Here is a 41353-nt window from a genome sequence, read left to right on the forward strand (position 1 = left end):
CGGCGCAACCTGCGCTACGGCATCGTCACCATGTGCGTGGGCGGCGGCATGGGCGCCACCGGCCTGTTCGAAGCGGTACGCTGAGCACGGCGGGCGAGGGCGCCCGCCCTTGCCCGAAAGGCGCCGACCGCTCCACGCAAGCGGTGCGGTGCCTTGCAAAGCCCCTGGCGGAAACGCCGGGGGCTTTTTCATTTGCGCTTGCCTGTGGAGCGAAGCTGGCAAAACAAAACCCCGGCACCAGGCCGGGGTTCTGCGTTCTTTGCGTCAGTTCGGAGTCAACGCGCAACCCGCGCCATCAGCCCCGCTGCCTGCCGCATGCGGGTGATGTACTGCGCCACTTCGCGCTCGGCGTCGAAGCGGGTGAAGTAGGGGCCTTCGAGCGTGCCCTCGCGGGTGGAGAAGAAGTACTGACCATTGACCGAACTGATCCGATCACTGCGGTAATGGGTGGCCGCCTGACCGTCGTCGACTCGTTGCCCCAACATACGCTGACCTCCCGTACAAAAGGATTAATTGATTCGAGTGTATGACGCAAAGCCCCGCCGCGCCTGGGTTACGGGCGGATGGCGACGAACGGTGGGCTTTCGTCTCAGCGCTGAAACACATGCCCAGCCGAGCTTCACCGGCCTTTGACTATGCTCAGTGTCCGGCGCCTTGGGCGGCGGAGCAGGGTCGGCAGAAGTTTTGATATTTTGGTTATAAGAAAATCAAAATATATTCTTTTTAATGCGTAAAGACCTTGTGCATAGTGGCTACCAACACGAACAAGGAGAGACCCATGAGCTTGCGACTTGGCGACATCGCCCCCGACTTCGAACAGGAATCCAGCGAAGGCCGCATCCGTTTCCATGAGTGGCTCGGCAACAGCTGGGGCATTCTGTTCTCCCACCCGGCCGACTTCACCCCGGTGTGCACCACCGAGCTGGGCCTGACCGCCAAGCTCAAGGATCAGTTCGCCGCCAAGGGCGTCAAGGTGATCGCGCTGTCCGTCGACCCGGTGGACTCCCACGTGAAGTGGATCGACGACATCAACGAGACCCAGAACACCGTGGTCAACTTCCCGATCATCGCCGATGCCGACCGCAAGGTTTCCGAGCTGTACGACCTGATCCACCCGAACGCCAATGACACCCTCACCGTGCGTTCGCTGTTCGTCATCGACCCGAACAAGAAGGTGCGCCTGACCATCACCTACCCGGCGAGCACCGGGCGCAACTTCAACGAAATCCTGCGTGTCATCGACTCGCTGCAGCTCACCGACAACCACAAGGTCGCCACGCCCGGCAACTGGCAGGACGGCGATGACGTGGTGATCGTGCCCTCGCTCAAGGACGAGGAAGAGATCAAGCAGCGTTTCCCCAAGGGCTACCGCGCGATCAAACCCTACCTGCGCCTGACGCCGCAACCGAACAAGTGATTCGAAGCGGCTGTGCGTCGGCCAGCCTGCGTTGCCAGCGGCAGCGAGATGCTCATGTGCTGTAGCACACTCCGCTCTCACTGCCGCTGGCGCCTTGCCTGGCTCTAGCTCGCGCGCTTCGGAGGCAGAAGTTTCAACCTCGAGCGGGAAATCGGGCCGGTTCGCCGGCCCATTTTTTATCTTTCACGCGCGGACCACGCCGCGCTTTTTTATTCGCTTCAGTCCCCGTCCTGACTTGCCCGCCAAACGGGAAGAAGACACCAGCCCACGCCAAGGAGAACGACCATGGGTCATTCCACCTGGCGCCGCAGCCTGGCCGTCGCTCTTCTCGCGAGCCTGCCGATCGGCGCCTACAACAGCCCCATCCAAGCCGCCGACGCACCCAGGGAGGTGCGCCTGGACTACGCCTACTACGCGCCCACCAGCCTGGTGCTCAAGCACTTCGGCTGGCTGGAGAAATCCCTCAAGCCGCAGGGCACCGAAGTGCGCTGGGTATTCAGCCAGGGCAGCAACCGTTCGCTGGAATACCTCAACGCCGGCAGTACCGACTTCGCTTCCACCGCAGGCCTGGCCGCCGTGCTCAGCCGCGCCAATGGTGCGCCGCTGAAGACCGTCTACATCGCCAGCCGCCCGGAGTGGACCGCGCTGGTGGTGCCCAAGGATTCGCCGCTCAAGTCCGTGGCTGACCTCAAGGGCAAGAAGATCGCCGCCACCAAGGGCACCGATCCCTACCTGTTCCTCCTGCGCAGCCTGCAGCAGGCCGGGCTGGACAAGAACGACGTGGAGATCGTCCACCTGCAGCACCCGGACGGCCGTGCCGCGCTGGAGCAGGGCAGGGTGGATGCCTGGGCGGGGCTGGACCCGCACATGGCCGCCAGCGAACTGCAGGCCGGTTCGCGCCTGCTGTACCGCAACGTCGACTTCAACAGCTACGGCGTGCTCAGCGTCACTGAGAAATTCGAGCAGGAGCAGCCGGCGCTGATCAAGCAGGTCATCGCCGCCTACGAAGAGGCGCGCCAGTGGGCCATCGCCCACCCGAAGGAGACCGCGAAGCTGCTCGCCGAGGAAGCCAAGCTGCCGCTTGAAGTGGCGAAGCTGCAACTCTCGCGCACCGACTTCAGCAAACCGCTGCCGGGGGCCGAGCAGGTTGCCGCGCTGAAAGCTGCCGCACCGATTCTGGTCGATGAGCAACTGGTTCGCCCGGGTACCGACGTCACTGCCGTGGTGGATCAGCTGATCGCTCCGCAACTGGCTGGCGAGGTCATCGGCAAGGCTGGCGCCGTCGCCAAGGCGGAGCAGTAAGCCATGCCACCCCAGAGCCTGCCGACCCAGAGCCTGCGCCTCGCCCGCCAGCACCGCCAGCCAACGCTGCGCTGGCCGCGGCTGAGCTGGCGCGCCTGGCTGCTGCCGCTGCTGCTGTGCGCAGTGCTGGAACTGGTGGTACGCGTCGGCTGGTTGCCCGAGCACCAGATGCCGGCACCCAGCAGCGTCGCGCTGACGCTCTGGCAACTGGCCCAGGGCGAGCTGTGGAAACACGTGGCGGCCAGCCTTGCGCGGGTGGCTGCCGGCTTCTCCATCGGCGCGGCGTTGGCCATCCTGATCGGCACCTGGGTCGGCCTCAGCCAGCGTGCCGAGGCTTATCTCGAACCGACTTTCCAGGCATTGCGGGCCATCCCCAGCCTCGCCTGGGTGCCGCTCCTGCTGCTCTGGCTGGGCATCGACGAAACCCCGAAGATCGTCCTGATCGCCCTCGGCGCCTTCTTCCCCGTGTATCTCTCGCTGGTAGCCGGCGTGCGTAACGTCGACCGCAAGTGGGTCGAGCTGGGCCGGCTGTATCACCTGTCGCCGTTCGCCCTGGTGCGGCGGATTCTGCTGCCGGCGGCGTTGCCGAGCCTGTTCACCGGCTTGCGCGGCGCGCTGAGCCTGAGCTGGATGTTCCTCGTCGCCGCCGAGCTGATCGCCGCCACCCGTGGCCTGGGCTACCTGCTCAGCGATGGCCGGGAAACCTCGCGGCCGGACATCGTCATCGCCGCGATCCTGGTGCTGGCGGTGCTCGGCAAGCTCAGCGACAGCCTGCTCAAGGCGCTGGAGCAGCGTGCGCTGGCCTGGCGCGATACCTTCCTCGGCAATGGAGAGAGCTGATGAGCGCCTTGCTGGAACTGCGTGATATCCGCAAGAGCTTCTCCGGCGTACGCGTGCTCGACGACGTCAGCCTGAGTCTGGCGCCCGGCGAAGTGGTCAGTCTGCTCGGCCCCAGCGGCTGTGGAAAAAGTACCCTGCTGCGCATCGCCGCCGGGCTGGATGACGAATTCGCCGGCTCGCTGGAGCGCAACCCGCTGCTGGGCTTCGGCCCGGACAGCGATACCGGCCGTGGCGGCGGTGGCGTCGGCGTGGTGTTCCAGGAGCCGCGCCTGCTGCCCTGGCTCACCGTGGCGCAGAACATCGGCTTCGCCGATGGCTGGCTGGCCGACGATACCCGCATCGAGCACCTGCTGCGCGACGTGGGCCTGGAAGGCAAGGGCGAGTTGCTGCCCAAGCAGCTCTCCGGCGGCATGGCCCAGCGTGCGGCCATCGCCCGTGGCCTCTATGGCCGGCCGCAGGTGTTGCTGCTGGACGAGCCCTTCAGCGCGGTGGACGCCTTTACCCGCATCCGCCTGCAGGACCTGATCCAGCAACTGGCGCTGGAGTACGACATCAGCATCCTGCTGGTCACCCACGACCTCGACGAAGCCTTCTACCTCAGCGACCGCGTGCTGCTTTTGGGTGGCACGCCCAGCCGCCTGCGCCGCGAATTCCCCGTGCCGCTGCCGCGCCCGCGCGACCGTCGCGCGGTGGAACTGGCCTTCCTGCGCGGCGAAGCGCTGACCGAACTGCACCAGTCGCACGTCATCTGACGTTCCGCCCCTACGGAATGCCGCTGTGCTCGGATCGGCCCTCACCCTAGCCCTCTCCCAGAGGGAGAGGGGACCATTCGGTGCAGGATGAAACCACAGCATCAGCCGGCACGGCCTGCCCCCTCTCCCTAAGGGAGAGGGTTGGGGTGAGGGGAAAATGCAAGCGCAGAATTATCCCGGAGAAGACAGTTGTTCATGCTTTTAAAACAAAATCGCATAATTAAATGAAAAAATAACATTTATTGGAATATGAGGTTGCCTGTTAAGGTCTATGCACATTGGTTAGCAGGACGGCATTTGTATCGTCCTGATCGTTATAAGGAAGCGTGCAGATGTATGTAGTCACCCTTGCCGGCAGCCCCAGCCAGCGTTCCCGTTCCGGTGTCCTCCTGGATGTCGCACGGAACTGGCTGCACGCCCACGGCGCCGAGGTGCGCTCCTACTCCGTGCGCGACTTTCCCGCTGAAGACCTGCTGCATGCGCGCTTCGACAGCCCGCGGGTGGTGGAGCTGATCGAGCAGGTCCTGCGCGCCGACGGCCTGGTGATCTCCACGCCGGTGTACAAGGCGTCCATTGCCGGGGCGCTGAAAGTGATTCTCGACCTGCTGCCGGAGCGGGCATTGGCGCACAAGGTGGTGCTGCCCCTGGCCACCGGCGGCAGCAACGCCCACATGCTGGCGGTGGACTACGCGCTCAAGCCGGTCCTCGCTGCGCTGAAGGCCCAGGAAACCCTGCACGGCGTGTTCGCCGAAGAGAGCCAGGTGCAATACCCCGAGGGCAATTCCCCGGCGCGCCTGGAGTCGACCCTCGAACACCGGCTGCTGGAATCCCTGGAACACTTCCACGGCGCCCTCGCGCGCCGGCCGAAACCCATCGACCCGAACCTGCTCAACGAACGGCTGATCAACGCCCGCTGGAGCATCTGACAGGCAACTCCACGCAGGAACACGCCAAGCCCCGAACCGGCAGGCGGCAACTGCGTCACCAACAAGAAAAGGCCCTCACCGTCCCGTCAACGGGACCGCAGGTCCGGCAATCACACTCGATGAAGGATCACTCCCATGCGGACCCTTACTTTGCGTAGTGGACTGGCGGCCCTGCTGATCGCGGCCCTGTCCTACAACGTCCAGGCGGACGAACAACCCGGCACCCTGCGTATCGGTTATCAGAAATACGGCACCCTGGTGCTGCTCAAGGCCCGTGGCACGCTGGAGAAGCGCCTGGCCGAGCAGGGCGTCAAGGTGCAATGGACCGAATTCCCCGGCGGCCCGCAGCTGCTCGAAGGCCTGAACGTCGGTAGCATCGACTTCGGCGTCACCGGCGAGACCCCGCCGGTGTTCGCCCAGGCTGCTGGCGCCGATCTGGTCTACGTGGCCCACGAGCCGCCGGCGCCGACCAGCGAAGCGATCCTGTTGCCCAAGGACTCGCCGATCAAATCCGTCGCCGAGCTGAAGGGCAAGAAAGTCGCCCTGAACAAAGGCTCCAACGTGCACTACCTGCTGGTGCGTGCCCTGGAGAAAGCCGGCCTGAAATACACCGATATCCAGCCCGTCTACCTGCCGCCGGCCGACGCCCGCGCCGCCTTCGAGCGTGGCAGCGTCGACGCCTGGGTAATCTGGGACCCGTACCAGGCTGCCGCCGAGAAACAGCTCGCCGCCCGCACCCTGGTGGATGGCAGCGGTCTTGTGGATAACCACCAGTTCTACCTGGCGACCCGCCCCTACGCGAACAACCACCCGCAGGTGATCACCACCCTGATCGACGAAGTGCGTTCGGTGGGCGAGTGGTCCCAGCAGAACCCGCAGCAGGTGACCGACCAGGTTGCGCCGCTGCTCGGCCTGCCGGCGGACATCACCTTCACCGCGGTGAAACGCCAGGGCTACGGCGCCCAGCCGATCACCCCGGAAGTCACCGCCGCGCAGCAGAAGATCGCCGACACCTTCACCGACCTGAAGCTGATCCCGAAGAAGCTGAGCATCAAGGACGTGGTGTGGACGGCGCCGGCCAAGGTAGCCGCCAGCAACTAACCCGCTTTGTGTAGGAGCGAGCTTGCTCGCGAACCCGTCCAGCTTCAGCGCTGCCGGGAGTCTGTTCGCGAGCAAGCTCGCTCCTACGAAGAACAGCAGCAACACGTACACCCACCCCTTCATCGCGCGGCTACGCCACGCCGGCGCGCTTATCTGGAGTTACTGCGATGAGTCTCAACATCTTCTGGTTCCTGCCGACCCACGGCGACGGCCACTACCTGGGCACCGCCGAAGGTGCCCGCGCCGTGGACCACGGTTATCTGCAACAGGTCGCCCAGGCCGCCGACCGCCTCGGTTTCGGTGGTGTGCTGATCCCCACCGGCCGCTCCTGCGAGGATTCCTGGCTGGTCGCCGCCTCGCTGATCCCGGTGACCCAGCGCCTGAAGTTCCTGGTCGCCCTGCGCCCGGGCATCATTTCCCCGACCGTGGCCGCCCGCCAGGCCGCAACCCTCGACCGGCTCTCCGGTGGGCGCGCGCTGTTCAACCTGGTGACCGGTGGCGACCCGGACGAGCTGGCCGGTGACGGCCTGCACCTGAGCCACGCCGAGCGCTACGAAGCCTCGGTCGAGTTCACCCGCATCTGGCGCCGCGTACTGGAAGGCGAGACCGTCGACTACGACGGCAAGCACCTGCAAGTGAAGGGCGCCAAGCTGCTCTATCCGCCGATCCAGCAACCGCGTCCGCCGCTGTACTTCGGTGGTTCCTCCGACGCCGCGCAGGACCTCGCCGCCGAGCAGGTCGAGCTGTACCTGACCTGGGGCGAGCCGCCGGCCGCCGTCGCCGAGAAAATCGCCCAGGTCCGCGAAAAGGCTGCCAGGCAAGGCCGCAGCGTGCGCTTCGGCATCCGCCTGCACGTGATCGTCCGCGAGACCAACGAGGAAGCCTGGCAGGCTGCCGACCGCCTGATCTCGCACCTGGACCAGGACACCATCGACCGCGCCCAGGCGTCCCTGGCGCGCTTCGATTCCGTCGGCCAGCAACGCATGGCCGCCCTGCACGGCGGCAGCAAGGACAAGCTGGAAGTCAGCCCCAATCTCTGGGCCGGCGTCGGCCTGGTTCGCGGCGGTGCCGGTACCGCGCTGGTCGGCGACGGCCCCACGGTGGCGGCACGCGTGAAGGAATACGCCGACCTGGGGATCGACACCTTCATCTTCTCCGGCTACCCGCACCTGGAAGAGTCCTACCGGGTCGCCGAACTGCTCTTCCCGCACCTGGACCTGGCCCAGCCCCAGCAGCCGCAGGCGCGCGGCTACGTCAGCCCGTTCGGCGAGATGGTCGCTAATGATTCTCTGCCTCCTAAAAAGCTGCCCAAGGCGGCATCGGCGAGCTGACAAGACCGTAGGGCGAATAACGCAAAGCGTTATCCGCCACCGACGCGAGACGGCGGATGAAGCGTTCCGCTTCATGCGCCCTACGACGAATCCGGAGAGAAGAGATGAGCGTTTCCAACAACCTTGCCCAGCGCCTCGCGCCCTGGGCCCTGCCGGTGGGCCTGGTGGTGATCTGGCAACTGGCGGTGGAATTCGGCTGGCTGTCCAGCCGCATCCTCCCCGCGCCCAGCGCCGTGGCAGAGGCCGGCTACCACCTGGTGGTCAGCGGCGAGCTCTGGCAGCACCTGGCGATCAGCACCTGGCGCGCTGCGGTCGGCTTCGTCATCGGCGGCAGCATCGGCCTGCTGCTGGGGTTGATCACCGGCCTGTCGAAATGGGGCGAGCGCTTCCTCGACAGCTCGGTGCAGATGATCCGCAACGTGCCGCACCTGGCGCTGATCCCGCTGGTGATCCTGTGGTTCGGCATCGACGAGTCGGCGAAGATATTCCTGGTCGCCCTCGGTACGCTGTTCCCGATCTACCTCAACACCTACCACGGCATCCGCAACATCGATCCGGGCCTGCTGGAAATGTCGCGCAGCTACGGGCTGTCCGGCTTTGCGCTGTTCCGCCAGGTGATCCTGCCCGGCGCGCTGCCCTCGATCCTGGTGGGCGTGCGCTTCGCCCTGGGCTTCATGTGGCTGACCCTGATCGTCGCCGAGACCATTTCCGCCAACTCCGGCATCGGCTACCTGGCGATGAACGCCCGGGAGTTCCTGCAGACCGACGTGGTGGTGCTGGCCATCCTGCTCTACGCCGTGCTCGGCAAGCTGGCTGACCTCGCTGCCCGCGGCCTGGAACGCGTGTGGCTGCGCTGGCACCCGGCGTATCAGGTGAAGGGAGGTGCGGCATGAACGCCGTCAACAACTTGCCGCAACAACTGAAGAAAGGCATCCCGCTGGCCCTGGAAAACGTGCGCAAGCGCTTCGGCGAGCGTGAAGTGCTCAAGGGTATCGACCTGCGCATTCCTGCCGGCCAGTTCGTCGCCATCGTCGGTCGCAGCGGTTGCGGCAAGAGCACCCTGCTGCGTCTGCTGGCCGGCCTCGATGCCGCCAGCGACGGCCAGTTGCTGGCGGGCTCCGCGCCGCTGGAAAGCGCTCGCGAAGAGACCCGCCTGATGTTCCAGGACTCGCGCCTGCTGCCGTGGAAACGGGTGATCGACAACGTCGGCCTCGGCCTCAAGGGCGACTGGCGCGGCAAGGCGCTGGAGGCGCTGGAAGCCGTGGGCCTGTCCGACCGCGCCAACGAGTGGCCGGCGGGCTTGTCCGGCGGCCAGAAGCAGCGTGTGGCCCTGGCCCGTGCGCTGATCCACCAGCCACGCCTGCTGCTGCTCGACGAGCCGCTGGGTGCCCTGGACGCGTTGACCCGTATCGAGATGCAGCAACTGATCGAAGGCCTCTGGCAGCAGCATGGCTTCACCGTGCTGCTGGTCACCCACGATGTCAGCGAGGCCGTGGCCATCGCCGACCGGGTGATCCTCATCGAAGACGGCGAGATCGGCCTGGACCTGAATGTCGAGCTGCACCGGCCGCGCGCCCGTGGTTCGGCACGCCTGGCCGCGCTCGAAGCCGAAGTGCTCGAACGCGTGCTGTCGCTGCCGGCGCAGCCGCCCGAGCCGGAACCCGTATCGCCACTGCCCACGCAACTGCGCTGGGCACTCTGATCCAACGTTCACACGTGTAACGCCATTCCCCAAGGAGAAACGCCATGACCATCAAAGCCATCAACGTCCGCAACCAGTTCAAAGGCACCATCAAGGAAATCGTCGAAGGCGATGTGCTGTCGGAAATCGACGTGCAGACCGCCGCCGGCATCGTCACCTCGGTGATCACCACCCGTTCCGTGAAAGAGCTGGAACTGGCCATCGGCAGCGAAGTGATCGCCTTCGTGAAATCCACCGAGGTGTCCATCGCCAAGCTCTGAATGCGCCGCTGGAACACAACGGGCAGTCCGGAAACGGGCTGCCCGTTTTCTTTTGCGCGTCGGCTTCCGGGACGCGCCGGGCGATTTTGTAGGATGGGTGGAGCGCAGCGATACCCATGCTGTCGGCGTGCGGCTGTCCGTTTTCTTTCGGGCCGCTTGTGGTGTTTCCAATGGGCGTAGGAGCGGACTTCGTCCGCGATGTGCCACCGGCCCGCTCGGAGCGGCCGGGAATCGATCGCGGACGGAGTCCGCTCCTACCCCCAAGCCCACCTTTGTGCGGGCTAGAGCAATTGCTCTACTTCCCCTAGACTCCGCTCAAACCAACAAGAGAAAGGAGTCCCGCATGTCCCTGAGTCCCTCTGCCTTCGCGTTGCTCGGCCTGGTTGCCTGGACCGTGCTGCTGGTCCTGCTGCTGGTCAACCAGCGCGGCCTGCTGGTGATGTCTGGCCGCATGAAGGTCAACGTCTTCGCCGCCGACGGCAGCAACACCCCCGGTACTTTCGGCCAGCGCCTGGTGCGTGCCCACGCCAACTGCGTGGAGAACGTGCCGCTGTTCTGCGCGGTGCTGCTCTATGCCATGGTCACCGACCAGGTGCTGATCACCGATCCGCTGGCGCCGACCCTGCTGGTGGCGCGTATCGTCCAGTCCGTCGTGCACCTGCTCAGCACCTCGGCGCTGGCGGTGTGGGTACGTTTCGCCGCGTTCTTCGTCCAGCTGATCATCCTGATCTGGTGGTTGCTGCGCCTTTCCACCCTGATCTGAGCGGCGACCGGAACAGTTGCACAGCGCAACTGTTCCTATGGGGCGTTACCGCCATGACATAGCATGGCGGACCGCACACGCGTCGAGGCTCTCATGCACGTTTCATCCGGCCGCTGGCAATTCGGCCTGTTCCTGGCCCTGGTCACCGCCGTTCTCTGGGGCATTCTGCCGATCAAGCTCAAGGAAGTCCTGAAGGTGATGGACCCGATCACCGTCACCTGGTTTCGCCTGGTGGTGTCCGGTGGTCTGCTGCTCATCTACCTGGCCCTCACCCGCCAGCTACCGCGCTTCTCGCCACTTGGCGCGCGCGGCAAGGGATTGGTGCTGCTGGCCATTCTCGGCCTGACCGGCAACTACGTGTGCTACCTGATCGGCCTGCGCATGCTCACGCCGGGCACCACGCAACTGGTGATCCAGATCGCGCCAATCCTGCTGTTGCTGGGCAGCCTGTTCGTCTTCAAGGAGAGCTTCAGCATTGGCCAGGCACTGGGCCTCGCCGTGCTGATCTTCGGTTTCGGGCTGTTCTTCAATCAGCGCCTGGCGGAACTGTTCAGCTCGCTGGGCGAGTACACCACCGGCGTGCTGATCGTGGTGTTCGCCGCCTTCATCTGGACCTTCTACGGCCTGGCGCAGAAGCAACTGCTGACCCAGTGGACCTCGGTGCAGGTGATGATGGTCATCTACCTGGGCTGCGGCGCGTTGCTCACGCCCTGGGCGCATCCGCTGGAGGCGCTGGAGCTCTCGCCGCTGCAAGGCTGGCTGCTGCTGGCCTGCTGCCTGAACACCCTGGTGGCCTACGGCGCCTTCGCCGAGGCGCTGGCGCACTGGGAAGCTTCGCGGGTCAGCGCGACCCTGGCGATCACCCCGTTGGTCACCTTCGCCTCGGTGGCGCTGGCCGCCTCGCTGTGGCCCGAGTTCGTCCTGCCCGAAGACCTCAATGGCCTAGCCTATCTCGGCGCGCTGCTGGTGGTCAGCGGCTCGGCGCTCACCGCACTGGCACCCTCGTTGTTGCGCAGTTACCGGGCGCGAAGGGCGCGCATCGCCAACCTCTGAATGCCCCGAAGGCCGCCGCGAGACGGCCTTCTGCTATCCAGCGCTCGCGTTCGGCTTCATTTTCGCAAATGATATGTATTATCATTTGTGCAATTCGATGGTTGTCGAGGCCCAGTGCCTCGGTTCGGGGGCGACGTGGTAGCGGGCAACAGCGGGGCAGGGCGGCGACGCCGGGAGGCGTGGGTCGATGGATGAGCGTTTCTCCCGTTCGGTGTCCCACGCCTATCGCTCCTTCCACGGTGAGCTCCTGCGCTTCCTGCGCAAGCAGCTGGGCAGCTCGGCGGATGCCGCCGACCTCGCCCAGGACGCCTTCGCCCAGTGGCTCAAGTCGTCTTCGCGGCATGAAGTGGAGCAGCCGCGCGCATTCCTCTTCCAGGTCGCCCGCAACCTGCTGCGCGACCACTGGCAGCGCTCCCGGCGCTTTTCCAGCGAACCGGAAGAGGCCGTCGACAGTGACCAGCAACCGGCCGCCGAAGGGGGCGAACCCGTGGTGCAGTTCGAGCGACAACGTTACCTTCGGCAGCTTTCCCAGGCGCTGGACAGCCTGCCGCCACGGCGCCGCGAGGCTTTCATCCTGCACAAGTTCGACGGCCTGTCGCAGCCCGAGGTAGCGCGGCGCATGGGAATTTCACTGAGCATGGTGGAAAAGCACGTCGCCTGTGCGCTGTTGCACTGCAAGCGGCAGGTTCAGGGAGAGGGCGAAGCATGACGCCGCAAGAGGAACGCCAGCAGGTGATTGATGAACTCGCCGCCAAGTGGTTCAGCCGCCAGCGCGCGGGCGCCTGGGATGCCCGCGAGCGCCAGGCCTTCGACGACTGGCTGGCGGAAGACCCTGCGCATGAGTCCGCCTACCGTGAGATCGAGCAGTTGTGGAGCGATCTCGACCACATCCGCCGACCCGCCATCGTGCCTGGCCGTCGCCCGGCATTGCCCTGGCGCGGGCTCGCGGCTGCCAGTGTGTTCTGCGCGGCGTTGCTGTTGGCCAACGACTTCAGCGGCGGCCGCCTGGCCGATCCGCAACAGGTGCAGACCACCGCCGCGGGCGAGCAGCGCGAGGTGACACTGACTGATGGTTCGCGAGTGTTCCTGGCCGGTGATTCAGCGGTGCGCATCGAGTTTTCGGATGCGTTCCGCGATGTGCAATTGCTGCGCGGCGAGGCCTATTTCGAGGTTACCCATAACGCCGCCCGGCCCTTCCGCGTGACCCTCGGCGATAGCCGGGTACGGGTGCTCGGCACGGGGTTCGACGTGCACCGTGAGCGCGATGGGCTGACCGTGGCTGTCCGCCACGGCAAGGTGGCCTTGCAGGCGAAACTCGATGCGCGGGGCGAGCAGACCCTGACCGCGGGTGATCGCGCCCAGCTTGCCGCCGGTGCAGGGGAGGCGCAGATCGACCGCGTGCCTGTCGCCTCCATCGCCGCCTGGCGCGACGGCATGCTCGCCTTCCGCAATCAGCCGCTGGGTGCGCTGGTGGACGAGCTGTCGCAATACCGCGCCGCGCCTATCCGCCTGGGCGACGAGCGCCTGGCGCAGAAGCCCATCTCCGGCAACGTACGCCTGGCCCGCCCCGACGACTTCCTCGCGGCCCTGCCGGTGCTGCTCGATGTGCGCGTGCAGCGCAAGGCCGATGGCAGCGCGGTCATCCTGCCGCGCTGATCCCAACCTGCCGGTATTCCTCCGAGCTGGCCCATTTCGTAGGAGCGGACTTTGTCCGCGATCGATTACCGGCGGCTCTGAGCTGGCCGGTTGCACATCGCGGACGAAGTCCGCTCCTACCCAACCGGATCACACGTGCCGCAAATCTTTCTTGAGAAATATTTTTATTTGCAGGTGTGGGTTTTTCTCGAATGAGGGTCTTCCCCGTCATTCGCTGCGAAACGCGCAGCGCTTTTCGACCCTGGGGAGGGCCTTGCATGCAGTCTCGTTTCAACATTCCCTTCGCACGCCCGCTGGGCTGCGCCGTGCTGCTCGGCAGCCTGATGATGGCCGAGTACAGCCGTGCCGCCGATTGGCAGGTCAACCTGCCGGCGCAGGCGCTGAGCGACTCCATCGGCAGCCTGTCGCAACAGGCCGGCGTGCAGGTGCTCTACGATGCTGCCCAGCTGGACGGCCTCAAGGCGCCAGCGGTGAGCGGCCGCTACAGCGTGCGTGAAGCGCTGGAGCACCTGCTCAAGGGCTCGTCGCTGGAACTGGTGGAGGCGGGCGACGGCTTCGTCGTGCGGCGTTCGGGCAAGGTCGACAAGTTCAGCGACAACGCCATCGAGTTGGACTCGCAAACCATCGTCGGCAGCGGCCTGTCGGTGGACTCCAGCAACGTTGGCCGTTCGACCCTGACCCGCAAGGACATCGAACGCATCCAGGCCGACAACATTCCCACCCTGTTGCAGACCCTGCCCGGCGTGACCATGGGCGGCTCGCCCAAGCCGGGTGGGCAGACCGTCAACATCTGGGGCCTGGGCGATGCCGAGGACGTGCCTTTCACCCTCGACGGCGCGCCCAAGAGCGGCTTCGAGCGCTACCAGCAGGGCACCGTGTTCATCGAGCCGGAGCTGATCAAGCGCATCGAAGTGGAGAAGGGCCCGCACTCGGTCTACAACGGCAACGGCGGCTTCGGCGGCACCGTGCACATGGAAACCAAGGACGCGCCGGACCTGCTGCGCGACGATCAGAACGTCGGCGCCATGCTCAAGTACGGCTATCACTCCAACGACCAGCAGAAGATCTACAGCGGCGCCGTCTATGGCCGCACCGAGGACCGCAAGGTCGACGCGCTGGCCTATCTGACCGCCCGCGACGGTCGGGATATCAAGCTCGCCGGGCACATTCCCGATCCGAACAACAACTACCCGATCAACCCCAGCCGCCTGCCCAATAGCGCCCAGGACCTGGACGCCGGGCTGTTCAAGCTGAACCTGCACCCCAACCTCGACAACGACATCAGCCTGGCCTACAGCCGCTCCCACAGCACCCGCTGGACGCCGTTCTCCTCGGCCTCCTACCCGACGCCGCCGACCCAGTCGAGCATCGACCGCTACGGCTACGAGGCGGCACTCAAGCGCCTGCTGGCGCACCGCGACACCACGGACACCACCTGGTCGGGCAAGTACGAATACCACCCTGTGGATAACCCGCTGATCGACCTGCTGGTGCAGTACTCCGAGTCGCACATCGACCAGACCGACGAGCGCAATCCGGACGCCTTCTTCCAGGTCTCCACCGGTGGCCGCAAGATGGATACCGACTACAAGGACAAGGTGCTGGAGCTGCGCAACACCAGCCTGTTCGCCACCGGCCCGGTGCAACATGCGTTCACCGTGGGTACCGAGTTCCACCGCCACACCCGCACCACCGACATGTACATCCCCGGCTCCACCTACAACACCGCGCGCTACAACTACGGGCACTTCCAGCCGACCTTCATGCCCAGCGGCAAGCAGAACACCAACAGCGCCTACATCCAGGACGCGCTGACCCTGGGCAGCGTGACCATCACCCCGTCGCTGCGCTTCGACCATGTGCGCAACCAGGGCAAGGACAACGACGCGCCGATCTACAACAACGCCGCGCAAGGCCACGACTACAGCTCGCAGACCTACAGCGGCTGGTCGCCGCGCCTCTCGCTGTTCTGGACGGCCACCGAGCGCCTGGGCTTCTTCGCCGACTACAGCCGCACCTGGCGCGCGCCGGTGATCGACGAGATGTACGAGGTGCAGAACAGCAGCACGGTCAGCGCCACCAGCCGCGACCTCGACCCCGAGCGCATCCACGCACTGCGCTTCGGCTCGCTGGTCAACCTGCCGGACCTGTTCATCAACGGCGACAACCTGCAGGTGCGCACCACGCTGTTCCAGAACAAGATCAAGGACGAGATCTTCCGCACCCGCAGCGTCGGCTGCGAGCAGCAGGCGATCGACAACGGCACTATCTCCGGCAGCTGCGGCGACTACCTGCCGCTGTCCAACTACCGCAACCTGCCGGGCGTGACCTACAAGGGCTTCGAGATCGAGAGCTTCTACGACAGCCCCTGGCTGTTCGGCGGGCTGTCCTATTCGTGGGTGACCGGCAAGCACGACGGCGCCTACAGCAACCCCTGGGGCCCGAACGTATGGGCGCGCGACGTGCCGCCGGCCAAGTGGGTCGCCACCCTGGGCACCAAGATTCCGGCGTGGGACGCGCAGATCGGCTGGCAGGGCGAGTTCGTCCGCAAGACCGACCGCTTGCCCAGCGACAAGTATTCCGGCGGCATGGGCACCAGCGTTGGCGATATCTTCTGGGACCAGACGGTCAACGACAGCTACGACACCCAGCGCGTCTTCGCCAGCTGGAAGCCGCGTCGCCTGGGCTTCGAAAACACCGAGCTGAACTTCACCGTGGACAACCTGTTCAACCGCGACTACCACCCGGCGCTGGCCGGCGACAGCGTCTACAGCCAGGGCCGCAACGCCAAGTTCAGTCTTACCCAGTACTTCTGAGAGACTCCCTGTCGATTGTAGGAGCGAGCTCGCTCGCGAACGAATTTCCCCGCAGCAGCGAGGCAGGCCGGGTTCGCGAGCAAGCTCGCTCCAACGATCCGGCGTGCCCGTAGGGCGCATAAAGCGGAACGCTTTATCCGCCGATGGTGCTCACGGCGGATAACGCCGTTGGCGTTATGCGCCCTAGCAGAAGGCCTGCGCCCAGTGCCAACGAAAACGGGCGCCCGAAGGCGCCCGTTTGCTATCGCGGCTATCAGCCTCAGGCGGCCGGACGCACCACGCGGTACGCCAGCGCACCGATCACGCCACCCACCAGCGGGCCGACCCAGAACAGCCACAGCTGCTTCATGAACAGCGGGTCGGCGAAGATCGCCACGCCCAGGCTGCGCGCCGGGTTCACCGAGGTGTTGTCGATCGGGATGCTGATCAGGTGGATCAGCGTCAGCGTCAGGCCGATGGCGATCGGCGCGAAGCCGGCCGGGGCCAGCTTGCTGTCGGTGGCGCCCATGATCACGAAGAGGAAGAACGCGGTCAGCAGCACTTCGGTCAGCAGCGCGGAAATCATGCTGTAGCCGGTCGGCGAGCCTTCGCCGAAGCCGTTGGCGGCAAAGCCCGCCAGCGCGTCGAAGCCCGGCTTGCCGGATGCGATGTAGAACAGCACAGCACCGGCAAGCACGCCGCCGATGACCTGGGCGATGATGTAGGGGACCAGTTCAGCGGTACGGAAGCGGCCACCGGCCCACAGGCCGAGGCTGACGGCGGGGTTGAGGTGGCAACCGGAGATCGGGCCGATGGCGTAGGCCATGGTCACGACCGTCAGGCCGAAAGCCAGTGCTACACCCAGTACACCAATGGCGTGGGCCGCGAAGATGGCGCTGCCGCAACCACCGAACACCAGCCAGAACGTGCCGATCATTTCGGCGGAGAGTTTGCGAAGCATGCTGCCTCCAGAGGCAAAGAAGGAGCCCGGAATTCGGGCTTGCGCATGCTAGGGAAGTCAGAGGCTGGGGCGGTGTAGGGGAATTCCCAAGGTGTGGGGAATGCCTTCTGAAGGCGGATGTCGAAGGCGCAACGGATAGCGCGCGAGGCGCTATCCGCCCTCCGTTCAGACCTGCGTGCCCAGCTGTTCCGCCCGGCGCAGCCAGCCCTGCCGCTGTTCCTCGCCGGAGCCGCGCAGCGGGCTGAATTCTTCCAGGTGCTGCAGGGCGATGCCGCAGGGCGCGAGGATGCAGCGGGTCATCTGCCGATGGGCCGGAGCGCCCTGGCGCAGGCGGTAGTGCCAGTGCGTCTGGTCGTGGCTGACCAGCAGGTCGGCGCTGCGCCCGCCCAGCAGCGGTTCGAACTCGCGGGACTCCAGCGAGCGGTAGCGGAAGGCGAAGCCAGGCTGCAGCACGCGGTCGAAGAAGCCCTGCAGCAGGGCCGGCAGGCCGCCCCACCAGATCGGGTAGACGAAGGCGATGTGCTGCGCCCAGTGGATCTGCCGCTGGGCTTCGAGCACGTCCGGCTCGAGGTTCGGGCTTTGCTCGTAACCGCCGCGCAGCACCGGGTCGAAGTTCATCTCGCCGAGCTTCAGCACGTGCACCACATGGCCCTTGGCGCGGGCGCCGTGGGCGTAGGCCTCGGCGACCGCGTGGCAGAAGCCGCCGGGCTTAGGCGAGCCGAGCACCAGCAGTACGCGCTTGCCGTCGCCCTCGATCGGGGTGGCGCCGGAGCGGGTTGGCTCAACCATTCTGCCCGGCCTCCAGCATGGTTTCCGGGCGCACCCACTGGTCGAACTCGGCGTCGCTCAGGTAGCCCAGTTCCAGCGCGGCTTCGCGCAGGGTCTTGCCTTCGCCGTAGGCTTTCTTGGCGATCTCGGCGGCCTTGTCGTAGCCGATGTGCGGGTTCAGCGCGGTCACCAGCATCAGGCCGCGGTCGAGGTGCTCGCGCATCTTCGCGGCGTCGGGCTCCATGCCGGCGATGCAATGGGTATTGAAGTTGCGGCAGCCGTCGGCCAGCAGGCGCGCGGATTCCAGCAGATTGTGGATGATCACCGGCTTGTAGACGTTGAGTTGCAAGTGGCCCTGGCTGGCGGCGAAGGTGATCGCGGCGTCGTTGCCGAAGACCTGACAGGCGAGCATCGACAGCGCCTCGCACTGGGTCGGGTTGACCTTGCCGGGCATGATCGAGGAGCCGGGTTCGTTGGCCGGCAGCTTCACTTCGGCGAAACCCGCACGGGGGCCGGAGCCGAGCAGGCGCAGGTCGTTGGCGATCTTCATCAGGGCCACGGCGAGCGTCTTCATGGCGCCGGCCAGGGTCACCAGCGGCTCATGGCCGGCGAGGGCGGCAAACTTGTTCGGCGCGGAAACGAAGGGCAGGCCGGAGAGGTCGGCCAGTTCGGCGGCAATGGCCTCGGCGAACTCCTTCGGCGCATTCAGCCCGGTGCCGACCGCAGTGCCGCCCTGGGCCAGCTCGTAGACCGCCGGCAGCGCTGCGCGGATAGCGCGCTCGGCATAGTCCAGCTGGGCGACGAAGGCCGACAACTCCTGGCCGAAAGTGACCGGCGTGGCATCCATCAGGTGGGTGCGCCCGGTCTTCACCAGGTGGGCGTGGCGCGCGGCCTGCTGGGCGAGGCCGCCGCTGAGTTCGGCGATGGCCGGCAGGAGGTCGTTCTGCATCGCCTGGGCGGCGGCGATGTGCATGGCGGTGGGGAAGCTGTCGTTGGAGCTCTGCGCGCGGTTCACGTGGTCGTTGGGGTGCACCGGTTTCTTGCCGCCGCGGCCGTTGCCGGCGATCTCGTTGGCGCGCCCGGCAATGACCTCGTTGACGTTCATGTTGCTCTGGGTGCCGCTGCCGGTCTGCCAGACGACGAGAGGGAACTGCTCGTCGTGCTCGCCGGCGAGTACTTCGTCGGCGGCTTCCTCGATCAGGCTGGTGATGTTTTCCGGCAGCTCGCCCAGTTGTGCATTCACGCGAGCGGCGGCCTTCTTGATCAGCGCCAGGGCATGCACCACGGCCAGCGGCATGCGCTGCCCGCCGATGGCGAAGTTCTCCAGCGAGCGCTGGGTCTGCGCGCCCCAGTAGGCGTCGTCGGGGACTTCGATGGGGCCGAGGCTGTCGGTTTCGGTGCGGCTCATGGTGCTTCTCCGGAATAGGGTCTCGGCCAGTTTAGGCCGCCACGGGGCTTCCGGGTTCCACTCTGGCTCAATGGCCGTGATAGAGCGGTTTCAATGGCAGGACATGGCGCCGCCGGGCAGGCGGCGGCTGGCTGTTACCAGCGCGCCTGGGTCGAGCCGACCCAGCCGAGCGCGCCGCTGACCGGCACCAGCTCGCCGCCCGCCTCGCGCAGCGAGCCGTCGAAGCGCCCGAACCACTGGCAGGTCTCGGCGAACAGCGGCCCCAGGCGTGGGCAGGCGCGGTGCAGCTTGCGCGGAGTAAAGGTGAGGTCGACGCGCTCGTCGCCGCCGAGCAGTTGCCAGGGCGACAGCGGGTCATGCGGCACCTGGCGGATATCCACAGGGCCGCCCAGCGGCTGCAACTCGCCGCCGAACCACAAGGCGTTCTCGCTCAGGTGGCTGTTTTCCGTCCAGCCGGCGCCGAAATTGCCGGCGATGCCGCCGGGTGCGGCGAAGGCGGCGCGGGTCCATTGGGTATTGAATGGCCAGACGCCCCGGCCGAAATCCAGCGCGGCAAAGCTCCGGCCCTCGGTGCAGCGGTAGGTCCTGTGGCCAAGCGTCAGGCTGCCGCTGATCGGCAGGCCCATCTGCCGGCTGCAGGCGTGGAAGCATTTGCCGGTCATGGGCACCACCAGGTTGACCGACTCAAGGTGTGCCGGGCGCTGCACCTCTAGGGAGAGGTTCAGTGGCTGGCCGCCCAGGTTGGGCGCGCAGGCAGTGATGCGCAACTGGCCGGGCTGCTCGTCGAAGCCCAGGCACAGCTGGCCGTGCTCGAAGCGATGGCTCTGGTTCGGCATGTCCGGCAGGTGGCAACCCCGGCCGAAGGGGCTGAACTGGGTGCGGTGTACCGACTGTCCGGTTTCCAGGTCGAGGAAGTAGACGGCGCCGTAGCCCAGGTAGTCGAGGTCGGCAATGGTGATCGACAGCATCCAGCCCGGTGCGTTGATGCACCAGTGGTTCCAGCGCTTGCGCCGGCCGGTGTTGCCGGAGAGCTGGCAGAGCGTCTGCGGCCGCGATGACCAGCCCACGGCCGCGCTGTTCAGGCGACCGCGTGCATCGCACAGGGGCGGCGCGGCGACAGGCGTCGGTGGGTGGAAGAGGGTGTTCATCGGTCACATCCATGTGGCAACGCGCCGCAGCATGCCGTTTCATGAACTGTCCTACAAGAGAAGTCGGTCACTTCCCGGTCAATTGGCACTCACTTGAGCGCATTCCGAACTTAGGCGCAGAATGGCGGGTCCCACACGGACACCCTTCAGACTCACAGGACTGCCCCATGACCGTTCTTCGTTCCCTCTGCACCGCAGCACTTCTGGTTGGCTTCAGTTCCGTGGCACTGGCTGACGCCAACGCCGAGGCGGAGAAATTCCTCAAGCAGGTTCACGCCGACAAGCTGACCGTGCCGGTCTACGCGCAAGTCCAGCAGATGCTTGCCCAGCGTTTCGCCCAGGCCAAGGCGCCGGACAGCAAGAAGGCCGTGCTCGATCGCTACCAGGCCAAGGCCAATGCCGAGCTGGATCGTGCCGTGGGTTGGGACAAGCTCAAGCCCGAACTGGTCAAGCTCTACACCAGCAACTTCAGTGAGTCCGAGCTCAAGCAACTGAACGACTTCTATGCATCGCCCCTGGGCCGCAAGGTTCTGGAGAAGATGCCGCGCCTGACCGCCGAATCCGCCCAGCTGACCCAGGCCAAGCTGCAGACCGCCGTGGAGCCGGTGAACAAGCTGATGGCCGACATGGACAAGGAACTGGGCGTGAAAGCCCCGGCCGCCCCGGCCAAGAAGCCCTGATCGTCCTGACTTCCGCCAGCCTGAACCGTTCTGACTGCCAGCGAGACCCGACATGAGCATGCGTGACCGAATCCAATCCGCCCTGGGCGCCCTCGAACCGCAACACCTCGAGGTGCTCGACGAGAGCCATATGCACAGCCGCGGACAGGAAACGCACTACAAGGCCGTGATCGTCAGCCCGGTGTTCGCCGGGCTGAATGCGGTGAAGCGGCACCAGAAGGTCTACGCCACGCTCGGCGAGCTGATGAGCCAGTTCCACGCCCTTGCCATGCACACCTACACCCCCGAGGAGTGGGCACAGCAGGGGCAGGCGCCGGACTCGCCGACCTGCCGTGGCGGCAGCAAGCATGACCTGCACTGAATGCCTGCTGCACTGATCGGTTGACGGATGCGGGGTTCGCCCCGCTCCGTGTAGAATGCGACACCCAGCGCCGGCTTCTGCCGGCGCTGTCATTTTCAGCTTCTGATGCAGCTGTCGTTTCAGGCTGTCGATCCAAAGAACCCGGTCCGCCCTTTACGCGGGTGACCACTGGAGTGATGCATGAGCACCGAAAGAATCGTCGTCGCGGCGTTGTACAAGTTCGTCTCCCTGCCCGACTACGTCGCCCTGCGCGAACCCCTGCTGCAGGCCCTGCTGGACAACGGCGTGAAGGGCACCCTGCTGCTCGCCGAGGAAGGCATCAACGGCACCGTCTCCGGCACCCGCGCCGGTATCGACGGCCTGCTCGCCTGGCTGCGCAACGACCCGCGTCTGGCCGATGTCGACCACAAGGAGTCGTACTGCGACGAGCAGCCCTTCTACCGCACCAAGGTCAAGCTGAAGAAGGAAATCGTCACCCTCGGCGTACCGGGCGTGGACCCGAACGCCAAGGTCGGCACCTACGTCGAGCCCAGGGACTGGAACGCGCTGATTTCCGATCCGGAAGTGCTGCTGATCGACACCCGCAACGACTACGAAGTGGCCATCGGCACTTTCGAGGGCGCCATCGATCCCAAGACCAAGTCGTTCCGTGAATTCCCCGAGTACATCCGCGAGCATTACGACCCGGCGAAACACAAGAAGGTCGCCATGTTCTGCACCGGCGGCATCCGTTGCGAGAAGGCCTCGAGCTACATGCTCAGCGAAGGCTTCGAGGAGGTCTTCCACCTCAAGGGCGGCATCCTCAAGTACCTGGAGGAAGTGCCCGAGGCCGAGACCCTGTGGCGCGGTGACTGCTTCGTGTTCGACAACCGCGTGACCGTGCGCCATGACCTGTCCGAAGGCGACTACGATCAGTGCCATGCCTGCCGCAACCCGATCTCGGTCGAGGATCGCGCCTCCGAGCATTACGCCCCCGGCATCAGTTGCCCGCACTGCTGGGACAGCCTGTCGGAGAAAACCCGCGCCAGTGCCCGTGAGCGGCAGAAGCAGATCGAGCTGGCGCGCCAGCGCAATCAGCCGCACCCCATTGGCCGTGACCCCCGCGCGGAGAACTGATCCATGACCAGCCGCCTGCTCTACGTGATGGACCCGATGTGCTCCTGGTGCTGGGGGTTTGCCCCGGTGGCCAGGCAACTGGTGGAGCAGGCGCGCACCGCCGGCGTGCCGCTGGCGCTGGTGATGGGCGGGTTGCGCACGGGGCAGGGGGCGGCGCTGGAGCCGACCACCAAGCGCTACATTCTCGAACACTGGCACGCGGTGCATGACGCCACCGGCCAGCCGTTCCGCTTCGAGGACGCCTTGCCCGAAGGTTTCGTCTACGACACCGAGCCGGCCTGCCGTGCCGTGGTTACAGCGCGGCGCCTGGACGAGGACTGCGCCTGGGCACTGGTCGGCGAAATCCAGCGTGCCTTCTACGCCGAAGGCCGCGACGTCACCCAGGCCAGCGTGCTCAGCGAGCTGGCCGAACGCGTTGGCCTGCCGCGCATCGAGTTCGCCGAAGCCTTCGACAGCCAGGACAACCACCTGGCGACCCTGGCCGACTTCTCCTGGGCGCGTGACCTGGGCATCGCCGGCTTCCCCACGCTGCTCGCCGAGCGTGACGGCCAGTTGGCCCTGCTGACCAATGGCTACCAGCCGCTGGGCGAACTCGCGCCGCTGCTGCAGCGCTGGCTGGAGCGTGGGCGGCATGCCTGAGCTGTCCGCTGACCGCCTGAGCTGGGCGGAGATTCGCCGGCTCGCATTCCGTCATCGCAAGGCCCTGCTCCTCGCCAACCTGGTCGCCGTGCTGGCCACCGCCTGCAGCGTGCCGATCCCGCTGCTGCTGCCGCTATTGGTGGACGAAGTGCTGTTGGGCAAGGGCGACGCTGCCCTGCAGGTGATGAACCACTGGCTGCCCGCCGGCTGGCACAAGCCCGCCGGCTACATCGGCCTGATGCTGCTGGTGACCCTGGTGCTGCGCAGTTGCGCGCTGGTGTTCAACGTGCTGCAGGCCAGGCTGTTCGCGCGGCTGTCCAAGGACGTGGTCTACCGCATCCGCCTGCGCCTGATCGAACGCCTGAAACGCATTGCCCTGGGCGAGTACGAAACCCTGGGCGGCGGCTCGGTCAGCGCACACCTGGTGACCGATCTCGATACCCTCGACAAGTTCGTCGGCGACACCCTGAGCCGCTTCCTGGTGGCGCTGCTGACCCTTTGCGGAACCGCCGGCATCCTGATCTGGATGCACTGGAAGCTGGCGCTGCTGATCCTGCTGTTCAACCCGCTGGTGATCTTCGCCACGGTGCAGCTGGGCAAGCGCGTGAAGCACCTGAAGAAGCTGGAGAACGACAGCACCTCGCGCTTCACCCAGGCGCTGACGGAAACCCTCGAAGCCATCCAGGAAGTGCGCGCCGGCAATCGCCAGGGCTTCTTCCTCGGCCGCCTGGGCCTGCGCGCCCGCGAGGTGCGTGACTATGCCGTCGCTTCGCAGTGGAAGAGCGATGCCGCCGGGCGAGCCAGTGGCCTACTGTTCCAGTTCGGCATCGACCTGTTCCGCGCCGCGGCGATGGTCACCGTGCTGTTCTCCGACCTGTCCATCGGCCAGATGCTCGCGGTGTTCAGCTACCTCTGGTTCATGATCGGCCCGGTGGAGCAACTGCTCAGCCTGCAATACGCGTATTACGCCGCTGGCGGTGCGCTGGCGCGGATCAATGAGTTGCTGGCACGCTCCGATGAGCCGCATTACCAACATCGCCGCGACCCGTTCGCCGGGCAGAGCAGCGTCGGCATCCAGGTGCGCGACCTGAGTTTTGCCTACCGCGATGAGCTTGTGCTGGACGGACTCGACCTGGACATCGCCGCCGGCGAGAAAGTCGCCATCGTTGGCGCCAGCGGCGGCGGCAAGAGCACCCTGGTGCAGCTGCTGCTGGGCCTCTACCAGCCACAGTCCGGAACCATCCGCTATGGCGGCGCGGCACTGGAAGAGATCGGCCTGGACTGCGTGCGCGAGCATGTCGCCGTGGTCCTGCAGCATCCGGCGCTGTTCAACGATACGGTGCGCGCCAACCTGACCATGGGTCGCGAGCGCGGCGACGAAGCGTGCTGGCGTGCCCTGGAGGTGGCGCAGCTGGCGGACACCATCCGTGCCTTGCCACAGGGGCTGGACAGCGTGGTCGGGCGTTCCGGCGTGCGCCTCTCCGGTGGTCAGCGGCAACGCCTGGCAATCGCCCGCATGGTGCTCGCCGAACCGAAGGTGGTGATCCTCGACGAGGCGACTTCCGCCCTCGATGCCGCCACCGAATATGCCCTGCACCAGGCGCTGGAGCGCTTCCTCGAAGGCCGCACCACGCTGATCATCGCCCACCGCCTGTCTGCGGTGAAACAGGCCGACCGCGTGCTGGTGTTCGACGGCGGGCGCATCGCCGAGGACGGCGATCACCAGCAACTGATCGCCGAAGGCGGGCTTTACGCGCGCCTGTACGGTCACCTGCAGCAGGGTTGATCAGCCGTAGCGGGTGACTTCCAGGAAGGCCACGCAATTGCCCAGGTCGTGGAAGACCCGCGCGCCGCCGATGTCGTTGTAGGGAATGCCCAGCAACAGGTCGAGCAGCGAAGCATCGGTGCGGTAGTGCGGGCGCCAGTCCAGCAGCCCCTCGAGGTAGGCAATATCCGGCACGCCGGGAAGGAAGTTGCCCATCAGCAGGCGGCCGCCGGGCAGCAGGCGAGCGAACAGGTTGCGGGTCAGGTCGCGGGCGTCATGGTCATCCAGCACCTCGTACAGGCCCGGCGAGTAGATCAGGTCGAAATGGCTCAGGTCCTGGCGCCCGTAGAACAGCTCGTCCAGGGTGCACTGCTGCGTCTGGATGCCGAGCGCGGCGTAACTGGCCTCCACCGTCTGCAGGGACAGGGACTGCGCATCCAGCGCGGTGAACTGGAGGAATCGACCATGGCGCAGCGAGCGCGCCAGCTCGACTTCGCGCAGGTGTCCGCAGCCCACGCAGAGAATGCGCGCCTGGCCGCTGAGCTGGTCGCAGCAGCGGTCGATCTCCCGCGCCAGCAACTGGCGGCGCGAGCGCAGCGCGCGGGACGCGGGGGCAGAGCTGGCGTAGCGGAACAATTCATCGGTGGGGCCGTCGGGCAACAGCGAGCGCAGGGTGCTGTCGATGCCGTACAGGTAATCCATCAGCACGGCGTTGCCGGCGCCTTCGCCCATCGGCCGTTCGCGACGCCGGGGAAAGGGCACCACGCGCAGGCTCTCCGCGGGCGGCGCGCTGCCCGTGGCGAGGGTCAGCAGATCGGTCTCGCCATCCCTGAGGTGGCGCAGTTGTTGTTCGAGTTGCTCGATGGCTTCGGTTAGCGAGTCCGGATGCTGAGTGCCATTGTCCATTGCCGTCCACCTGGGAAATCGCGCAGTGAAAAGAATGCGTCACCGGCCGCGCCGGTGCCCCGTCCAACACCTTAGGGGCCGCTTGGCCCCGGGCCATCATCTGAATGAATGACGGCGGCGAAATTTCAGCGCTGCCCGAGCCGCACCAGCAGGCTGACCAGTTCGGCCTGACGGCTGGTGTGGGTCTTGCGGAACAGCGCGCGCAATTGGCTGCGGACCGTATTGATCGAGGTGCCGAGCTGTTCCGCGCACTGCTCCGGCGCCAGGCCGCGGACCAGCAGGGCGCCCAGGCGCTGTTCGGCCGGGGTGAGGCCGAACAGTTCGCCGAGCAGGCGGCTCTGGCGATGTGCGTCGAGTAGCGCCAGCAGCACCAGGGGGCGCTGGAAGGGCTGGTTGAAGTTCGCTTCGGCGGGCACCGGGGTGACCAGCAGTTCCTGCCCGCTGCCATCGCCCAGCGGCAGCCAGCCGGCCTTGCCCTTGCCGGAGCGCGGCGCAGCGTGGCGCACCAGGGCCTGGAGTTTCGCGTCGTGCTGGCGGCAGTGCAGGCGCCCGAAGACTTCCTGGAACAGCCCGGCGCGCTGCCCGAGGCGCTGCTGCGCCGCCTGGTTGGCGTAAAGGACCCGGGCGTTGCCTTCCAGCAGCCAGAGTGGCGTGGGGTGCTGGTCCAGCAGCAGGTCGCGGTGGGCCAGTTGCTGGCGCATCTCGTCGATGCGACCGAACATCCGCGCGGCGCGGGTCAGGTGCTCGCTAAGGCGGGTCAGCAGGGTTTGTTCCTGCGCGTCGGGATAGCGAGCGCCGAGGCTGGTCAGCACCGACAGGTAGACGCCGGAGTTGGCCTGTTCGTTGAGCTTCAGGCAGGACACGTTGTGCATGCCGTTGGGGCGCTGGAATTCCTGGTAGTAGGGATCGCGGGCCATGCGCTGCGGGCCGTACTCCTCGCGGTCGTGGTACCAGTGGCCGACCGGGCGGTGGAGCATGAAGCCCTTGGACGGATCGATGGTGCAGAACTCGCGGTTGTAGGTTTCGATGGCGCCGGGATCGCAGAGGTTGATCTCGCTGGCCAGCGCACCGCTCTCGGTCTGGTCCCAGAACAGCAGGGCGCCTTGCTGGCGGCCGCTGGCGCAGATCAGCTCGGTGAGCAGCGGCAGCCAGTTGGCCTCGTCGAGCACGCACTCGTAGGTCAGGCCCACCAGGCGGTCGTAGCGTCTGTCCATATCCCGCCGAGGCATGGCCGCTCCATCCGTTGCTTGCCGGTTGCACGTTGCGCCTTGCAGATTGCACTTTGCAGATTGCACGATCGGCTCAGGTATGGCACATGGCCTTCGCTGTCGCAAGGCCACTAATCGGCTACCTGGTCGCCGCGGCGGGCAGGCGACGGAAGGTGTTTTGCGCTCAGCAGCCACGGTATTTCCGCTGGACGGCAGGCATCCAGCCGACCAAGCGTCATGCCCTTCGGTTTGAGGATTTCCAGTGATCGGCTAGAAGTTAAGGAACGGGCCGCCTGACAGAAAAGTCCCCGAGGCGGAGCGCCAGCTCCTCCCCTGTGGCCTGGCAGGGATCAGAAGAAGGAAGTCGAAACTGGTTATGGATGCAATGGGACTTTTGCCGACCCGGCGTACGACGCGTCTGCTCAAGCTGGTCTGGCCGTTCATGGTCGTGGTCCTGCTGCAGACGCTGATCGGCAGCGGCAGCTTCTTTATCCTCTCCGGGGTGCGCGCCTATGTGGGCGGCGAGAGCCTCTGGTCCAAGGGCCAGAAGGACGCCATCCATTACCTGCAACTCTACGGCCAGAGCCGCGACACGGAGGATTACCAGCGCTACCGCACCGCCATTGCCATTCCCCAGGGCGATCGCACCTTCCGCGCGGCTCTCGACCTCAGCCAACCTGACCTCGACCTCGCTCGCAGCGGTGCCCTGCAGGGCGGCATCCATCCCGACGATGTCGGCGCGCTGATCTGGCTGTACCGCTATTTCCACGAATACAGCTACTTCGACCAGGCGGTGAAGATGTGGATCATCGGCGACGCCTATCTCGATCAGCTGGAACAACTGGCCGACGAGATGAGCGCAAAGATCCGCGCCGACGACGTCCGCCCCGGCGACCTGAGCTACTGGAACAGCCGCATCCAGGCCATCAACGACGGCGTCACGCCCGCCGCCATGGCCTTCTCCGCCGCGCTGGGGCAGGGCTCGCGGATGATCATGTGGGTGCTGCTGGTGGCCAACGGCCTGACCGGGCTGGCATTGATCCTCCTGGCGGTGTGGCGCACACGCAAGCTGCTGCACCAGCAGCGAGCCTTTGAAAGTGCGCTGGACACCGAGCGCGAGCGCGCGCAGACCACCCTGGCGGCAATCGGCGACGGCGTGGTCACCCTCGACGACCACGAATGCATCGCCTACTTCAACCCGGCGGCGGAGCGCCTGATCGGCTGGGACAACTCCATGGCCGTCGGCCTGCCGCTGCGCTCGCTGCTGCGCGTGCTGGACGAGAGCTCCCAGGTCGAGGGCCTGCCCCTGGTGGGACAGATCCTGCGTGGCGAAGTGGACGGCGGCAGCGAGACCAGCAAGCTGATCCAGCGTCTGGACGGTACCAGCGTGGCGGTAACCCTGGTGGCCACGCCGATTCACGCCGATGGCCGGGTAGTCGGCGTGGTGCTGGTGCTGCACGACATGACCCGCGAGCGCCAGTACATGGCCAGCCTGTCCTGGCAGGCGACCCATGACGCGCTGACCGGCCTGACCAACCGCCGCGAATTCGAATTCCGCCTGAAGCAGGCCCTGGAAAGCTCGGCGGATTCGCACGACCAGCACTCGCTGATGTATCTGGACCTGGACCAGTTCAAGCTGGTCAACGACACCTGCGGCCATGCCGCCGGCGATGAACTGCTGCGCCAGGTCTGCTCGGTGCTGCAGCAGTGCCTGCGCGATGGCGACACCCTGGCGCGCCTGGGCGGTGATGAGTTCGGCATCCTCCTGGAACACTGCCCGCCGGACATGGCGGTACAGATCGCCGAGCGCATCCGCCTGACCGTGCAGGCGTTGCACTTCATGTGGGAAGGGCGCGGCTTCAACGTCACCGTGAGCATCGGCGTGGTGCACATCTCGGCCATGCTGGTGTCGGTCGAGGAGGCGCTGCGCTGCGCCGACATGGCCTGCTACATGGCCAAGGAAAAGGGCCGCAACCGTGCCCAGGTGTTCCGCCCCGACGATACCGAATTGTCCAACCGCGTCGGCGAGATGGCCTGGGTGCAGCGAATTCGCCTGGGCCTGGAGGAGGAGCGCTTCTGCCTCTTTGCCCAGCCGATCTTCCCGGTCGACGAGCGCGTGATGGAGGGCGCCCACGTCGAGCTGCTGCTGCGCCTGAACGACGAGTGCGGCCGGCTGGTGGCTCCGATCAACTTCATTCCCGCGGCGGAGCGCTACGGGCTGATGCCGGACATCGACCGCTGGGTGGTCGAGAATGCCTTCAGGATCCTCGCCGAACGCATTGCGGACGGCGGTTACGAACCGATCCATACCTGCGCCATCAACCTCTCCGGCGCGACCATCGGTGACGACACCTTCCTCGACTTCCTTCGTGAAGTGCAGCCACGTTATGGCATCGAGCCGTCGAGCGTGTGCTTCGAGATCACCGAGACCAGTGCCATCGCCAACCTGGTCAACGCCACGCGCTTCATCCAGGAGCTCAAGGCCCTGGGCTACCGCTTCTCGCTGGATGACTTCTGCGCCGGCATGTCTTCCTTCGTCTACCTCAAGCACCTGCCGGTGGACTACCTGAAGATCGACGGCAGCTTCATCAAGGACATGCTCGAGGACCCCATCGACCGAGCCATGGTCCAGGTCATCAACCAGATTGGCCACGTGATGGGCAAACGCACGGTGGCGGAGTTCGTTGAGACCCAGGAAATCCTCGAAGTCCTGCGCGAAATCGGCATCGACTATGCCCAGGGGTATGGCCTAGCGCGGCCGCAGCCCTTCAATCGGAACTTCCTGCGTGAGACGCACGTCGCAGCCGTGGCATCCGACACAACCTCCGGACGGTGACGCGCAGCCAGGAGAGGACTAACCTGAGGCCTGATTTACCGGTGCTTGCATGGATCGACCAGCAACGGAGCCTTGGATGAACGACACCTTTGTTCGCAGTGGGCCGCTCAAGGAACTTTCCAGTTACCCGCACTGGGCGCAACGCCTGGTGCAGGAATGCGAGACCAGCCGCCTGGCGGTGGTGGGCCACCCACTCTACGCGCGAATGCGCGACGGCCAGCTGAGCCGCCAGACCATGCGCGCCTTCCTCATCGGCGGCTGGCAGGTGGTGGAGCAGTTCCCCCTGTACATGTCCCACAACCTGCTCAAGACCCGTTTCGGCCGCAGCCCTGGCGAGGACATGGCGCGGCGCTGGCTGATGCGCAACATCCGCGTCGAGCTCAACCACGCCGACTACTGGGTACGCTGGGCCGAGGCCTATGGTGTGACCCTGGCCGAACTCAAGGCGCAACTGGTGCCCGCCGAACTCCACGCCCTTGGTCACTGGTGCTGGCACAGCTGTGCCACCGAAGAGCTGGCGCTGGCCATGGCGGCCACCAACTACGCCATCGAAGGCGCGACCGGAGACTGGTCGGCGCTGGTCTGCTCCAGCGATACCTACGAACGCACCCTGCCGGCCGGCGCCCGCAAGGACGCCATGCGCTGGCTGAAGATGCACGCGCGCTACGACGACGATCATCCCTGGGAAGCCCTGGAGATCATCTGCACCCTCTGCGGCCCGCAGCTCGCCATGCCGCGCTGCCTGGCCCTGCGCGAGGCGATCTGCAAGAGCTACGGCTACATGCGCATGTTCCTCGACCAGTGCCTGGCACTGGAGCAGGCCCAGAGTGGGCTGCGGCGGGGATCTTCGATGAAGGCGGCGGGGTAGGGGCTGGTTGTGCTCCGGCGCAGGGGAATGCCCTCACCCTGGCCCTCTCCCTGCGGGAGAGGGCCAGGGTGAGGGGCTTTCAGCGGACCGCCAATCGAATCCTCACGGCACGAGAATGATCTTCTCGCTGCTGCCTTCGTTGATCTCGTGGTAATGCTGTACACCCTCGCTCAGCGGCACTTCGCGCAGGCCGGTGGGCAACGGCAGCCTGCCGTCGTCGAACCACTGGCCGAACTGGCGCAGCATCGCGGCGCAGGCGAGCGTGTCGTACAGCAGCGAGTTCACCCCCACCACTGAACCGCCACGGCGATACAGCGCCAGGGCCGGCAACTGCACATGGCCGTCCACCGGTGCGGCGATGATGGCGATGCGGCCGAAGGTGGCCAGGGCGGAAACGGCGGCTGGCAGCCAGAAACCGGTGGTATCGAAGATCACCTCGGCGCCGCCGGGGAAATGTTCTTCCACCTGTGCCGCCAGCGTTTCCGCCGAGCCCAGCAGGATGCTCGGGACGCCCTGGGCCTGCAGTTCCACCTGTGATTCGGCACGCCGTACGGCGCCCAGCACCTGCGCACCACGGGCCTTGGCCAGGGAAATGGCCGCCGCGCCGACAGCGCCGGAGCCGATCACCAGCAGGCGCGTAGCGTTACCGACCTGGCTGCGCTCCAGGGCGTCCCAGGCGGTGGTGAAGGGCACGCCGCAGCTGGCGGCCTGGGCGAAGCTCAGGCGTTCGGGCATCAGCGCCACGCCGCCGGCCGGCACGCTCATCAACTGGGCGTGGCTGCCATTGCGGCTGAAGCCGAGGCCGCGACCGGTGCCCCAGACGGACTTGCCCAGCAGCTCGGTCGGGCCCTGTACCACGGTACCGGCGAAATCGCGGCCGGGCACGCGGGGCAGCGTGGTGTAGGGGAAGCGACCGAGGACGTTCTTCACGTCGCTGGGGTTGAGTCCGGCGGCGTGGACTTCCACCAGCACTTCGTCGGCGGCGGGCACCGGGTCGGCGATCTCGGTGAAGCTCAGGGCGGCGAGGTCGCCGGTGCGGTCGAATTGCAGGGCTTTCATGGCACGGGTCCTTGGCAAGCAGTGGGAGTGAGGAATCAGTGCAGCCAGCGGGTCAGCAGCGGCAGGGCGTTCTCGCCGATCTGCATGCCCAGCAGGCCGACCAGCGCCACCAGCGGCGGCGCCGGCGAGCGGAAGTCGAGGAAGTGGTAGGCGAGGCCGACGGCGATGCCGATGGCCAGGGAGATCAGGTAGCTCATGTGTCCTCCGTGGATCGCTCCGGCGGCCGGGTGGGATGGAGGCAGTCTAGGGGCTGCGGGAGGGCGTCGCCGGTCAGGGACTTCGGAATATCGGACAGATGTCGGTGGGGAGTATTGGATGGGCGTGCCAGGTGCCGAGCGGCAGTGCCCGTTGCAGGAACGGGCCATGCTCGCGATCAGTCGGCAGGGTCGGCGCTTTCTTTTGCTCTGGTGCTGCCGGACTGTCGCGTTGACCTGGGTGTTTCCGCGCCGCTTCGGCATACGCGCGGATTCTGGGTTTCGCCCCCTCGGGCGACCTTCTTTGGCAAACGCCCCAAAGAAGGCAAAGGTCTAGCCCCGGACATCCGGTTTTTCGCTTGGGCGAAAAATACCCTCGTCGAATCGAAGTTTCAGGGGCACACCACGAAGGGCCATCCCTGGCCCATCGTGGCTCTCGCGGCATCCATGCCGCTCAACCCCTGAAACTCCAATTCAACGAGGCCTCCTGAACGGGGCATTCCGGAGCGCTTGGGTGTTTCTCTGGAAGTCTTCTAGACGCTGGAGCCAGAGCCAGAGCCAGAGCCAGAGCCAGAGCCAGAGCCAGAGCCAGAGCCAGAGCCAGAGCCAGAGCCAGAGCCAGAGCGTGGAGCAGGCTTTTCCTGTAGGAGCGAGCTTGCTCGCGAACCCGCACGGCACGGTGCAATGCCGGTCGCGAGCAAGCTCGCTCCTGCGAAAGGCCAGGCCTACCGGGCGCAGTATTCCGAAGGCGCCACGCCCAGCTCACGGCGGAACATCTCGCTGAAGCTCCCCGGCTGATAGCCCAGACCATGGGCAATCTGGCTCACCGCGAGGCCCTCGTTGAGCTGCGCCACCGCCGTGGCCAACTGCACCTGCCGGCGCCACTGGGCGAAGCCCATGCCCAGGCTGCGCTGGAACAGGCGGGCGAGGGTGCGCACGCTGGCGCCGGCATCGGCGGCGTGCTGTTCGAAGGAGATGTCCTGCGACGGCTCGGCCATCACCGCCAGGCACAGGTTCAGCAGGCGGCGGTCGGAGTCGTCCGGCAGCGGCACGCGCAGCAGCAGGCTGCGGGCGCGTTGCAGTTCCAGCACGGCCAATTGCGACAGTGCCTGGTAGTAGTCGGTGTCCGGCTCGCGCTCGTGCTGCACCAGGGTGACGATCAGCTCGCGCAGCAGCCCGCCGACCTCGAATGCCTGCACCTGCTCACCGAGGGAGTCTGCCGTTCCCGGTCGCAGGTAGATGTTGCGCATCTGCAACTCGCTGACCACGCGAATCCCATGGGGCACCTGCGGCGGCAGCCAGACGGCGCGGTTGGGTGGCACCAGCAGCGCTTCGGCGGGCGTTTCCAGCCACATCACCCCGGACATGGCGTAGAGCACCTGCCCCCAGTCATGGGAGTGCGGCTCGATGTGCAGCCCGCGCGGGTAGCTGCGGGCCAGGGCGCGGAGGGAGGCGGGGGTGGCGTCGAAATCAGGGGGAGCGGCGCGGGCCATGGGGTGACTCGGGCAGTAGCGATGGGCCGCATGGTAGTCGCCGCGCGGCTCGCTGACGAGAGCGCGGCACTTGGACTGGCAGGCTGGCGCACCACCTTGTCACGAATTCTTTACGCTGCGGCGGCATGCCGCACGGAGCTTTGCGGGGTGTAAGGGTTTCTTGCCGGGCCGCCGGCGCGGTCGCCCCGAGAGCGGCCCGCTGCCGGCTTGTTCCGAAGCCCGCCGCCGGTTGTCATGAGGGTATTCCAAACGCCTGGACGGCCCCGCGCCGAACCAGCCGATAACGACAACGAGGAGGCCGGATGAACGCCGTGTCCAAGATCGAGCAGCACAACCCCATCGGCACCGACGGCTTCGAGTTCGTCGAATTCACCGCCCCCGACGCCCAGGGTATCGAGCAACTGCGCCAGCTGTTCACCGGCATGGGCTTTACCGAAACCGCCAAGCACCGGTCCAAGGAAGTCTTCCTGTTCCAGCAGAACGACATCAACATCGTGCTCAACGGCAGCCCCACCGGCCACGTCCACGAGTTCGCCAGGAAGCATGGCCCGAGCGCCTGCGCCATGGCCTTCCGGGTGAAGAATGCCGCCCAGGCCGCCGCCTACGTCGAATCCCAGGGCGCCAGGCTGGTGGGCAGCCACGCCAACTTCGGCGAGCTGAACATCCCCTGCGTCGAAGGCATCGGCGGTTCGCTTCTGTACCTCGTCGACCGCTATGGCGACAAGAGCATCTATGACGTCGACTTCGAGTTCATCGAAGGCCGCAGCGCCACCGACAACGCCGTCGGCCTGCTGTGCATCGACCACCTGACCCACAACGTCAAGCGCGGCCAGATGGACGTCTGGTCCGGCTTCTACGAGCGCATCGCCAACTTCCGCGAGATCCGCTACTTCGATATCGAAGGCAAGCTCACCGGCCTGCTGTCCCGCGCCATGACCGCGCCCTGCGGCAAGATCCGCATCCCGATCAACGAGTCGGCGGACGACAAGTCGCAGATCGAGGAATTCATCCGCGAGTACCACGGCGAAGGCATCCAGCACATCGCCCTGACCACCGAGAACATCTACGAAACCGTGCGCCAGCTGCGCGCCAACGGCGTGGACTTCATGACCACTCCGGACACCTACTACGAGAAGGTCGACACCCGCGTCGCCGGCCACGGCGAATCGCTGCAGGACCTGCGCGAGCTGAGCATCCTGATCGACGGCGCGCCGGGCGACGACGGCATCCTGCTGCAGATCTTCACCAACACGGTGATCGGCCCGATCTTCTTCGAGATCATCCAGCGCAAGGGCAACCAGGGCTTCGGCGAGGGCAACTTCAAGGCCCTGTTCGAATCCATCGAGGAAGACCAGATTCGCCGTGGCGTGATCTCCGATCAGTGACTCGCTAGCAGGGTGGCCGCGCACGTAGCGTGGCCACCCGCGGAGAACCGCCATGCTCACCCTGTATTCCTACTGGCGCTCCAGCGCCGCCTACCGCGTGCGCATCGCACTCGGTCTCAAGGGCCTGGCCTACCGCCAGGTGCCGGTGCACCTGGTGAAGGACGGCGGCCAGCAGCACGCCGCCGACTACCAGGCGCTCAATCCCCAGGAACTGGTGCCGCTGCTGGTGGACGGTGACGCGCGCATTGCCCAGTCCCTGGCCATCCTCGAATACCTCGACGAAACCCATCCGCAACCCGGCCTGCTGCCGCGCGATGCGCTGCAACGCGCCCAGGTTCGCGCGCTGTCCCTGCATATCGCCTGCGACATTCACCCGCTGAACAACCTGCGTGTGCTGCAGTACCTCAGCGGCCCGCTGGCGGTGGCGGACGAGGCGAAGACGGCATGGATTCGCCACTGGGTCGAAACCGGCCTGCATGCGCTAGAGGAGGGCGTTTCCGGCTGGTCCGGCCCGCTATCCCTGGGCGAGCGTCCCGGCTACTTCGAGGCCTGCCTGATTCCCCAGCTGTACAACGCCCGGCGCTTCGACTGCGACCTCTCCGGCTGCCCGCGCCTGCTCGCCATCGCCGCGCGCTGCGAGCTCCTCGAAGCCTTCCAGCAGGCCGCCCCGGAGGTGCAGCCCGACGCCCAGTAACCCTGTAAACCAGCCTGCCCGCTCCACCGCTCTTTAGCCTTGCCTTGCCCGCACCGCCTGGCCACAAGCCGGGCGGCCGAATCCCGTCACAGATAACAACAACAGGTGACGCATGACGCGTGAAACTCAACACGCAGGCCAGCTCCAGCGCGGCCTGAAGAATCGCCATATCCAGCTGATCGCCCTCGGCGGCGCCATCGGTACCGGGCTGTTCCTCGGCTCGGCCGGGGTGCTCAAGTCCGCCGGGCCGTCGATGATCCTCGGTTACGCCATCGCCGGCTGCATTGCCTTCCTGATCATGCGCCAGCTCGGCGAGATGATCGTCGAGGAGCCCGTGGCCGGCTCCTTCAGCCATTTTGCGCACAAGTACTGGGGCGGTTTCGCCGGCTTCCTCTCGGGCTGGAACTGCTGGGTGCTGTACATCCTGGTGGGCATGTCGGAGCTCACCGCGGTGGGCAAGTACATCCACTACTGGTGGCCGGACGTGCCGACCTGGGCCACCGCCGCGCTGTTCTTCGTTGTGGTCAATGCGATCAACCTGTTCAACGTGAAGGCCTTCGGCGAGGCGGAGTTCTGGTTCGCCATCATCAAGGTCGCCGCCATCGTCGGCATGATCGCCCTGGGCTGCTACCTGTTGGCCAGCGGCACCGGCGGCGAACAGGCAACCGTGAGCAACCTGTGGGCCCATGGCGGCTTCTTCCCCAACGGCATCAGCGGGCTGGTGATGGCCATGGCGATCATCATGTTCTCCTTCGGCGGGTTGGAGATGCTCGGCTTCACCGCCGCCGAGGCCGACCAGCCGAAAAAGGTGATCCCCAAGGCGATCAACCAGGTGATCTACCGCATCCTGATTTTCTACATTGGCGCGCTCACCGTGCTGCTCTCGCTGACCCCGTGGGACAGCCTGCTGCAGACCCTCAACGCCTCCGGCGATTCCTACAGCGGCAGCCCCTTCGTGCAGATCTTCTCGATGATCGGCAGCGGCACCGCGGCGCACGTCCTCAACTTCGTGGTGCTCACCGCCGCGCTGTCGGTCTACAACAGCGGCACCTACTGCAACGGCCGCATGCTGGTCGGCCTGGCGGAGCAGGGTGATGCCCCGCGCGCGCTGGCCAAGGTGGACAGCCGTGGCGTGCCGGTGCGCTCGCTGATGGTCTCGGCGGCGGTGACCTTCCTCGCCGTGCTGGTGAACTATCTGGTGCCGGCCCGCGCGCTGGAGCTGCTGATGTCCCTGGTGGTCGCCGCGCTGGTGATCAACTGGGCGATGATCAGCCTGGCGCACCTGAAGTTCCGCGCGCACATGGATGCCGAGGGCAAGCGCAGCGCCTTCCGGGCCGTCGCCTATCCGGCGGCCAACTGGCTGTGCCTGGGCTTCGTGGTGTTCATCCTTGGCGTCATGCTGCTCACGCCGGGCATCCAGGTCTCGGTCTACGCCATCCCGGTGTGGTTGCTGGTGATGTACGGCTGCTATCGCCTCAAACGTCAGCCGGCTGCGCGCAGCAGCGCCAGCGCGGCGCTGGCTGACTGACTTGGCGGCCTGATCCTACGTTGGGTCGAGCCGCGCGCGATTGACCGCGCGGCCCGATCCTTCCTAGAGTGACCGGGCCATTTTTCGTCAGAGGGATACTCATGAAAAAAGCACTTTGGCTGCTCGCCGCAGCCGTGCCGGTCATCCTCGTCGCCTGTGGTGGCGAAGAGAAGAAAGCGCCGCAGGTCGACGCACTGGTCCTGCCCGGCGATGCCAAGCTGGACTCGCGCAGCGTCTCGTACAAGTGCGAGGACGGCCGCAAGATCAGCGTGCAGTACCTGAACAAGGGCGACAACAGCCTGGCCGTGGTGCCGGTGACGGACGCCTCCAGCCTGGTCTTCGCCAACGTCATCTCCGCCTCCGGCGCGCGTTACGCCGCCGGGCAGTATGTCTGGTGGACCAAGGGCGAAGACGCGACCCTGTACAAGGACTGGAAAGGCGGCGAGCCCGCCGACGGCGTGGCCTGCAAGGAGCGTTGAGGCTTCCTGTACTGCGCTGACGAAAAAGCCCGGCATTGGCCGGGCTTTTTCATGGGCCGTCCGGGGAATGCTGCCCCGTAGGAGCGGACTTTGTCCGCGATCGGTTTCCGGCCGCTCCGAGCGGCGGTTGAACATCGCGGACAGAGTCCGCTCCTACAAGGGGCCCATCTGCCTGCGGGGCAGGAGAACGCGCGTCAGAAAGTGAACTCCAGGTTCACCGTCGGCGTCGAGGTGCGGGTGCCACGCCCGCCGTCCACGCCGAACTTGTTGTGCCAGTACTCGTAGCCCACGCCCAGCCACAGGTTCGGCTGGCGCTTGGTGCCCGGCAGGGTGGCGAACATCAGCGAGGTGCGCACCAGCGTTTCCGGCGCGGTGTCGTTGTCGTTGTAGTCCTCGCCCTTCTCCCCGGTGTAGTTGAGGAAGCCCTGGAACTTCGCGCCGTGGTCGCCCAGCTGGAATGGCCGCAGCCAGGTCAGGTTGAGCATGTAGGTGGTGTCGAAGGTGTGGTCCGGGTGTTTCACGTTGGGAATGCCGGAGTGGTTCTTCTCGCGGTAGTAGAACAGCGAGAGATCCAGCACGCCGGGACCGTTGAACTTGATGGTCGGGCCGAACACCAGTGCGCGCTTCTTCGCCGAGCCGAGGTTGTTGTTGCGGCTGGCGTCGAAGCCGAAGGTGAAGGCGTGGTCCTTCACCAGGCCCTTGCCCTGCGGCAGGTCGAACACCCGGGAGGCATACAGCTGGCTGCGGAACACGCCGTAGACCTCGCTGCTGCCGTGGTCGGTGCCCTTGCGCGGGTCATCGCTGTCGGATTGCAGCACGTCGAGGTGGAAGAAGTTGCTGCCGTAGCGGTAACCATCGGCGTGGCTGAAGCTGAAGATGCGCTTGCTGATGTCGTGCGGGTTGTTCGGGTTGGTGAAGCCCTTGCCGTAGCGGAAGCCCAGCGTGTTGCTGGTCCACTCGAAGAAGCGATCTTCCTCGGCCTGCGCCATGCCCAGCGGGGCAAGGACCAGCGCGGTACCGAGGGCGAACCGGCGGCCGTTGCTCAGGCGGCGGCTGGAACGCGGTTGGGGGCGGGCGGCGCCAGGGGCCGTCATCGCGGATGAAACCATGCTGCACCTCTGTGTTTTTCTTGTTTTTGTGGCTTGGGGGCCGGCGTCCCGCAGGAGGAATTGCGGTCGGTGACAGGCTGGGTTCTAATGGTTAATTGAGGACACTGCAAGAAAAACTTGTACACAAATACGTATACAAAAATTGACGCAAAAGTCAGGAAAGGGTGCTCTGCGGCGGGCTAGATGGCTTCGGGACAGCAGCGACGCTGCGCGCTATCCTGACGTTCATTTCCTCTTTGAATGCTTCCCATGCTGCAGATTTCCAATACCGTGCAGATCCCCGAGGCGGAGATCGAGCTGACTGCCATCCGCGCCCAGGGCGCCGGCGGGCAGAACGTCAACAAGGTGTCCAGCGCGGTGCACCTGCGCTTCGATGTGCGCGCCTCGACCCTGCCGGAGTTCTACAAGGAACGCCTGCTCGCGCTCAGCGACCAGCGCATCACCAGCGATGGTGTGGTGGTGATCAAGGCGCAGCAGTTCCGCACCCAGGAACAGAATCGCGAGGACGCGCTCAACCGCCTGGCGGAACTGATCCGCAGTGCCACGAAAGTGGAGAAGAAGCGCCGCCCGACCAAGCCGACGCTGGGCTCGAAAACCCGCCGGCTGGAGGGCAAGAGCAAGCGTGGGACGATCAAGGCGGGGCGGGGGAAGGTGGATTACTGAGCGCGGTCCGGGCCGTTGGGAATATCGACGCTCAGGCCTTCCCCTCACCCCAGCCCTCTCCCAGGGGAGAGGGGGCCGGTTGTGCCGGCTGACAGCATGGATTCATCCCGTACCGAACAGCCCCCTCTCGTGCTTGCGGGAGAGGGTGAGGGGCTCTTGGCCTTCGTAGGAGCGAGCTTGCTCGCGAACTAGGCCCCGCAGCGGAATCGCTTCGCGAGCAAGCTCGCTCCTACAGGAGTCCCCGACGGCAGGCGCAGTACTGTAGGGCGGATAACCTGGAACAGGTTATCCGCCGCCCCGCACGGCGGATAACGCTGGCGCGTTATGCGCCCTACGTGTGCTGCCTGCTCCTTCTGGATCGCACCGTCAGTGCACCAGCATCCCCGTGAACACATACGCCTGCGCCAGGGTGATCAAGCCGATGAACGCCGCGAAGATCAGGCTGTGCTTGACCGTGAAGCGGAACAGGTCCGACTCCCGGCCGACCATCCCGGTGGCCGCGCAGGCCACGGCGATGGACTGCGGCGAGATCATCTTGCCGGTGACTCCGCCCGTGGTATTGGCCGCTACCAGCAGTGTGTCGCTCACGCCGAGCTGGTGCGCGGTGGTCGCCTGCAGCGAGCCGAACAGGGCATTGGATGACGTGTCCGAGCCGGTGAGGAACACCCCCAGCCAGCCGAGGAACGGCGAGAAGAACGGGAAGGCCGCGCCGGTTCCCGCCAGTACCAGCGCCAGGGTCGTGGACATCCCCGAGTAGTTGGTGACGAAGGCGAAGGCCAGCACCATGCCGATGGTCAGTACCGGCCATTTGAGCTCCAGCAGGGTGTCGCGGAAGGTGGCCGCGCCGCTTTTCACGCCGATGCGCAGGATGGCCATGGAGATCAGCGCCGCGAGGAAGATCGCCGTTCCGCTGGCCGAGACCAGGTCGAACTTGTAGATCGCCGGCATCGGCGTCGGGTTGGCGACGATGGGGGCGGCTTTCAGGACCAACTGGTCGAGGTAGGGCACGGCGATCACCGCCACCCAGTTCTCCAGCGCGCCGCCGGGCAGGAACAGCGCCTTGAACGGCTTCATGGTCCAGATCGTCACCAGCACGGTGAGGATCAGGAAGGGCGACCAGGCCTTGATGATCTGCCCGAGGTTGTATTCGGATTCACGCTGGGCGCTGCCGTTCCCGCCGCCGAAGTTGCCGAGCGTCGCACTACCGTCGGCATTGATGCTGGAGAACTCCGTCTCGCGCAGATTCACCGGCTGCCACACCCGCAGGAACAGCGTCAGGCAGACCATGCTCAGCAGCGCCGAGGTGATGTCCGGCAGTTCCGGGCCGATGAAGTTGGAGGTGAGGAACTGGCTGATGGCGAAGGTACCGCCGGCCACCAGCAGCGCCGGCCAGGTTTCGCGAATGCCGCGCCAGCCGTCCATCATCGCCACCAGCCAGAAGGGCACGATCACCGACAGGATCGGCAGCTGCCGCCCGGCCATGGCGCCGATCTTGAAGGCGTCCACCCCCGACACTTGCCCGGCGACGATGATCGGGATGCCCAACGCACCGAAGGCTACCGGCGCGGTGTTGGCGATCAGGCACAGGCCGGCGGCGTACAGCGGGTTGAAGCCCAGGCCGACCAGCAGCGCCGCGGTGATCGCCACCGGCGCACCGAAGCCCGCCGCGCCTTCGAGGAACGCGCCGAAGGAGAAGCCGATCAGTACCACCTGCAAACGCTGGTCGGTAGTGATCGACAGCACCGAGCTGCGGATGATCTCGAACTGCCCGCTCTTCACCGTCAGCTTGTAGAGGAACACCGCCGCCACGATGATCCAGGCGATCGGCCAGAGCCCGTAGAAGAAGCCGTAGACCGCCGAGGCCAGCGCCTTGTCCACCGGCATGTGGTAGACGGTGATGGCGATCAGCAGCGACAGCACCAGGGTGATCGCGCCAGCGACGTGCCCCTTCAGGCGGAACACCGCCAGGGCGAGGAAGAAGAAAATGATCGGCACGAGGGCCGCCAGTGCCGACAGCCCGAGGCTGCCAAGCGGGGTGTAGAGCTGTTGCCAGGTTTGCATGGGGATTGTCCCTTGTTGTTGTGGATGCACACGGCAAAGCGTCAGCGCTGGATAACTCTCCTGGGTGGTGCGTTGGACGGCGGCCGGCGATGCGCCGGCGTCCATGGAAAAAGCCCCGGCACGCGA

The 41353-nt window shown here is 66.0% G+C and carries 40 protein-coding genes (1 of these 40 running past the window's edge); 28 read left to right on the forward strand and 12 right to left on the reverse strand.

Features of this window, described 5'->3' with window-relative positions:
• Positions 1–84, forward strand: partial view of a thiolase family protein gene (locus N5C91_RS04675; protein ID WP_236175029.1) — the 3' end only. It extends 1101 nt beyond the left edge of the window; 84 of the gene's 1185 nt are visible here — the last part of the coding sequence; the start codon falls outside the window, past its left edge; its stop codon occupies positions 82–84.
• A 191-nt stretch (positions 85–275) separates the two neighbouring features.
• On the opposite strand, the gene N5C91_RS04680 is transcribed toward N5C91_RS04675, so the two are convergent.
• Complete coding sequence (locus N5C91_RS04680; RefSeq protein ID WP_236175028.1) at positions 276–485, reverse strand: DUF6316 family protein; 210 nt, start codon at positions 483–485, stop codon at positions 276–278.
• A 293-nt stretch (positions 486–778) separates the two neighbouring features.
• On the opposite strand from N5C91_RS04680, the gene N5C91_RS04685 reads away from it, so the two are divergent.
• From N5C91_RS04685 to N5C91_RS04755, 15 genes are all read left to right on the forward strand, one after another.
• The gene (locus tag N5C91_RS04685) at positions 779–1417 is read left to right on the forward strand and encodes a peroxiredoxin (RefSeq protein ID WP_024764389.1); all 639 of its coding nucleotides are present in this window, start codon (positions 779–781) and stop codon (positions 1415–1417) included.
• 285 nt (positions 1418–1702) lie between these two features.
• A complete protein-coding gene (locus N5C91_RS04690; protein WP_279828167.1) occupies positions 1703–2719 on the forward strand; it encodes an aliphatic sulfonate ABC transporter substrate-binding protein in 1017 nt (338 codons plus the stop codon).
• A gap of 18 nt (positions 2720–2737) precedes the next feature.
• The gene (locus tag N5C91_RS04695; RefSeq protein WP_279828232.1) at positions 2738–3559 is read left to right on the forward strand and encodes an ABC transporter permease; all 822 of its coding nucleotides are present in this window, start codon (positions 2738–2740) and stop codon (positions 3557–3559) included.
• Positions 3559–4311: an ABC transporter ATP-binding protein gene (locus N5C91_RS04700; RefSeq protein WP_236175026.1), complete on the forward strand. Its 753-nt coding sequence runs from the start codon at positions 3559–3561 to the stop codon at positions 4309–4311. Before N5C91_RS04695 ends, N5C91_RS04700 begins: the two co-directional genes overlap by 1 nt.
• Before the next feature lie 332 nt (positions 4312–4643).
• On the forward strand, positions 4644–5237 hold the full coding sequence (ssuE, locus tag N5C91_RS04705) for an NADPH-dependent FMN reductase (protein WP_279828171.1): 594 nt from the start codon (positions 4644–4646) through the stop codon (positions 5235–5237).
• A gap of 135 nt (positions 5238–5372) precedes the next feature.
• Positions 5373–6338 carry a sulfonate ABC transporter substrate-binding protein gene (locus N5C91_RS04710; RefSeq protein WP_236201088.1) on the forward strand — a complete coding sequence of 322 codons (966 nt, stop codon included), beginning with the start codon at positions 5373–5375 and terminating at the stop codon, positions 6336–6338.
• Positions 6339–6505: 167 nt separating this feature from the next.
• Entirely contained in the window at positions 6506–7669 is a 1164-nt protein-coding gene (gene ssuD / locus N5C91_RS04715) for an FMNH2-dependent alkanesulfonate monooxygenase (RefSeq protein WP_279828174.1), read from the forward strand.
• A 104-nt stretch (positions 7670–7773) separates the two neighbouring features.
• Entirely contained in the window at positions 7774–8562 is a 789-nt protein-coding gene (gene ssuC / locus N5C91_RS04720; protein ID WP_279828176.1) for an aliphatic sulfonate ABC transporter permease SsuC, read from the forward strand.
• The gene (ssuB, locus tag N5C91_RS04725) at positions 8559–9371 is read left to right on the forward strand and encodes an aliphatic sulfonates ABC transporter ATP-binding protein (RefSeq protein WP_236201091.1); all 813 of its coding nucleotides are present in this window, start codon (positions 8559–8561) and stop codon (positions 9369–9371) included. Before ssuC ends, ssuB begins: the two co-directional genes overlap by 4 nt.
• A 44-nt stretch (positions 9372–9415) precedes the next feature.
• Positions 9416–9631 carry a TOBE domain-containing protein gene (locus tag N5C91_RS04730; RefSeq protein ID WP_017517652.1) on the forward strand — a complete coding sequence of 72 codons (216 nt, stop codon included), beginning with the start codon at positions 9416–9418 and terminating at the stop codon, positions 9629–9631.
• Positions 9632–9974: 343 nt separating this feature from the next.
• Entirely contained in the window at positions 9975–10394 is a 420-nt protein-coding gene (locus tag N5C91_RS04735) for an MAPEG family protein (protein WP_045212281.1), read from the forward strand.
• Positions 10395–10487: 93 nt separating this feature from the next.
• Complete coding sequence (locus tag N5C91_RS04740) at positions 10488–11447, forward strand: DMT family transporter (RefSeq protein WP_279828181.1); 960 nt, start codon at positions 10488–10490, stop codon at positions 11445–11447.
• A 187-nt stretch (positions 11448–11634) separates the two neighbouring features.
• Entirely contained in the window at positions 11635–12156 is a 522-nt protein-coding gene (locus N5C91_RS04745) for a sigma-70 family RNA polymerase sigma factor (RefSeq protein WP_279828183.1), read from the forward strand.
• The gene (locus N5C91_RS04750; RefSeq protein WP_279828185.1) at positions 12153–13103 is read left to right on the forward strand and encodes a FecR family protein; all 951 of its coding nucleotides are present in this window, start codon (positions 12153–12155) and stop codon (positions 13101–13103) included. Before N5C91_RS04745 ends, N5C91_RS04750 begins: the two co-directional genes overlap by 4 nt.
• 323 nt (positions 13104–13426) lie before the next feature.
• Positions 13427–15919, forward strand: a complete 2493-nt coding sequence (locus N5C91_RS04755) for a TonB-dependent hemoglobin/transferrin/lactoferrin family receptor (RefSeq protein WP_279828233.1) — start codon at positions 13427–13429, stop codon at positions 15917–15919.
• A gap of 259 nt (positions 15920–16178) precedes the next feature.
• Here N5C91_RS04755 and aqpZ read toward each other — a convergent pair whose 3' ends face one another.
• From aqpZ to N5C91_RS04775, 4 genes are all read right to left on the reverse strand, one after another.
• A complete protein-coding gene (aqpZ, locus tag N5C91_RS04760) occupies positions 16179–16859 on the reverse strand; it encodes an aquaporin Z (protein ID WP_236201096.1) in 681 nt (226 codons plus the stop codon).
• Between the two features lie 165 nt (positions 16860–17024).
• On the reverse strand, positions 17025–17648 hold the full coding sequence (locus N5C91_RS04765) for an NAD(P)H-dependent oxidoreductase (protein WP_236175014.1): 624 nt from the start codon (positions 17646–17648) through the stop codon (positions 17025–17027).
• Positions 17641–19035: a class II fumarate hydratase gene (locus N5C91_RS04770; protein WP_279828190.1), complete on the reverse strand. Its 1395-nt coding sequence runs from the start codon at positions 19033–19035 to the stop codon at positions 17641–17643. The genes N5C91_RS04765 and N5C91_RS04770 overlap by 8 nt, the downstream gene beginning before the upstream one ends.
• 134 nt (positions 19036–19169) lie before the next feature.
• Positions 19170–20183, reverse strand: a complete 1014-nt coding sequence (locus N5C91_RS04775; protein ID WP_279828192.1) for a DUF2804 domain-containing protein — start codon at positions 20181–20183, stop codon at positions 19170–19172.
• A 167-nt stretch (positions 20184–20350) separates the two neighbouring features.
• On the opposite strand from N5C91_RS04775, the gene N5C91_RS04780 reads away from it, so the two are divergent.
• The 5 genes from N5C91_RS04780 to N5C91_RS04800 all read left to right on the forward strand — a co-directional run bounded on the left by N5C91_RS04780 (position 20351) and on the right by N5C91_RS04800 (position 24765).
• Positions 20351–20863 (forward strand): DUF2059 domain-containing protein, encoded by a 513-nt coding sequence (locus tag N5C91_RS04780; RefSeq protein ID WP_017517659.1) that lies wholly within the window; start codon positions 20351–20353, stop codon positions 20861–20863.
• 52 nt (positions 20864–20915) lie between these two features.
• On the forward strand, positions 20916–21224 hold the full coding sequence (locus tag N5C91_RS04785; protein WP_236175011.1) for a BolA family protein: 309 nt from the start codon (positions 20916–20918) through the stop codon (positions 21222–21224).
• A 180-nt stretch (positions 21225–21404) separates the two neighbouring features.
• Positions 21405–22340 (forward strand): rhodanese-related sulfurtransferase, encoded by a 936-nt coding sequence (locus N5C91_RS04790; RefSeq protein ID WP_279828196.1) that lies wholly within the window; start codon positions 21405–21407, stop codon positions 22338–22340.
• Positions 22341–22343: 3 nt separating this feature from the next.
• Complete coding sequence (locus tag N5C91_RS04795) at positions 22344–22979, forward strand: DsbA family protein (RefSeq protein WP_236175009.1); 636 nt, start codon at positions 22344–22346, stop codon at positions 22977–22979.
• Positions 22972–24765 carry an ABC transporter ATP-binding protein gene (locus N5C91_RS04800; protein ID WP_279828199.1) on the forward strand — a complete coding sequence of 598 codons (1794 nt, stop codon included), beginning with the start codon at positions 22972–22974 and terminating at the stop codon, positions 24763–24765. Before N5C91_RS04795 ends, N5C91_RS04800 begins: the two co-directional genes overlap by 8 nt.
• Here the strand turns inward: N5C91_RS04800 and N5C91_RS04805 are convergent, their stop codons facing one another.
• Both N5C91_RS04805 and N5C91_RS04810 read right to left on the reverse strand, forming a co-directional pair.
• The gene (locus N5C91_RS04805; RefSeq protein ID WP_236201101.1) at positions 24766–25650 is read right to left on the reverse strand and encodes a class I SAM-dependent methyltransferase; all 885 of its coding nucleotides are present in this window, start codon (positions 25648–25650) and stop codon (positions 24766–24768) included.
• A 125-nt stretch (positions 25651–25775) separates the two neighbouring features.
• Positions 25776–26879 carry a PAS domain-containing protein gene (locus N5C91_RS04810; RefSeq protein WP_236201102.1) on the reverse strand — a complete coding sequence of 368 codons (1104 nt, stop codon included), beginning with the start codon at positions 26877–26879 and terminating at the stop codon, positions 25776–25778.
• Between the two features lie 364 nt (positions 26880–27243).
• Here N5C91_RS04810 and N5C91_RS04815 point away from each other — a divergent pair, with 364 nt between their 5' ends.
• Positions 27244–29694 carry an EAL domain-containing protein gene (locus N5C91_RS04815; RefSeq protein WP_279828202.1) on the forward strand — a complete coding sequence of 817 codons (2451 nt, stop codon included), beginning with the start codon at positions 27244–27246 and terminating at the stop codon, positions 29692–29694.
• Positions 29695–29770: 76 nt separating this feature from the next.
• On the forward strand, positions 29771–30562 hold the full coding sequence (locus N5C91_RS04820; RefSeq protein WP_236175004.1) for an iron-containing redox enzyme family protein: 792 nt from the start codon (positions 29771–29773) through the stop codon (positions 30560–30562).
• Between the two features lie 102 nt (positions 30563–30664).
• On the opposite strand, the gene N5C91_RS04825 is transcribed toward N5C91_RS04820, so the two are convergent.
• From N5C91_RS04825 to N5C91_RS04835, 3 genes are all read right to left on the reverse strand, one after another.
• The gene (locus N5C91_RS04825) at positions 30665–31621 is read right to left on the reverse strand and encodes a zinc-binding alcohol dehydrogenase family protein (protein ID WP_279828205.1); all 957 of its coding nucleotides are present in this window, start codon (positions 31619–31621) and stop codon (positions 30665–30667) included.
• Positions 31622–31656: 35 nt separating this feature from the next.
• Positions 31657–31818 carry a DUF1427 family protein gene (locus N5C91_RS04830; RefSeq protein ID WP_082085844.1) on the reverse strand — a complete coding sequence of 54 codons (162 nt, stop codon included), beginning with the start codon at positions 31816–31818 and terminating at the stop codon, positions 31657–31659.
• Between the two features lie 722 nt (positions 31819–32540).
• Positions 32541–33308: a helix-turn-helix transcriptional regulator gene (locus tag N5C91_RS04835; RefSeq protein ID WP_279828208.1), complete on the reverse strand. Its 768-nt coding sequence runs from the start codon at positions 33306–33308 to the stop codon at positions 32541–32543.
• Positions 33309–33610: 302 nt separating this feature from the next.
• On the opposite strand from N5C91_RS04835, the gene hppD reads away from it, so the two are divergent.
• The 4 genes from hppD (at position 33611) to N5C91_RS04855 (ending at position 37394) form a co-directional block, all read left to right on the forward strand.
• Positions 33611–34693: a 4-hydroxyphenylpyruvate dioxygenase gene (gene hppD, locus N5C91_RS04840; protein WP_279828209.1), complete on the forward strand. Its 1083-nt coding sequence runs from the start codon at positions 33611–33613 to the stop codon at positions 34691–34693.
• 52 nt (positions 34694–34745) lie between these two features.
• Positions 34746–35387, forward strand: a complete 642-nt coding sequence (maiA, locus tag N5C91_RS04845; RefSeq protein WP_279828210.1) for a maleylacetoacetate isomerase — start codon at positions 34746–34748, stop codon at positions 35385–35387.
• 112 nt (positions 35388–35499) lie between these two features.
• Complete coding sequence (locus N5C91_RS04850; RefSeq protein WP_279828213.1) at positions 35500–36915, forward strand: amino acid permease; 1416 nt, start codon at positions 35500–35502, stop codon at positions 36913–36915.
• A 101-nt stretch (positions 36916–37016) separates the two neighbouring features.
• Entirely contained in the window at positions 37017–37394 is a 378-nt protein-coding gene (locus N5C91_RS04855) for an MliC family protein (RefSeq protein WP_024764361.1), read from the forward strand.
• A gap of 194 nt (positions 37395–37588) precedes the next feature.
• On the opposite strand, the gene N5C91_RS04860 is transcribed toward N5C91_RS04855, so the two are convergent.
• The gene (locus tag N5C91_RS04860) at positions 37589–38383 is read right to left on the reverse strand and encodes a nucleoside-binding protein (RefSeq protein WP_236174013.1); all 795 of its coding nucleotides are present in this window, start codon (positions 38381–38383) and stop codon (positions 37589–37591) included.
• Between the two features lie 369 nt (positions 38384–38752).
• Between N5C91_RS04860 and arfB the strand changes: the two genes are divergently transcribed.
• Entirely contained in the window at positions 38753–39166 is a 414-nt protein-coding gene (gene arfB / locus N5C91_RS04865; RefSeq protein WP_279828214.1) for an alternative ribosome rescue aminoacyl-tRNA hydrolase ArfB, read from the forward strand.
• 366 nt (positions 39167–39532) lie between these two features.
• Here arfB and N5C91_RS04870 read toward each other — a convergent pair whose 3' ends face one another.
• Entirely contained in the window at positions 39533–41227 is a 1695-nt protein-coding gene (locus N5C91_RS04870) for a lactate permease LctP family transporter (RefSeq protein WP_279828215.1), read from the reverse strand.
• Positions 41228–41353 lie beyond the last annotated feature (126 nt).

Origin of the sequence: Pseudomonas sp. GD03903, assembly GCF_029840045.1 — a bacterium.
Taxonomy (GTDB): domain Bacteria; phylum Pseudomonadota; class Gammaproteobacteria; order Pseudomonadales; family Pseudomonadaceae; genus Pseudomonas; species Pseudomonas pseudonitroreducens.

Excerpts from the sequence above, each read along its gene's own strand:
- N5C91_RS04680 (WP_236175028.1), bottom strand. The coding sequence starts at position 485 with ATGTTGGGGCAACGAGTCGACGACGGTCAGGCGGCCACCCATTACCGC.
- aqpZ (WP_236201096.1), bottom strand. The coding sequence starts at position 16,859 with ATGCTTCGCAAACTCTCCGCCGAAATGATCGGCACGTTCTGGCTGGTG.
- N5C91_RS04745 (WP_279828183.1), top strand. The coding sequence starts at position 11,635 with ATGGATGAGCGTTTCTCCCGTTCGGTGTCCCACGCCTATCGCTCCTTC.
- N5C91_RS04690 (WP_279828167.1), top strand. The coding sequence starts at position 1,703 with ATGGGTCATTCCACCTGGCGCCGCAGCCTGGCCGTCGCTCTTCTCGCG.
- maiA (WP_279828210.1), top strand. The coding sequence starts at position 34,746 with ATGCTCACCCTGTATTCCTACTGGCGCTCCAGCGCCGCCTACCGCGTG.
- arfB (WP_279828214.1), top strand. The coding sequence starts at position 38,753 with ATGCTGCAGATTTCCAATACCGTGCAGATCCCCGAGGCGGAGATCGAG.
- N5C91_RS04770 (WP_279828190.1), bottom strand. The coding sequence starts at position 19,035 with ATGAGCCGCACCGAAACCGACAGCCTCGGCCCCATCGAAGTCCCCGAC.
- N5C91_RS04740 (WP_279828181.1), top strand. The coding sequence starts at position 10,488 with ATGCACGTTTCATCCGGCCGCTGGCAATTCGGCCTGTTCCTGGCCCTG.
- N5C91_RS04700 (WP_236175026.1), top strand. The coding sequence starts at position 3,559 with ATGAGCGCCTTGCTGGAACTGCGTGATATCCGCAAGAGCTTCTCCGGC.
- N5C91_RS04825 (WP_279828205.1), bottom strand. The coding sequence starts at position 31,621 with ATGAAAGCCCTGCAATTCGACCGCACCGGCGACCTCGCCGCCCTGAGC.
- N5C91_RS04870 (WP_279828215.1), bottom strand. The coding sequence starts at position 41,227 with ATGCAAACCTGGCAACAGCTCTACACCCCGCTTGGCAGCCTCGGGCTG.
- N5C91_RS04730 (WP_017517652.1), top strand. The coding sequence starts at position 9,416 with ATGACCATCAAAGCCATCAACGTCCGCAACCAGTTCAAAGGCACCATC.
- hppD (WP_279828209.1), top strand. The coding sequence starts at position 33,611 with ATGAACGCCGTGTCCAAGATCGAGCAGCACAACCCCATCGGCACCGAC.
- ssuB (WP_236201091.1), top strand. The coding sequence starts at position 8,559 with ATGAACGCCGTCAACAACTTGCCGCAACAACTGAAGAAAGGCATCCCG.
- N5C91_RS04750 (WP_279828185.1), top strand. The coding sequence starts at position 12,153 with ATGACGCCGCAAGAGGAACGCCAGCAGGTGATTGATGAACTCGCCGCC.
- ssuC (WP_279828176.1), top strand. The coding sequence starts at position 7,774 with ATGAGCGTTTCCAACAACCTTGCCCAGCGCCTCGCGCCCTGGGCCCTG.
- N5C91_RS04810 (WP_236201102.1), bottom strand. The coding sequence starts at position 26,879 with ATGCCTCGGCGGGATATGGACAGACGCTACGACCGCCTGGTGGGCCTG.
- N5C91_RS04755 (WP_279828233.1), top strand. The coding sequence starts at position 13,427 with ATGATGGCCGAGTACAGCCGTGCCGCCGATTGGCAGGTCAACCTGCCG.
- N5C91_RS04790 (WP_279828196.1), top strand. The coding sequence starts at position 21,405 with ATGAGCACCGAAAGAATCGTCGTCGCGGCGTTGTACAAGTTCGTCTCC.
- ssuE (WP_279828171.1), top strand. The coding sequence starts at position 4,644 with ATGTATGTAGTCACCCTTGCCGGCAGCCCCAGCCAGCGTTCCCGTTCC.
- N5C91_RS04800 (WP_279828199.1), top strand. The coding sequence starts at position 22,972 with ATGCCTGAGCTGTCCGCTGACCGCCTGAGCTGGGCGGAGATTCGCCGG.
- N5C91_RS04685 (WP_024764389.1), top strand. The coding sequence starts at position 779 with ATGAGCTTGCGACTTGGCGACATCGCCCCCGACTTCGAACAGGAATCC.
- N5C91_RS04860 (WP_236174013.1), bottom strand. The coding sequence starts at position 38,383 with ATGGCGCAGGCCGAGGAAGATCGCTTCTTCGAGTGGACCAGCAACACG.
- ssuD (WP_279828174.1), top strand. The coding sequence starts at position 6,506 with ATGAGTCTCAACATCTTCTGGTTCCTGCCGACCCACGGCGACGGCCAC.
- N5C91_RS04815 (WP_279828202.1), top strand. The coding sequence starts at position 27,244 with ATGGGACTTTTGCCGACCCGGCGTACGACGCGTCTGCTCAAGCTGGTC.
- N5C91_RS04780 (WP_017517659.1), top strand. The coding sequence starts at position 20,351 with ATGACCGTTCTTCGTTCCCTCTGCACCGCAGCACTTCTGGTTGGCTTC.
- N5C91_RS04830 (WP_082085844.1), bottom strand. The coding sequence starts at position 31,818 with ATGAGCTACCTGATCTCCCTGGCCATCGGCATCGCCGTCGGCCTCGCC.
- N5C91_RS04855 (WP_024764361.1), top strand. The coding sequence starts at position 37,017 with ATGAAAAAAGCACTTTGGCTGCTCGCCGCAGCCGTGCCGGTCATCCTC.
- N5C91_RS04820 (WP_236175004.1), top strand. The coding sequence starts at position 29,771 with ATGAACGACACCTTTGTTCGCAGTGGGCCGCTCAAGGAACTTTCCAGT.
- N5C91_RS04765 (WP_236175014.1), bottom strand. The coding sequence starts at position 17,648 with ATGGTTGAGCCAACCCGCTCCGGCGCCACCCCGATCGAGGGCGACGGC.
- N5C91_RS04710 (WP_236201088.1), top strand. The coding sequence starts at position 5,373 with ATGCGGACCCTTACTTTGCGTAGTGGACTGGCGGCCCTGCTGATCGCG.
- N5C91_RS04785 (WP_236175011.1), top strand. The coding sequence starts at position 20,916 with ATGAGCATGCGTGACCGAATCCAATCCGCCCTGGGCGCCCTCGAACCG.
- N5C91_RS04795 (WP_236175009.1), top strand. The coding sequence starts at position 22,344 with ATGACCAGCCGCCTGCTCTACGTGATGGACCCGATGTGCTCCTGGTGC.
- N5C91_RS04735 (WP_045212281.1), top strand. The coding sequence starts at position 9,975 with ATGTCCCTGAGTCCCTCTGCCTTCGCGTTGCTCGGCCTGGTTGCCTGG.
- N5C91_RS04835 (WP_279828208.1), bottom strand. The coding sequence starts at position 33,308 with ATGGCCCGCGCCGCTCCCCCTGATTTCGACGCCACCCCCGCCTCCCTC.
- N5C91_RS04805 (WP_236201101.1), bottom strand. The coding sequence starts at position 25,650 with ATGGACAATGGCACTCAGCATCCGGACTCGCTAACCGAAGCCATCGAG.
- N5C91_RS04775 (WP_279828192.1), bottom strand. The coding sequence starts at position 20,183 with ATGAACACCCTCTTCCACCCACCGACGCCTGTCGCCGCGCCGCCCCTG.
- N5C91_RS04850 (WP_279828213.1), top strand. The coding sequence starts at position 35,500 with ATGACGCGTGAAACTCAACACGCAGGCCAGCTCCAGCGCGGCCTGAAG.